Source organism: Methylocaldum sp. (genome assembly GCF_035627495.1).
Taxonomy (GTDB): domain Bacteria; phylum Pseudomonadota; class Gammaproteobacteria; order Methylococcales; family Methylococcaceae; genus Methylocaldum.
Genome location: NZ_DASPLO010000183.1, coordinates 1 through 57,671 on the forward strand (window position 1 = coordinate 1; position 57,671 = coordinate 57,671).

Annotated in this window: 41 protein-coding genes and 1 tRNA gene (1 of these 42 running past the window's edge); 26 read left to right on the forward strand and 16 right to left on the reverse strand. The window is 55.7% G+C overall.

The window, feature by feature from the left end; translation table 11 throughout:
* Window positions 1-270 precede the first annotated feature (270 nt).
* The 7 genes from VEB01_RS16815 to VEB01_RS16845 all read left to right on the forward strand — a co-directional run bounded on the left by VEB01_RS16815 (window position 271) and on the right by VEB01_RS16845 (window position 9,150).
* Window positions 271-594, forward strand: coding sequence for a hypothetical protein (locus VEB01_RS16815; RefSeq protein WP_324877432.1), 324 nt, complete (start codon window positions 271-273; stop codon window positions 592-594).
* Between the two features lie 239 nt (window positions 595-833).
* Entirely contained in the window at window positions 834-1,766 is a 933-nt protein-coding gene (locus VEB01_RS16820) for a glycosyltransferase (protein WP_324877434.1), read from the forward strand.
* A gap of 126 nt (window positions 1,767-1,892) precedes the next feature.
* Window positions 1,893-2,561 (forward strand): FkbM family methyltransferase, encoded by a 669-nt coding sequence (locus tag VEB01_RS16825; RefSeq protein WP_324877436.1) that lies wholly within the window; start codon window positions 1,893-1,895, stop codon window positions 2,559-2,561.
* Window positions 2,562-2,832: 271 nt separating this feature from the next.
* Window positions 2,833-3,717, forward strand: coding sequence for a DUF6492 family protein (locus VEB01_RS16830; protein WP_324877437.1), 885 nt, complete (start codon window positions 2,833-2,835; stop codon window positions 3,715-3,717).
* A 60-nt stretch (window positions 3,718-3,777) separates the two neighbouring features.
* Complete coding sequence (locus VEB01_RS16835) at window positions 3,778-4,803, forward strand: glycosyltransferase family 2 protein (protein WP_324877439.1); 1,026 nt, start codon at window positions 3,778-3,780, stop codon at window positions 4,801-4,803.
* 182 nt (window positions 4,804-4,985) lie between these two features.
* Window positions 4,986-5,915 (forward strand): glycosyltransferase, encoded by a 930-nt coding sequence (locus VEB01_RS16840; protein ID WP_324877441.1) that lies wholly within the window; start codon window positions 4,986-4,988, stop codon window positions 5,913-5,915.
* Complete coding sequence (locus VEB01_RS16845) at window positions 5,908-9,150, forward strand: sulfatase-like hydrolase/transferase (RefSeq protein WP_324877442.1); 3,243 nt, start codon at window positions 5,908-5,910, stop codon at window positions 9,148-9,150. Before VEB01_RS16840 ends, VEB01_RS16845 begins: the two co-directional genes overlap by 8 nt.
* A 156-nt stretch (window positions 9,151-9,306) precedes the next feature.
* Here VEB01_RS16845 and VEB01_RS16850 read toward each other — a convergent pair whose 3' ends face one another.
* Genes VEB01_RS16850 through VEB01_RS16860 form a run of 3 tightly spaced genes read right to left on the reverse strand, consistent with a single transcriptional unit; the run spans window position 9,307 to window position 12,367 of the window.
* Window positions 9,307-10,236 (reverse strand): glycosyltransferase family 2 protein, encoded by a 930-nt coding sequence (locus tag VEB01_RS16850; RefSeq protein ID WP_324877444.1) that lies wholly within the window; start codon window positions 10,234-10,236, stop codon window positions 9,307-9,309.
* The gene (locus VEB01_RS16855; RefSeq protein WP_324877446.1) at window positions 10,233-11,441 is read right to left on the reverse strand and encodes a hypothetical protein; all 1,209 of its coding nucleotides are present in this window, start codon (window positions 11,439-11,441) and stop codon (window positions 10,233-10,235) included. Before VEB01_RS16855 ends, VEB01_RS16850 begins: the two co-directional genes overlap by 4 nt.
* Window positions 11,438-12,367 (reverse strand): sulfotransferase family protein, encoded by a 930-nt coding sequence (locus VEB01_RS16860; protein WP_324877448.1) that lies wholly within the window; start codon window positions 12,365-12,367, stop codon window positions 11,438-11,440. Before VEB01_RS16860 ends, VEB01_RS16855 begins: the two co-directional genes overlap by 4 nt.
* A 169-nt stretch (window positions 12,368-12,536) precedes the next feature.
* Here VEB01_RS16860 and VEB01_RS16865 point away from each other — a divergent pair, with 169 nt between their 5' ends.
* The 4 genes from VEB01_RS16865 to VEB01_RS16880 all read left to right on the forward strand — a co-directional run bounded on the left by VEB01_RS16865 (window position 12,537) and on the right by VEB01_RS16880 (window position 19,972).
* On the forward strand, window positions 12,537-14,372 hold the full coding sequence (locus VEB01_RS16865; protein ID WP_324877450.1) for an asparagine synthetase B family protein: 1,836 nt from the start codon (window positions 12,537-12,539) through the stop codon (window positions 14,370-14,372).
* A gap of 373 nt (window positions 14,373-14,745) precedes the next feature.
* A complete protein-coding gene (locus VEB01_RS16870; RefSeq protein WP_324877452.1) occupies window positions 14,746-16,857 on the forward strand; it encodes an EAL domain-containing response regulator in 2,112 nt (703 codons plus the stop codon).
* A gap of 72 nt (window positions 16,858-16,929) precedes the next feature.
* Window positions 16,930-17,109, forward strand: coding sequence for a hypothetical protein (locus tag VEB01_RS16875; protein WP_324877455.1), 180 nt, complete (start codon window positions 16,930-16,932; stop codon window positions 17,107-17,109).
* 193 nt (window positions 17,110-17,302) lie between these two features.
* The gene (locus tag VEB01_RS16880) at window positions 17,303-19,972 is read left to right on the forward strand and encodes a UPF0182 family protein (protein ID WP_324877457.1); all 2,670 of its coding nucleotides are present in this window, start codon (window positions 17,303-17,305) and stop codon (window positions 19,970-19,972) included.
* Between the two features lie 124 nt (window positions 19,973-20,096).
* On the opposite strand, the gene VEB01_RS16885 is transcribed toward VEB01_RS16880, so the two are convergent.
* A complete protein-coding gene (locus tag VEB01_RS16885; protein WP_324877459.1) occupies window positions 20,097-20,960 on the reverse strand; it encodes a hypothetical protein in 864 nt (287 codons plus the stop codon).
* A 197-nt stretch (window positions 20,961-21,157) separates the two neighbouring features.
* On the opposite strand from VEB01_RS16885, the gene thiO reads away from it, so the two are divergent.
* Window positions 21,158-22,252 (forward strand): glycine oxidase ThiO, encoded by a 1,095-nt coding sequence (gene thiO / locus VEB01_RS16890; protein WP_324877461.1) that lies wholly within the window; start codon window positions 21,158-21,160, stop codon window positions 22,250-22,252.
* A gap of 45 nt (window positions 22,253-22,297) precedes the next feature.
* Window positions 22,298-22,373, forward strand: a tRNA-Thr gene (locus VEB01_RS16895).
* Here VEB01_RS16895 and VEB01_RS23170 read toward each other — a convergent pair.
* Together VEB01_RS23170 and VEB01_RS16900 are read right to left on the reverse strand one after the other, a co-directional pair.
* Window positions 22,352-22,618, reverse strand: coding sequence for an HU family DNA-binding protein (locus VEB01_RS23170; RefSeq protein ID WP_414675504.1), 267 nt, complete (start codon window positions 22,616-22,618; stop codon window positions 22,352-22,354). The two genes, VEB01_RS16895 and VEB01_RS23170, sit on opposite strands and share 22 nt — an antisense overlap.
* Window positions 22,619-24,238, reverse strand: a complete 1,620-nt coding sequence (locus VEB01_RS16900; RefSeq protein WP_324877463.1) for an ABC-F family ATPase — start codon at window positions 24,236-24,238, stop codon at window positions 22,619-22,621.
* Window positions 24,239-24,599: 361 nt separating this feature from the next.
* Here VEB01_RS16900 and VEB01_RS16905 point away from each other — a divergent pair, with 361 nt between their 5' ends.
* The 3 genes from VEB01_RS16905 (at window position 24,600) to VEB01_RS16915 (ending at window position 26,773) form a co-directional block, all read left to right on the forward strand.
* Window positions 24,600-24,983: a VOC family protein gene (locus VEB01_RS16905; RefSeq protein ID WP_324877465.1), complete on the forward strand. Its 384-nt coding sequence runs from the start codon at window positions 24,600-24,602 to the stop codon at window positions 24,981-24,983.
* 69 nt (window positions 24,984-25,052) lie between these two features.
* Window positions 25,053-25,436, forward strand: a complete 384-nt coding sequence (locus tag VEB01_RS16910; protein ID WP_324877466.1) for a DUF427 domain-containing protein — start codon at window positions 25,053-25,055, stop codon at window positions 25,434-25,436.
* A gap of 326 nt (window positions 25,437-25,762) precedes the next feature.
* Window positions 25,763-26,773, forward strand: a complete 1,011-nt coding sequence (locus tag VEB01_RS16915; protein WP_324877468.1) for a hydrolase — start codon at window positions 25,763-25,765, stop codon at window positions 26,771-26,773.
* Between the two features lie 50 nt (window positions 26,774-26,823).
* On the opposite strand, the gene VEB01_RS16920 is transcribed toward VEB01_RS16915, so the two are convergent.
* On the reverse strand, window positions 26,824-27,729 hold the full coding sequence (locus VEB01_RS16920) for an NAD(P)-dependent oxidoreductase (protein WP_324877469.1): 906 nt from the start codon (window positions 27,727-27,729) through the stop codon (window positions 26,824-26,826).
* A gap of 698 nt (window positions 27,730-28,427) precedes the next feature.
* On the opposite strand from VEB01_RS16920, the gene VEB01_RS16925 reads away from it, so the two are divergent.
* The 7 genes from VEB01_RS16925 to VEB01_RS16955 all read left to right on the forward strand — a co-directional run bounded on the left by VEB01_RS16925 (window position 28,428) and on the right by VEB01_RS16955 (window position 40,443).
* Window positions 28,428-29,996 carry a class I SAM-dependent DNA methyltransferase gene (locus tag VEB01_RS16925; RefSeq protein ID WP_324877471.1) on the forward strand — a complete coding sequence of 523 codons (1,569 nt, stop codon included), beginning with the start codon at window positions 28,428-28,430 and terminating at the stop codon, window positions 29,994-29,996.
* The gene (locus VEB01_RS16930; RefSeq protein ID WP_324877472.1) at window positions 29,986-31,323 is read left to right on the forward strand and encodes a restriction endonuclease subunit S; all 1,338 of its coding nucleotides are present in this window, start codon (window positions 29,986-29,988) and stop codon (window positions 31,321-31,323) included. Before VEB01_RS16925 ends, VEB01_RS16930 begins: the two co-directional genes overlap by 11 nt.
* Window positions 31,323-32,477 carry an abortive infection family protein gene (locus tag VEB01_RS16935; RefSeq protein WP_324877474.1) on the forward strand — a complete coding sequence of 385 codons (1,155 nt, stop codon included), beginning with the start codon at window positions 31,323-31,325 and terminating at the stop codon, window positions 32,475-32,477. The genes VEB01_RS16930 and VEB01_RS16935 overlap by 1 nt, the downstream gene beginning before the upstream one ends.
* Window positions 32,478-32,725: 248 nt before the next feature.
* Window positions 32,726-33,232, forward strand: coding sequence for a hypothetical protein (locus VEB01_RS16940; protein WP_324877476.1), 507 nt, complete (start codon window positions 32,726-32,728; stop codon window positions 33,230-33,232).
* 136 nt (window positions 33,233-33,368) lie between these two features.
* The gene (locus VEB01_RS16945) at window positions 33,369-36,497 is read left to right on the forward strand and encodes a type I restriction endonuclease subunit R (RefSeq protein ID WP_324877477.1); all 3,129 of its coding nucleotides are present in this window, start codon (window positions 33,369-33,371) and stop codon (window positions 36,495-36,497) included.
* A 93-nt stretch (window positions 36,498-36,590) separates the two neighbouring features.
* Window positions 36,591-37,166, forward strand: a complete 576-nt coding sequence (locus VEB01_RS16950; RefSeq protein WP_324877479.1) for a GrpB family protein — start codon at window positions 36,591-36,593, stop codon at window positions 37,164-37,166.
* A 952-nt stretch (window positions 37,167-38,118) separates the two neighbouring features.
* Window positions 38,119-40,443 (forward strand): dynamin family protein, encoded by a 2,325-nt coding sequence (locus VEB01_RS16955; RefSeq protein WP_324877481.1) that lies wholly within the window; start codon window positions 38,119-38,121, stop codon window positions 40,441-40,443.
* A gap of 91 nt (window positions 40,444-40,534) precedes the next feature.
* Here VEB01_RS16955 and VEB01_RS16960 read toward each other — a convergent pair whose 3' ends face one another.
* From VEB01_RS16960 to tkt, 4 genes are all read right to left on the reverse strand, one after another.
* Complete coding sequence (locus tag VEB01_RS16960; RefSeq protein WP_324877483.1) at window positions 40,535-41,413, reverse strand: phosphoribulokinase; 879 nt, start codon at window positions 41,411-41,413, stop codon at window positions 40,535-40,537.
* 10 nt (window positions 41,414-41,423) lie between these two features.
* Window positions 41,424-42,245, reverse strand: a complete 822-nt coding sequence (locus VEB01_RS16965) for an HAD family hydrolase (protein ID WP_324877484.1) — start codon at window positions 42,243-42,245, stop codon at window positions 41,424-41,426.
* Window positions 42,246-42,248: 3 nt separating this feature from the next.
* Window positions 42,249-43,313 (reverse strand): class II fructose-bisphosphate aldolase, encoded by a 1,065-nt coding sequence (fba, locus tag VEB01_RS16970; protein WP_324877487.1) that lies wholly within the window; start codon window positions 43,311-43,313, stop codon window positions 42,249-42,251.
* A gap of 185 nt (window positions 43,314-43,498) precedes the next feature.
* On the reverse strand, window positions 43,499-45,511 hold the full coding sequence (gene tkt, locus VEB01_RS16975) for a transketolase (protein WP_324877489.1): 2,013 nt from the start codon (window positions 45,509-45,511) through the stop codon (window positions 43,499-43,501).
* 696 nt (window positions 45,512-46,207) lie between these two features.
* On the opposite strand from tkt, the gene VEB01_RS16980 reads away from it, so the two are divergent.
* Together VEB01_RS16980 and VEB01_RS16985 are read left to right on the forward strand one after the other, a co-directional pair.
* Window positions 46,208-47,194, forward strand: coding sequence for a transaldolase (locus VEB01_RS16980; RefSeq protein WP_324877491.1), 987 nt, complete (start codon window positions 46,208-46,210; stop codon window positions 47,192-47,194).
* 832 nt (window positions 47,195-48,026) lie between these two features.
* Window positions 48,027-48,401, forward strand: coding sequence for a hypothetical protein (locus VEB01_RS16985; protein WP_324877493.1), 375 nt, complete (start codon window positions 48,027-48,029; stop codon window positions 48,399-48,401).
* A 289-nt stretch (window positions 48,402-48,690) separates the two neighbouring features.
* On the opposite strand, the gene VEB01_RS16990 is transcribed toward VEB01_RS16985, so the two are convergent.
* A complete protein-coding gene (locus tag VEB01_RS16990; RefSeq protein WP_324877494.1) occupies window positions 48,691-51,873 on the reverse strand; it encodes a cation-transporting P-type ATPase in 3,183 nt (1,060 codons plus the stop codon).
* A gap of 207 nt (window positions 51,874-52,080) precedes the next feature.
* Here VEB01_RS16990 and VEB01_RS16995 point away from each other — a divergent pair, with 207 nt between their 5' ends.
* Complete coding sequence (locus VEB01_RS16995) at window positions 52,081-52,842, forward strand: HAD family hydrolase (protein WP_324877496.1); 762 nt, start codon at window positions 52,081-52,083, stop codon at window positions 52,840-52,842.
* A 55-nt stretch (window positions 52,843-52,897) separates the two neighbouring features.
* On the opposite strand, the gene VEB01_RS17000 is transcribed toward VEB01_RS16995, so the two are convergent.
* From VEB01_RS17000 to VEB01_RS17015, 4 genes are all read right to left on the reverse strand, one after another.
* Window positions 52,898-53,749 carry a universal stress protein gene (locus tag VEB01_RS17000; protein WP_324877497.1) on the reverse strand — a complete coding sequence of 284 codons (852 nt, stop codon included), beginning with the start codon at window positions 53,747-53,749 and terminating at the stop codon, window positions 52,898-52,900.
* Window positions 53,746-56,118 (reverse strand): glycoside hydrolase family 65 protein, encoded by a 2,373-nt coding sequence (locus tag VEB01_RS17005; protein WP_324877498.1) that lies wholly within the window; start codon window positions 56,116-56,118, stop codon window positions 53,746-53,748. The genes VEB01_RS17000 and VEB01_RS17005 overlap by 4 nt, the downstream gene beginning before the upstream one ends.
* Before the next feature lie 329 nt (window positions 56,119-56,447).
* Window positions 56,448-56,801 (reverse strand): BON domain-containing protein, encoded by a 354-nt coding sequence (locus VEB01_RS17010; protein WP_324877500.1) that lies wholly within the window; start codon window positions 56,799-56,801, stop codon window positions 56,448-56,450.
* 199 nt (window positions 56,802-57,000) lie between these two features.
* Window positions 57,001-57,671, reverse strand: part of the annotated coding region (locus VEB01_RS17015; RefSeq protein WP_324877502.1) for a SulP family inorganic anion transporter (this coding region is incomplete at its 5' end). The annotated region continues 221 nt past the right edge of the window; 671 of its 892 annotated nt are in view.

Below are 57,671 nucleotides of genomic sequence, written 5' to 3' on the forward strand. Positions count from 1 at the left end.
CCTCCAGTTGTTCGCGTTCAGCGGGTGTGATGACCAGTTCGGCTTTCGGGCGGCCGTTTTTCATTGGGTATCTCCTCAAATCTAAAGACACCCAGAAATTAAGCAAGATTTATGCTACGTATTAATGGGACAGGACGCTAGACGATTATGACGTCTGAATCAGGATGGTGAAAGGAAAGCCAAATGGCGGAGCAATGAGGCGCTAACGGAGGCCCGGAAAACGGGGGTGCAAATACCCGCTGAGGGTTAGCTATTGCGGCGATTTTGGAGGTGCGCCCGAACCCGGTGCGCCGCTGGGAGAGTCGGGAGCGGGACGACGGCGACACGGCACTCGCCGTGCAAAAATGCGAGCGCCATAAGGGGAAACAGCAGCGCCTCGATGCCGGCACCGATGCCCGGTTTGCGCAGCAACGCCTGTCGATGAGCCGCGCGCGTCCAGATGGAAAGGGCGGAAATTCGCAGGGCGACGAGACCGGGATTGAACGGGATGGTCGAACGAGGCTACGCCCCACCGGTCGATTGCCCGTGGTGCTAAAGCCGACAGAGAAGCTCCGGTTGAACCTCATCTCTAAATCGGACGTCGTGCCTTTTTGAGGCCTCAACTCCCCCAAATACCCGCGAAGATGAGTGTTGGGGCGGAATACAGACTGGTATTGCCCTGGATGGGCGGATTCGCCGAGGACATTGAGTTGAATGTCCGCTCTGTCACCGAGTTACTGCCAGGGTTTCATAACAAACGGAGGGTTCTCGATGTGCTCAGAAGAGCGTTCAGCAAATGGCTGGGATGTTGATCTTAGCATTTTCGAAGTACTGCTAATTGATCGGGGAACTGCATGAATGGCAAACATCTCGTGTCTATTATCATCCCAGTTTACAATGCGGTCACGTATGTCCGTGAAACTATAGAAAGCGCCTTATCTCAGACATACTCACCCTGTGAAATCATAGTTGTCAATGATGGATCAACGGATGGCAGCCTTGACATACTTAACAAGTACAGTGAGAGAATAACAATAATCTCACAACTTAATAAGGGTGTTTCGGGTGCAAGGAATCGTGGTGTTAGGGAAAGCCGTGGTAAATATATCGCATTTCTTGATTCGGATGATATCTGGGATAAAAACAAGATTGAACGACAAGTCAATATACTGGAATCCCACCCAGATTGTTTTATGACATATTGCGATCATCGTATCATAGATGCCGTTGGTAACATTACCGGCATGAGCGGAGCAACTCAGTTTTTCAGAGCATCAGGTCAAGTTCTAAAAGCCATGCTGCAGGGTTCATTTATCATAAGCCCAACAGTTACCTTAGTCCGGCGTTCTGCATTTGAAAAAGCCGGTGGATTTGATGAAACACTTCATAAAAGTGAAGATTATGATTTGTGGCTTCGTCTGGCACTGTTTGGCCCAATTCTATATCAGCTTGAAACACTCGCCAGTTACCGCAGGCACGATAAAAATACATATACTGGACCAAATCTAGAAAGTTCCATAGCCAGAATGAATGCGATAAAAAAAATTGCATTATCACCCACTTGCGAAGTAACGGAATACCGAGCTGCTTGCGCCGATGCCTTATTGAAGGCCATGCTAAATGTTGCATGGCACTACAGGATTAATCGCCAGCAAATTAAGGCCTTTATCACTCATTTACAAATTATTAAATTGTGGCCATTGAACATAAGGCACTATTTGAATGCAATGAAGTCACTCGTACCCAAGACTGCAGTGAATGACGCTCCGTACACCAATAGATTATGAGCAATTGCAGATGCGAATAAGTTTCTGTTTTCATATTCACACACGACACTTATGCCAAATTATTTAAACAATCTTGTCATTAGCACGGCCAAGTTGCTCGGATATTCAATAATCCCAAACTGGCGCATGCCAGCTTATGCACTCTCAACCCACCTGCGCACTTTGTTTGATAAGTACAAAATCGACACCGTGCTCGATGTTGGTGCCAACGCTGGACAATACAGGGACTTGTTACGGCATGAAGTTGGTTTCAACGGCCAAATCATCTCATTTGAACCGATCGCGGATTTGGCTGCTCTACTGAGGAGTCGTTCAGAGAACGACCCAAGCTGGCACATTAACGCATACGCCCTCGGCAGTGAAAACACTACAAAAAATATTAACATCATGGCAGACAGTAAATTCAGTTCGTTCCTTGAACCGGACAACAAGCTCACACCTAAATACCGTTCTAAAAATATTGTCAGTCGTCAAATGTCGGTTAATATACATCGGCTTGACGACATATTTTCAAACCTTCGTGAAGCATATTCTATTCGAAATGCTTACCTCAAATTGGACACTCAGGGATACGATTTGGAAGTGCTCAAAGGCGGCCGTAACACACTGCGTGAAATCATTGCTGTACAAAGCGAAATCTCCTTTCGTCCCGTTTACGAAGGCATGCCAGATTTTCTCACATCCTTTTCCGAATTTGGTCAGAATGGCTTTAGTGTTTCCGGAATATTTCCGGTAGGCTTGGATTCATCGCTCAAGCTTATCGAGGCCGACTGCGTCATGGTGAAATGTTGTTAATAGCATTTACCCAATAAGGGGCACCTCGCCCTTCGTCTGGTAAAAAGCAGCCAGAATATCTGTGCGTGATAGTTTTTCCCCGAAGCGCCTTGCCCCAGATGGAGCGAAGTCATCGAAAGAGCCAGGTACAAGTCCGAAAGATTAAAGACGGCAAACTCTTCCACAGTCTTGATGAGTCGCTTGATAAACATATTCTCCAAACTGTGATAACAATGCATATTACAATTGAGCATGACTTAGCCGAATTATCTTCCGTTTGTAACTAAAATTAATGCAAGCAAGCTTTTTCACACCTTCATATATCGGCGATCTTGATCGTGCCGTATGGATGCGCAGAAGTATAAGGAAGTATTTCAAGAGTAATTGTCAGCATATTATTGCAGTACCTAAGGAACATATGCCCGAGTTTCGCTCGGCACTAAAAGACGACAAGGATGTTGAAATCGTCAGCCAGCAGGATGTCGTTTCCGAATTATTTTATCCGGATTTTCTTTATAAATTGATCGGCAAGATCGCCAAGCATCAGCTTTGGCGGTTTGAGAAGCATGCCGGCCGTCCGGGTTGGATTATCCAACAGATCGTCAAACTTGCTTGCAATCACTGGGTCGATGAAGGGGCAGTCGTGTTTATCGACTCCGATTTGATTTTCATCAGGCCGTTTGACTTAATGGATCTTGGACTGACGGATACCACCAGGACTCTAGTAAGAATCACCCCAAAAGATGAAAGCAGCAAACATCGAAGTCACGTGGATCAGTCACGCAGAATCTTGTCGCTACCACCGGGCTCGTCCGAACACCACTATATGGCTTACCCGACTATCTGGTATGTCGATTGGCTAAAAGAGTTGCATAATTATATCCAAAATACCGCTAATTCAGACTGGCAAAAAGCTATGTACACAGCCAAGCATATTTCAGAATACACCATCTATGGGGTATTCGTGGAAGAAGTGCTTAAACCTGCCAACCTCTCTATACGGGCAAGGCCATTCAATATCATCGCGTGGGACTTAGCTTCTTTCGAAAGCACGAAAACCAGAATGCTAAATGCAGAGGATTCCGAGGACGACAGGATCAGCTTGGTGATTCAATCAAACCTCAAGATTCCAACCTCGGCATACGAAGATTTGCTCCGTCACATTATTTGCCAGTAGCATCATGAAATACCCGACGGAATCTTCTATTAATCCGATTTCGGCAGGAATTCATTCTGTATGAGCCTGATTTCTGCAATCGTTACAACCCAGAATAGGCCCGCGCTGTTGGATGAGGCTCTCCTGAGCCTTATAAATCAGTCGCTGCCGCCTTCGGAAATCATTGTTGTTGATGATGGCTCGCATCCACGAGTCAACGCTGAAACATTAACGTCTAAATTCGGCAACACCGTCCGGGTGGTGCGTAATGAGGAAGCACGAGGTTTGGCCTTCTCCAGAAATCGGGGAGTCGAAGCGGCGACGAGCGAATTCATAGTGCATCTGGATGATGACGATTTGTTATCGCCACAGGCGATTGATCATGCCTGCGCCCTGCTATCCAGCGACCCAGAACTCGATCTGGTGTTCCTTGGCGCACAAGGATTCGGCGCTCGTTCCGAACATTTCAACAGAGTTCAGCCGGAGGCTGTTGCGCGTGTCATTACTTCCGGGATGGGCCGCGAAGACCCTCAGGATATCGTTTCATTCGACAAGTGGCTTATTGTCGCCCTGCTCCTAACCGTTCCGATTGCCTTTCAACGTGTCGTGTTAAGGCGCGAGACTTGGTCACAAATCAGCGCCCTGCGCTGGCGTGCTTATCAAATTGAACCTGATGTTCCAGACGATGAAGCCGCCAAACTTCGCATAATAGGTCCGCTTAGAGATTCGGAATGGGCCATCTATGCCGCGGCGATATGCGGTAAGACGGCTTTAATCAATCGTCCGCTTTATTTACAGCGCTGCGAGGGTCAGGGTTATTCGTCGCAACCCGCCAATATCGAGCAACACATGCTGCAGGGATTGGCCATCAAAAATCAGCTGTTTCGCGCATCTCTATCGCTGCCCGAGTTTGGCAAATGGAAGAAACAAATACGCGATAGTATCGCGTCCGCCTATTTCGATACCGCCTACTATTACTTTCGCCATGGCAAGCGAGGAACCTCATTACGCTATCTTCGACAAGCCCTTTTTATAAGTCAAAAGCCTGCTTATATTCGATTTGCGTTTCGAATGTGGCTTCCCAGAAGACGAGCTCACATTGAGTAATGGCTATTACGCCTTTATATGGGTTTAGGGGATATTTATGCGACGATGTCGGGCGTCTACGCTTGAGTATAAAAACAGGCTTTTCAGCATTGCCGCCCTCTTTGACATACTCATATCGTATTATTGAATACCCGGTTTGCGTTCTTATATTCGGCACCAATTATCTAAATTGATATATTCACATGGACGCCAGCATCATCGTTTGCACTTACAACCGCGCAGAATCCCTCCGGGATACCCTGACAGCTCTCATGCAACTGAATACCAGGCCTGAGTTGAGCTGGGAGGTTATCATCGTAGACAACAATTCCAAGGATCACACGAGGCGTGTGGTAGAGGAATTCCATCAGGCATGGCCGAAGCTGCGCTATGAATTCGAACTTCAGCAAGGGTTATCGCACGCGCGCAACCGCGGCATTGCCGCTGCGAATGGCGAGGTGCTGCTCTTTACCGACGATGATGTGCTGCCCGAATCCGATTGGCTGGAAACCACGCTTGCCGGGTTGGAAAAGTATCAAGCGGATGCCTGTGGTGGCTATATTGCCCCGATTTGGGAGATCCCTCCTCCCTATTGGCTGACCGAACGTTTTTACGGCTTTCTCGCCGTGCGCACCGATCGCACCGACGACTATCCCATTGAAACCCCGTCTCAGGCGCCTTTTGGCGCCAACATGGCGTTTCGCCGTCAAATATTCGATAAAGTCGGCTACTTTGACACGAACCGCGGTCGTAGGGGCGAGGTACTCGCAAGCGGCGAGGACATCGAACTGTTCGAACGCATTCTGGCTGCGGGTTTAAAGGCGGTATTCCTCGGTCAATCCCGCGTGAGCCACAAGGTTGAAGCCTACCGCTGCACCAAGCGTTACCTGCGACGCTGGCGGTTTCAAACCAGCAGGAATCTGGCCGTCAGTAAGGGGCTGCCCGGCAGTCGCCGGATTTTCAACATACCTTTTTACCTGTTTCCTCAGTTGATGCGTGCGGCACGGGGAGTCATCACCGGTCGGTTTACCTTACCGGCCGATGAGGCCTTTTATAGGGAGATGCTTCTGTGTCATTTTCTGGGCGCCATACAAGGTCTGTACCTTAGCCGGCATGTAAGCATCCATGGCTGAAATGCGTTTTTCAATTATCGCCACGGTACGCAACGAGGCCGCATCGATTCGGGATTTCGTTGACTCGCTGCTCAACCAGAGCCGAGTGCCGGATGAAATCGTCATCGTCGATGGCGCGAGCACCGACGGCACCAGGGAAATACTCGAGGACTATGCCGCACGCGGGTGGCTGCGCGTCATTTCCCGGCCCTGTAATATCGCCGAGGGTAGAAATCTTGGGATTTCCGCCGCTACCGGCACGCATTTGGCGGTCACCGATGCCGGATGCCGGGTAGACCCTGACTGGCTAGCCAATATCGCGCAGTGTTTTGAGGCTATTCCGCGGCCGGATGTCGTTGCCGGCAATTTCCGCTTCGAAACGCATACGCCATTCGAAGAAGCCGTGGTGCTGGCCACCTTTCAACCCAATCGTGACGAGACGCTGGCGGCGCGCTACTTTCCCTCTAGTCGATCGGTCGCTTTTACCAAGGTTGCCTGGGAGAAAGCCGGAGGCTATCCCGAATGGCTTTATGCCGCGGAAGACACCTTATTCAACATAAGGATGCGGCAGCTGGGATTTCGCTTCGCATTTTGCCGCGATGCGATTGTTCGTTGGCGGCCACGGGAAAGCTGGCGTGCGTTGGCTCGGCAGCGTATCAATTTTTCGCGCGGCAATGCACGCGTTGGTATTGGAACCTCGGGATATCTCATCAACTTGCGGATACACGGAGCCATTGCCGCGCTTCTCGTGTCAGGTTTCTGGTTTTTGCCAACGATCGCTGTTGCTCTTGCCCTGTTTGGGTGGCACATACATAAACATCTTTGGCCTCAAGTTCTTAGAACCACATCTCCAGACGATTGGCGCATGCGTTTGCGTGTGCTGGCGGTCATGGAATTTGTTCGCATCGTCAACGTCCACGGGTTTTTGCGGGGGCGTTGGGATCGCATAACCGATCCCACTTATGTCGAACAGCAGATTCAATATATGGACGTCGCCTCGGTTGACGACCTCGACCTCTCCAACCCACCCGGCAGATATCGAAAAAAGCGGCTCGATCTGCCGCCCGATCGTGACTTTTTGTTCGGGGTTGCGTTGGCGATTTTCACCGTCAGCTGTGGGTTGATTGCGTGCTTTGTCAGCGGCTACTCGCATGGGCCTGAACTGCTCCCTGCTGTGGCAGTGGCGGCTGTGGGCACGGCGGCGCTATTGGCCAAGTCGCTATTGGATTTCTCGCAGACCGGGCCGCGCATTCCAGAAGAGGTCCTCACGCATTACCGGCGCTACACCCTGTTTGCACTCGCCCGCCTGTCGGGCTGGGCATTCGCCCTAATGTTGTTTACCGGGAGCGCGGGCGTGCTTCTGTATGCCATGCTCAACATCAGCTTAAGCGGCGAGTGGTCAAACGTATTTGCTGCAGTTGCTGCAACTCTTGGGATTCTGGCCGCGGTTACGCTGCAATTTATCCGCAAGCTGCGCTTCAACCCAGGGCTGCTGGTGGCGTCCATGCACTACCGTATGAGCCGTTTTTACCGCTTGTGGCGCTGGATTACGCCGGGCCGGATTTATTTTATCCAGTCAGCCGGGGGCGCTGTCGCCGCGCTGCTGCTGACAGTAGCCACATGGCAACTGGCCAAGCAGAACCAGATTATAGAAATCCTGGCATTATGGGCAGCCATGTTGTTCTATGCAGGTACGATCGCCTGGGTAGCCTGGATGCCCGAAGCACGTCCCCCGCGCAGTTCCACCGCCCGCGCCGCCGATGCCCCGCCAAATATCCTGATGATCGGTTCAGATACGCTGCGGGCCGATCGGCTGAGCGCGCTAGGCTACCATCGCGCCCTCACACCGCATATCGATCAGCTGGCTAAACAAGGGACGTTGTTTGCCAACTGCTATGTGCCCTGTGCCCGCACGGCACCCAGCCTGATTTCACTCATGACCGGCACTTGGCCGCACACTCACGGCATTCGCGATAATTTCGTCGCCGATGAGGATACCCGGCTCAAAGTCAATGCCCTCCCCAATCTGCTTAAGGCCCAAGATTATCGCACCGCCGCCATCTCTGATTGGTGTGGCGCGGACATGGGGAAATTCTCCTTCGGCTTTGATTACACTGATCTGCCGGAAGATCAGTGGAATCTTAAATACCTGATCCGGCAGGGGCCCAAGGATTTACGTCTTTTTTTATCACTGTTCACCCACAACCGGTTGGGACGATTACTGTTGCCCGAAATCTATTACCTGGGTGGCGTACCCCTCACCCAGCCGATGGGATGCCGTGCGCGCCGGCTGGTTTCGCGCCTGGCGGAAAGCGCACAACCCTTCTTCCTTAACGTGTTTTATTCCACAACGCACCCGCCGTTTGCTTCCGAATGGCCGTGGTACACGCGCTTCGCCGATCCGGCTTACTCGGGAGAGTCCAAGTTCGCCATGGCGCGGCTGACCGACCCCTTCGATATCATCCGTCGCCAGGGTGCGCCGAAAGAGGAGTTCGACCTTGATCAAATCATTGATCTGTACGACGGCTGCGTAGCCGAATTCGATGACGAAGTCGGCAAGATGCTGCGCCACGTCGATGCCTGCGGACTCGCGGGCAATACTATCGTGGTTGTCTACTCTGACCATGGGATGGAATTCTTCGAGCACGAGACTTGGGGCCAAGGCAATTCCGCAGTCGGAGATTTCAGCCCGCGAATCCCGCTGCTGGTTCATGACCCGCGCCGAATCGGTGGGGGTGTCGTGGACAGAGTCGTACGCAGCATCGACTTGGCGCCGACACTAATGCAATTGGTCGGAGTGCCGTCGCCAAGCACGATGGATGGCGTTCCGCTCGCTGACTGCCTGGATCAAACCAAGCATTGTCTAGACATTGTTGCCTTCAATGAAACCGGCATCTGGATTGCCGATATCCCCGGCCTGCCGGAACGGCATGTGCGCTACCCCGATTTGTTCGAACTGCTGGAAGTACCGAATCGGGCAACAGGTACACTAGCTATTAAGCTTCAATATCAAAACATTACGCTCATAGCTAAAGATCGTATGCTCCGCAGCGGACGCTGGAAGCTCGTTTACCAGCCGCTCACGGAGGGGTATTTACTACAACTGTTCGATCTGGAAACAGATCCGGATTGCCGGCGGAATCTCGCAGCCAACGAAACGGTAATTGCCGCGCAGCTTTGGGCTCAGCTCGAGGCATGGATGTCCCAGGACCTGGTAGGTGGCTTTTTTCGGGATAGGCGTAAATCCGTGGGTTAGTGAGTGGAGGGGCGGCGGCTGCCGGTTGGCATGCTCGATTCAGGATTTACATGGCCTTGCCGCTCAGCCTTCGGTAAACCTCGGCGGTCTATACCGGGAGCCTACCTTGGTAGGCAGGAACAAGTTCGGTGAGTACGGACAGATTGGCGCTGCGAGTCATCCGCGCACCATGGAGAGCACATTTCGCACACTCCTCAGGCCGGGACTTTCCCATATGGACGGCAACACCGCTCGCAACGCATCGCCCCGACGGCCTGCGCGCGTTAACGCGCAGCCCAGGTTGAATCGACCCTCTCGGAGCCGCGTTTGCACGCCCCGACGAATTACGTCGGGGAAAGCGCGGGCGGCATCGGCTAGAGCGGTCAGGGTGCGCACATTGTCGATCTGGGCGTGCAAGGGATCGCGCCGGGTCGCGCTAGCATCGTGGATGAGATAGGCCGCCAGTGGCGCGCACGCCACGCCCACGCGTTGGCTGACGGCGCATAGCTTGACCAGGAAAAAGACGTCCTCGCACACGCGATAGCCAGTGGGATATCCCCCTAGATTTAGAAAAGTCACGCGCGGCAACGAGAGCGTATGGGTGTCGCCAAAATGATCGGCGACAAAGGATTCGAATTCGTCGGCCATCATGACCACGGTTTCTTCGCCCGCCGCCTTGGCCAGCATGGCACGGCCGGAGTCGTGGATTTCCATGGAACCGGAGATGCGGTTGCCGTCGGGCCGGCAGTAGTCATAATCGCCGGTCAGGAAATCCAGGCCGGCGTCGCGCTCTATCCATTCGGCATGGCGTCGCAGGCGATCCGGGTAATACCAGTCATCGGCATCCAGGAATGCCAGCCAGTCGCCCGTGGCGGCCTGAGCGCCCCGGTTGCGGGCGGCGGAAACGCCGGCATTGTCTTGACGAAGATAGCGTATACGATCACCAAAAGCGGCGATCTTAGCGGCGGTAGCATCGCTGGACCCGTCGTCTACTACGATGATCTCGTGCGCGGGCCAGGTCTGGGCCAGAACCGATTCAATGGCTCGGACAATGAAGCCCTCGGCATTGTAAGCCGGAATGATGACCGAGAACGAGGGACGGTTCATGCTCGGGTGCTTGTGTTCGAAATAATCGCAACAGCCGACAGCATATAGGCTAGGCCGCTTAGGCGGGCAAGTTTCCAGAAACGGGACAGGGCTCTCAAGCGCGCGAACCAGGCGCTGTAACGGCGGGCAAAACCTTGCTCCAACCAATCGCCGCCATGGCGAAACTGCTCGGCCAACTCCGCGCAGGACGAGAAACGCAGGTCCGGGAAGCGCGCCAAAGCCTGGGTCAATAGTCTGTCGACTTCCGCGACAGCCGCATCCGCCTGTCGTCCGGTGAAATTGAATCGGTGGGTCTCCAGCAGGCACGGGCGCCCTTGGGTAAGCTTGGTCGCCAGAGCGGCAAGCGCTCGCTCCGCCCTATGTCCATAGGCGGGCTCAAAGTAAGCATCGCGCACCAGGTAAATCATGCCCCCCTCTCCCCTCTCTCCATTTCGGATCGGCATGTTAGGGCCGATGAGATCCCCGGCTTCATTACGCGCCTCGTACCGGCGCCCGGGCGTAATTACGCAATGGATGCCCGCCTCGGCCCAAGCCCGCTCCACAGTGCGATTCCAGATAAACGTGGGCGGCACGGCCACCCTGGGCGGCTCACCGAGGATGCGTACGTAAGCCTCTGCCTCCTCACTCACGGCTAAGCGAGTCGCACCTTCGGAAAGAGAAACCGAAGGCAGGCGCGAGGCATCCGTCCAGCGCGATTGCAGCGCACTGGGCAGCGATTCGGTTTCTAGACTAGCCGGCGTGGTGAGCCACGTGCACACCTCCTCATGCTCGGCGGCAGCGTGCATCAGGGCTGGCGGCCAGTAATGGGCTGCTCCATGGAGTTGCGGCGCGAAAACGTTTCGATCGCGTCCTGCAAGCATGGCTTTCAAGTGGGCTGCAAAGGGCTCTGCATCCAGCCAGAGGGCGGCATAATCACTCGCATTACATCGGCTGATAGTGATCGCATCCGGCACGGACAGTGTTACGCCTAAAGTCATGACCGCAGGATGACCGGTGCAATCGCGATGTTTGGCCAGGCACGCCGACAGACGTTCTAGAGCATCGGCATGATGCGCCGGGCCAGGCCCCCAATCGTCGCTTTCGACGATCAAAACAGGATTGCGGAGGACCGGTTCGCGCCATAAGGCGATTAACGGCCGGCGGTAGAGGATGGCTAGAAACGCGCTGCCGAGCAGCATCCAGAGCAGTAATGCCTTGACAATCAAAGCTCATATCCCATTCGCTGAGCAACGTCCGCTACGTCCGAAAGCGTGCTTTCGATGCGTTCCCGGTTTTCCTTATCCCGCCATTTCGAAGCGCGAATTTCGGAAAACGCATTGTAAGGCTTCGCCAATACCGTGGCGCAATGTCGCCGCATATGTTCATCGAACGAAAGCCCTGCTTTTGCGAATGCATCGGCGAAACCGGTCACGGGGTCGTTGAGCAATTCTTCGTAAACGATGTCAATCCATTGATCCGGAGGAATTTGCTCCTTGGCTTCAAGAATCGCTTCATTCATCGTCCGGTACTGGAAAGCGCAAACTTCTTCTAAGCTGGCATTGACATAATCACGCCAGCCTTCGGCGAGAAAAAAACACCAGCGGGTGAATCGCCCTTGCTCTATAGCGACTTCTACCGGAAGTGTATTTGACCACGTCGCGAATTCGTCGGCCCGCTTCCAACCCTCCATAAGCGAATGCAGGTTATCGCCCGGACTGCGCTTAACGTAAACGAAGACGGCATCCGGGAACAGTTGTCTCAAGTAGGGAATAGAAAGGCCGTTCTGATTGTTCTTATCGACGAAACGACGCTTCCCGGTGTGTACAAAAAAATAGCGCGCCACGAAGTCACGATCTTGAGGCGCAGCCATGCAGGGATCGATAGCATGCGTATCCCAATTTCTTTCGGAGGGCGGATGCAAAGTCGCCCAGAAATCATGGGTTTCCCGCTGAAGACTTCCTAGCTTGCGGCACTCTGAAAACGTCTTGTAAACCAGTGTCGTCCCGGCTCGACTGCATCCCACCACGAATATGGGCTTTTCCACCGACGGCTTTGCGACTTTCCAGCGTGTTCCACGCACGATGCGCGAAAAATTCGCTGCGTAATAACGTGTGGTTTTTCCGGCCTTGACCCAAAAGTTGTCGGTTTCCATTGGCCCCCAATTAATAATGCAAATTTAATATTCGCCATCGCCTGTCACGAAAATCGTCTTGGCTTGGCCCGCCCGCTTTCTCTCAGGCCGACAAAGCCTGGATTCAAAATCGAGTAACCGCTTATCCTATATACTTTGTCCCAAAATTAACAAATTCAGCGGCCGAATCATGAGTGGTATCTGTGGATGGATAAATAATCGCCTTCAGTTAGAAGCGGCGAAGCCCGTCATCTCCTTGATGGCCGATCAACTGTTACTAAACTCGTCCCAAAAGATGCAAACCGCGGTAGACACAATGTGTTTGATCGCCGCTGCGGGACTCCCGAATCAAACTAGTGTTTTTTCCACGCAACACCGAATCGCCGCCTGCCATGGCCGCCCTCGGTGGAAATTAGCCGAGCTCGCCAAGATCGCCGAAAGACGAGGGCACGCAGCGGCGCTCAGCGATGGTTATTCCGAACACGGAGCCGATATTTTCCAGTATCTCCTCGGCTCTTTCTCACTGGTAATCGCGGACACACAGCAAAGGCGCTGCCTGATAGCCATCGATCGCATGGGGATCAGCCCTTTGTATTATAGCGTTCGCAACGGACAGTTGATTTTTGGATCCGACGCGCGCTGCATTAAACAGCATCCTGATGCCGACAGGAGCATAAACAACCAAGCGATCTTCGATTATTTGTACTTTCATATGGTGCCGAGTCCGCACAGCATTTTCTCCTCACAGGAAAAGCTGCTACCCGGACAATATCTCATTTTTGACAATGAGAACATTAAAAAGGAGTTTTACTGGCAACCCAATTTTTCTGAAACGAAACATCCCCAGAATCAACTAGAAGCGCTATTGCGGGAAAAGTTGAACACAGCGGTTGGCGAGGCACTGGATGGATCGAAAACCGGTACTTTTCTAAGCGGGGGAACTGATAGTTCGACAATAGCCGGCCTTTACCGCCAAATCGCCGCGAGTCCGGTCGATACATATAGTATCGGCTTTGCTGCCGAGGGTTTTGACGAAACGGAATATGCGCGTATTGCCGCGAAGCATTTTTCGCTTACGGCTCACGAATATTATTTGAAACCGCAAGATGTCGCGGACGCCATACCGATTATCGCACGCGCTTATGATGAACCCTTTGGCAATGCCTCTGCGGTCCCGACTTATTACTGCGCGAAAGCTGCGAGGACAGACGGTTTAGATACCCTCCTGGCCGGGGACGGCGGGGATGAGCTATTCGGTGGCAATGCACGATATGCCAAACAGAAAATCTTTCATCTTTACTCCACCATTCCTGGAACTATTCGGCACTCGGTTCTAGAGCCTCTGATTTTCAATTTTCCATTGGGCTCCAAGCTTGCTCCCATTGCTAAAGCGCAAAGCTATATTAATCAAGCGAATATACCTTTGCCGGAACGAATGGAAAGCTACAATTTTTTAAACCGTTTTGCTTTGGAAAACATATTCGCTGGCGAGTTTTTATCCAAGATCAATCCAGCTCGACCTGGCATGAATCTCCAGGAAGTTTATCGCAGGGCAAACGCCAGTGACATACTAAACAGAATGTTATTCTTGGATTGGAAAATTACCTTAGCCGATAATGATTTGCGAAAAGTTAACCGCATGTGCGAATTAGCCGGCATCGACGTTCGTTATCCCATGTTAAACGATGACCTTGTCGAATTCAGCACTCACATACCACCATCATTGATGGTCAAACATTTGAAACTACGGTATTTCTTTAAGAAAGCTCTTGAAGAATTCCTGCCTAAAGAAATCTTGGAAAAAAGCAAACATGGGTTCGGTTTGCCTTTTGGCATTTGGATGAACGATTATGAGCCATTACGGGAAATTGCCAACGAAAGTTTGGCAAAATTCTCCGATCGTGGATTCGTTCAACGAACGTTTATTCGACAGCTGCTAAATGAGCATCGAAGCCATCCCTCTTACTACGGCACCATGATTTGGGTAATAGTGATGCTAGAGCAATGGCTTAGTTGCAATCAGTAATATATAAGAATCACACATAAATATAGAGACTAATCCAGGTTATATCCTATATTAAGATATATCAAGCGATGAGGAATATGGCCGGCTCAACAGGCTGGGTATTCAAAGTGAAAGGACGCGATCCATTTTAGACAAGCATATAACGCTGTCTGTTTTGTTTTTATTTGCGCAAATCCTTAAGCTAAGGATTCGAGATTAACCGTTCGATTATTGCTCCGGCAGTTAAATGAGAATCATGCCTTGAGTCGAATTCTGAGTTTTTCATTTTATATCAATGCCTTGAGGTGATGTCCATTTGGTTAAAATCACCCTTTAATTGCCGAAGCAATAAGCTCAGTTCCTGGCTCGATGCCCTGCTCAATAACAAATCATAATGGCTCACTTGCTCTACTTTGAAGACGACGCTCCTTTGGCATTCCTGATAAAAGCGCGTCTTACAAAACTCGGTCACCGCGTAGATATCGCCGCAAACGGCGAGGAAGTCCTTGAAAAGCTGGCTAAGGAACAGTACGACCTGGCAATCCTTAATCATTTGATGCCCAGGAAAGACGGCCTGGCTACTCTCCGGGAAATGCTGGCTTTGCCGTTTGCCCCTCCGGCCATTATGGTTTCGGGAGGCAATGCCCTTGACGTCGCTGTCCAAGCAATACAACTCGGCGCCGCGGATTACATCGTAAAGGATGAGCAGGGAACGTTCATCGATCTTTTACCATCGATTATTCAAAAGGTTCTCGACCGACAGCGCTTGCTTGATGCCCAGAAGGAATCGGAAAAGCGGGATCGGATTGCGGCGACCGTCTTCCATAATGCCGCCGAAGGCGTCCTGATTACCGATGCCGAAACGCGGATTATCGCGGTCAATCCCGCATTCAGCTCGATTACCGGTTATACGACCGAAGAAGTCGTAGGCAATACACCGTCGATTTTAAGCTCCGGCAAACACGATAAAGAGTTTTACCGGCGCATGTGGGAGTCCATCGATCTGACCGGTCAATGGCAGGGAGAGATCTGGAATAAACGGAAGAATAACGACATTTATCCCCAGTGGCTCACCATCAATGTCGTGCGAGACACAGAAGGCCGATTGCTGAACTACATCGCGACTGTTTCGGATATTACAGAACGCAAGCAAATCGAGGATCGGCTCCGCAATCTGGCTCATTACGATACATTGACAGGGCTTCCTAACCGGGAGTTGTTCAACACGCGACTGAACGAGGCCATCAACCGGACGAGGCACAACAATACCGACCTTGCGTTGCTGTTCATCGACCTCGACCGATTCAAGACCGTCAATGACTCGCTGGGGCATAACGCCGGCGACGAATTACTTCGGCAGGTTGCTGCCCGCTTGAAGCAATCGGTACGGGAAAGCGACGTTACGGCACGACTAGGAGGCGATGAATTCACCGTGATCCTAGAAAACATGACGGAGCCGCAAAAGGCCGAAATCGTTGCACAAAAGATTATCCATGCACTGAACAAGCCGGTTAACCTGCACGGCCATCAGATTTTCATCTCGCCGAGCATCGGAATTGCGTTTTATCCGTCCGACGCCACCGATATCGAGGAATTGGTCAAGAATGCCGACCGGGCCATGTATACGGCTAAGCGAGAGGGTCGCAACACCTTCAAATTCTATTCGCCCGGCATGAACGCCGCGGCTTTGGAGCGTCTCGCATTGGAAACGCAACTTCGGTGGGCCTTGGAGAAGAATCAGTTCGTCCTGAACTATCAACCGCAAATCGATCTTCAAACTGGCGCCGTCATCGGCGTCGAAGCCCTCATTCGCTGGGATCACCCCGACTTAGGACTGGTACCGCCGGATCAATTCATACCCTTGCTCGAGGAAACCAACCTAATCCTGCCGGTAGGCGAATGGGTTTTGCGGACGGGGTGTCGGCAACTGAGGGAATGGCACACGCTCGGGCTATATCCGTTGCGTCTGGCTGCAAATATTTCCGTACGGCAGTATCGCCTCGATCATCTTGTTCCGCTCCTGGACGCCATCATTGCAGAAACGCAAGTCGATCCAAGCTGCCTGGAACTGGAAATTACCGAAAGCATCATGATCGAAAACCTCGACGCCACGTTGCAAATCTTCGAGGCATTCCGCAAACGAGGGATCAGAATTTCGATCGACGACTTCGGCACCGGCTATTCCTCGCTAAGCTATTTGCAAAGGCTGCCGATCGACGCGCTGAAGATCGACCGCTCGTTTATCCAGAACATCCATACTTCGGCGAGCGACATGACGATTACCAAAGCCATCATCTCACTCGCACACAGCTTGGGAATCAAGGTCATTGCAGAAGGCATCGAGAATTCGCGTCACCTAGACCTTCTAAGGGAAGAACACTGCGAAGAGGGACAAGGCTACTTCATTAATCAGCCCTTGCCTGCACCCATTCTGACCAATTGGCTGCGGCATCATGTATCGTCTTGCCAAGACATCCATGATAGGGCAACCATCACAACCGAATAAGTTAACGCGGACGTTTTCACTGCACTCCCCTAGTCGCACGCTGTCCAACGTGGACTAGATGGGCGTTAGCGAATGAAAATCGGAGATACAAACGATGCAACAGAAACGGGCAACGCCGAACAATTCCTTCATGGCGTCCCCTCTCTCAAGGACGGCGGCGGCATCATCGGAGCGCAGAACCTTTTCAAGCTTTGCAAAACGATTTCGGAAACCGGGTTTTCCCGGTGTAAGACTTACTACGAAGTGAATTAAGACAGAACAAGCTCGTTAGCTCATAAGCGTCTACTTGTCTCGCTAGAGCCAAGGTATTATCTTACGGTGTGATCTGGCCGCCATTAGGCAACTCTAGCCCGGCCTCCCCCATACCGCATCCTGATACTTCGGTTGCGCCCAAACTATCCCGATCACTCCGACAGCCATAATCAGAAATACCCGAGAGGAGCCTATGCCAAATTGGAAACGACTGCTGATGTTCATCGCTGCCGCCGTGTTTGTTTTGGCTGTAGCGCTTTTGACATCCGCCATCGCTTTGACAAATTTCATAGTGGATTACTGGTGGCACGATGAACTCGGCTACGGCGGGTATTTTTGGCTCAAGATTCTGTATCGCTATATTCTGTGGGCCAGCGTTACTTTGTTCTTTTTCTTCATCTTTTTCCTGAATTTCTGGGCCGCCTCCCGTTATCTCGGTGTAGATCAGACCGCTTTCGCCAGCCTAGGCCATACCGAAGGAACCCGCTACCGGCGATTGTTGAAACTCTTCCAGACCGGCTCTTTGCGGGTTTACACGCCATTATCCTTCATCTTGGCTGTTCTCATCGCGATTCCATTCTACAAACAGTGGAATGCCGCCCTGCTGTTCTTGTTCGCGCCCAGTGCCGGAGTTTTCGATCCGGTATTCGGGAATGATGTCAGCTTTTACATGTTCTCCTATCCGATCTTTGCACTGATTCAAAAGGAATTGCTCATCGCATCGGTCATTGCGACGCTGGCTATCGCACTCCTTTATTGGCTGGAGCATCGGTTACTTCCGGGCGAAAAAAGGGAGTGGCCTATCGGCGCAAGAATTCACCTAAGCGGCCTGGTCATCATCACGTCTCTGATCGTGGCGTGGGGTTTCATTCTTGACCGCTTCGGACTGCTGTACACGGACGTCCACGAGCCCCAGTTCTTCGGTCCGGGCTTTATCGAACTCCGCTACCACTTGCCATTGATCTGGTTATCCGTTTTGACCTTGATCGGCGCGGTGATAGCCGGATTGGTCTATATCCACAGAGGCAAAGGATTAACCGCCGTAGTCGGTCTAGCAATCATTTTTGCAATCTCTTTGGGATTTCGTCAGATCGGCTTTATTCCCGCGATGATCGACCGGTTCGTGGTCAAGCCGAATCCGGTCAAAATCGAACAAGAGTTCATGCAAAACAATATCAATGCGACCCTTGCCGCCTATGATCTGAACGATATCAAGACCATCGATGTAATGCCGAGCCTTCCTGACCAAGACATTCTCGATCAAGCCTTCCGCGAACACTTGTACAACATTCCAGTCTGGGATCCCGAATACCTTGACGACGTCTATTCGCAAATGCAGGGCATTCGCCCCTACTACCGCTTTCCGGACGTGGACATTGCGCGCTATGTGATCAATGGCCGACTCGAACAGGTGAATCTATCCGCGCGCGAAGTCAACATCGCTAAGCTGCCGCCTGAGGCTCAGAATTGGGAAAACACCCATCTCCGCTACACCCATGGCTACGGTACGGTCATTACGCCAGCCGCTCAGGACGGAGAAACACCAATGAAGTGGTTTCTCCGCGACTTGACCCTGCAGTCCGGTGTCGGCTTCACCGTCGAGAAACCCGATATCTATTTCGGCGAAGAGAACTTAACCTACGCGATTGTGCCGAACCAACTCAACGTCGTAGGCATTTCCAGCTTCGACGAGGAATCCAGCTACAACTATACCGGCAGTGGCGGAGTGCCGATCTCCTCGCTCTTCCGGAGGCTGCTATTCGCAATTTATTTCCGGGACGAGAAACTGTTTTTTTCGGTCAATATACGCGGCGATAGCCGGGCACTGTTCCACCGCAATGTCGTCGATCGGATCAAGAGACTCACACCTTACTTGTCCTTGGACAACGATCCCTATGCCGTCGTCACGCCGAAGCGTATTTACTGGATCGTGGACGCGTATACGACTTCCGGCCTGTATCCGGTCTCAAAAACCTCGATCACCCGCTTCAATCGCGACGGTGAGGATAAGCAATTCAATTACATCCGCAACTCGGTCAAGATCGTCATCGATGCCTTCGACGGTAATGTCGACTACTACGTCGCGAATCCGAACGATCCCATCATCCAGGGCTACAGAAAAGCTTATCCGGGGGTCTTCAAGGATATGAGCGCCATGCTGCCGATGCTCAGAGAGCAACTTCGCTATCCTAAAGATATGTTCACGACGCAGATGAGCATCTACGCCCGGTATCATCAAACCAACCCGGCTCTGTTCTTCCAACAGGCAGAGACCTGGGATTTTGCCATGGTCAACGATACCGCCATGAAGCCCTTTTTCTTCACGACTTATCTGTTGGAGGGACTTCGTGAACCGGAAAATTTCGTCCTGATCAACCCAATGACCCCCATAGGACGGAGCAACCTCAGCGTGTTGGCTGTCGCGGGTACGCCAGCCGCCAGAGGACGCACCGATTTTTCCAAGGAGATTGTTCTCTACAGATTCAGCCGTGAGGTTCAAGTCGAAGGCCCGTCGCAAGTTAGCGCTCTGATCGACCAAGATCCGGAGATCGCGAGACAATTCGCCCTCTGGGACCAAAAGGGATCGCACGTACTGCGCGGCCGCATCATCGTCCTGCCAGTGGGCCGATCGGTCTTGTATGTGCAGCCGGTTTATATCGTCTCGACCGGCACCACGAGAATCCCTGAGCTACAACGCATCATTCTGTCGATGGGGAACGTCGTCATCATGGATGCGTCTTTGGAAAGGGGAATGGAAAGACTCCAAGAGCGGCTGAAGGAGATAGGCCCCCAAGTACCGCCTAGCCCTCCGACGGTGCCTGTGGAGCCGCCGCCGAAACTGCCGGAATTCCGGCCCATGTAAGGCGAAACGACTTTATACGTGCCGGAAGGGTTTCGAGAAGTTCACGGGGTTGAAAGGGAAGCAAGAAGAGCCGCTTCCGGGATCAACCGCCGTGACCAGTTTTGGAGAAAGAATCAATAGACGGTTATGGAGCTTTAGGCGCAAGTTCAGTTGGCAAGGATAGTTCCGGTTTTTCAGTCGCTTGCGCATCGACCGGTGCCGCAATGTCGGCGCCGGACTTGGAACGGCGTACGGGCAAGGCCGGGAGCTCGTTCTCCGTTTCTCCGGGAATAATCGGTGATGCCTCACCGTCTGCCCCAGCCGATTCCGGAGCCTCGTCCTCTTCCAAAGCTTCTAAAGTATCCAACTTGTCTTCGAAGGTGGATCCGGTATCAACTGAAATCAGGCATTTCTCCGGCAAAGCCAATTTGTGTCCAGCCTCGGAAAACACGATTTTTAAAGCCCCCTTCAAGGAGCGTGACCCGGCGATTAAGTATTGTTCCTTGACCGAATAATCCAATAACGCCGAATCCACTTGATCGCCTACCTTAAATTTCAATGGCGTTGCTATGGCATCGTCCAAACCGCCTTGCGAGAAAAAGGCTTCGAGCTTCAATGTATCTCCAGTCGGGACACCAACGCCGCTGCCCGTAGCGAAAAAACCTTGCAATTTGGCGCGCGCCATGACCTTTCCATTGATACCAGGAGGAAACTCATGCTCGAATTTGATTGTGACCTCCTGTTTGATCGGTGACTTGGCAATGAAGGTTGCATTCGCGATGCTGACCGAATTCTGTCGCGAGCCGTTGTAGCAAATCCTGGGGGTTTGACCGGGTTTATCAGCCTCGATTCGTATACCCCGATAATCACCGGCTATATCGACACAGCTTTCGCCCGGCCGTTGAGGCTCGAGCCGGGTGCCCTGAATATCAACCATCAGCCCGGAAGAAACACCGGGCAAGAAAGACAGTAAAATAAACGAGGCGGATAAACGTTTTTTCCAAGGCATTGATGTTCCTCTAGTCGTTTTCATATCCCACAACAATACCGGACACTGCGGGCATCATGGCGTGGGGATGTCGGTCACTCGAAATATAGCCAAGCTTCGCGTGAATGTCTCCAGTGAATCACATCCAGAAGAGCTCGACTACATCCCGATAAGCGAAGGATTCTAAGAATGGCCCTCTATCAATTCGGTAATCTGACATGACGGATATCATCATCATCGGCGGCGGTGTCATCGGACTCATGACCGCACGCGAACTCATGCAATCGGGCGCTCGTGTCCTTATCCTTGAAAGGCAGGCTATCGGTCGGGAATCCTCGTGGGCAGGCGGCGGGATACTCAGTCCGCTCTATCCCTGGCGAACCGTAGAACCGATCATTCAACTATGGCTTCGGAGCCACGCCGAATATCCGAAGCTAGCCGAAATCCTACAATACCGCACCGGAATCGATCCGGAATGGCTGAAGAGCGGGTTATTGATTGCCGACTGCGAGAACGAGCATCTTGCCGAAACTTGGTGCGAAAGCCACGGAATGGCATACGACCGGCCCGATCTCGCACACTTCCGTGCACTGGAGCCTGCCGTGCGATTTACCCCGAGTTCCCCCGTCTTCCTGCCCGAAATCGCTCAAATCAGAAATCCCAGACTACTCCGCGCGTTGTGCTCAGAGGTGCTTGCAGACGGTGCACGGATTTCCGAACACCAGACGGTCACCGAAGTGGCCACGAGCGGCACCAGCATAACGCACGTTAGTACCGGAGATAAAACCTACTCCGCCGACCACTACGTCATTACCGCGGGAGCTTGGTCGGGTATGATCAGCGATCGATTTTTTGCCTCGCCGCGCCTGAAAGTAGAACCGGTGAAGGGACAGATGATTGTCTTCTCGGCCGAACCAGGCTTGCTTAGGCATATCATTCTAAATCAAGGGCGCTACTTGATTCCCCGAAAAGACGGAAGGATTTTAGCGGGCAGTACGTTGGAATACGCGAACTTCGACAAGAGCACTACGGAATCCGCACGCAGTGAGCTTGCGGAATTCGCCTACACCGTGCTTCCGGCACTTCGCTCCTGCGCCATCGAAAAACACTGGGCAGGGCTACGCCCCGGCTCACCTACCGGTATTCCCTATATAGGCCAACATCCCGAGATTCAAAATTTATATTTTAATTGCGGCCACTTCCGCAATGGATTCGCGATGGCTCCCGCGTCAGCCCGTCTCTTGGCCGACCTTCTCCTTGCCCGCTCGCCTGTTGTGCCTCCGGCGCCCTATTCTCTCGTCGCCGAGCATTGATACCTTGTGTGAGCAGCCCAAATCTTTTTATAATGCTTTTTTAACGCCGGTGTAGCTCAGTCGGTAGAGCAGCACATTCGTAATGTGCGGGTCGTAGGTTCAAATCCTATCACCGGCTCCAATAAGACAAGCCCTTAAGCGAAAGCTCAAGGGCTTTTTATTTTCTATGGGCACTCGGACGTTCGCCGCCATCTGAGCGGTCTCGCCGGTCTGACGCTTTCGACCGGCCCTAGCGGGTCGGTCCTTCACCGTAAACTTGCCCACACCTGGCAATGGGACCTCGCCTCCCCGGACCGGGGTTTCACGCATGGCCTGGCCCAAAGCCTCGATGACTGCTTCGAGCGCACGCCTAGGTTGGTCGACCATCTATGCTTGGCGGCGGAGTGCGCTCCCCAATTCCACGTCCTGAGCCTCGAGATACTGCTCGTAAGCACCGCTGAAGTTGACCACGCCCTCTGGCGTCAGCTCGATGATGCGGGTCGCCAGGGAAGAGACGAACTCCCGGTCGTGGCTCACGAAAACAAGAGTGCCGGGATAGTTTTCCAGGGCGGTATTCAGGGATTCAATGGATTCCATGTCGAGGTGGTTGGTGGGCTCGTCGAGGACCATGACATTGGGCTGTTGCAGCATCAACTTGCCGAACAGCATGCGCCCCTGCTCGCCGCCGGACAGAACCTTGACCGATTTTCCGATCTCGTCCTGGGAGAACAGCAGCCGCCCCAGAACGGCCCTGACCGCTTGCTCGTCATCGCTTTCCCGCTTCCACTGAGCCATCCAGTCGAACAGGCTCAGGTCCTCGGCGAAATCGGCGGCATGGTCTTGGGCGAAATAACCCAGACGGACGTTCTCGGACCACTTCACTTCGCCCCGGTCGGGGGTCAGTTCACCCACCAGGGTACGCAAGAGGGTGCTTTTGCCGATGCCGTTGGGGCCGATCACCGCAACCCGCTCGCCCACTTCGATCAGGAGATCCAACCCCTGGAACAAGGGCGCCTCCCCGTAGCCTTTGCCAAGGTCCTTCACCTCCAGAGCCAGACGGTAAAGCTTCTTTTCCTGGTTGAAGCGGATGAACGGATTGACCCGGCTGGACGGCTTGATGTCTTCCAGCTTGATCTTCTCGATCTGCCGGGCGCGGGAGGTGGCCTGCTTGGCCTTGGAGGCATTGGCGGAAAAGCGGCTGACGAAGGTCTGCAATTCCGCAATCTGGGCCTTCTTCTTGGCGTTGTCCGCCTGCTGGCGCTCCCGCATCTGGGTGGAGGCGATCATGTAATCATCGTAATTGCCCGGATAGACACGCACTTCACCGTAGTCCATGTCGGCCATGTGGGTGCAGACGCTGTTGAGGAAGTGGCGGTCATGGGAAATGATGACCATGGTGCTGCCACGCTCGTTCAGCAGGTTTTCCAACCAGCGGATCGTGTTGATGTCCAGGTTGTTGGTGGGTTCGTCCAGCAGCAGGATATCCGGATCGGCGAATAGGGCCTGGGCCAGCAGCACCCGTAGCTTCCAGCCTGGCGCCACGGCACTCATGGGACCGCCATGCTGTTCCAGGGGAATGCCGACGCCCAATAGCAATTCGCCCGCCCTGGACTCGGCGGTGTAGCCGTCCAGTTCGGCAAAACGGACTTCCAGGTCCGCCACTTTCATGCCGTCGTCCTCGCTCATGTTCGGCAGGGCATAGATGCGGTCGCGTTCCGCCTTGATCTGCCAGAGCTCGGCGTGCCCCATGAGCACGGTGTCCAGCACGGTGTGGTTCTCGAACCCGAACTGGTCCTGGCGCAGCTTGCCGAGGCGCTCGTTGGCGTCCATGGATACGTTCCCCGCGCTGGGCTCGAGGTCTCCGCCGAGGATCTTCATGAACGTGGACTTGCCGCAGCCGTTGGCGCCGATCAATCCGTAGCGATTGCCGTCGCCGAATTTGACCGAGACGTTTTCGAACAGGGGCTTGGCCCCGAACTGCATGGTGATGTTGGCTGTAGATAACAATGCTTTTCCAAAAAGTTGATGGTGTGATGAATCCCGCATTACCGAAGCAGCAGAAATCGGGCGGTAACGACAGTACAGCGAGCCAGTGGCGGAACAGTTGACGCGGGCGATGCGGAATCAGCCGGCCGGGAAAGACCTGAAATATCGAAGCTCTCATCGAAACGGGGCAGAGATTAACGTATTGATCCCATAAGGGCCAGGTGTTTCAAACTAATTTTTCTTAAGGATCCCGTACGGGCGCTTTTCCGCGCAATGAAATCGACGTAAACGGTTGATTTAGGTGGCTATTAGACCAGTTTGAACTGTTTGATGTCTGCCGCGGTCACAAATTTGACAGACCCGCTGTCAGGGAGCATCACACATGAGCGTACAGCTCAATCACACTATTATTTCGTGCCGCGACGAGCAGAGATCGGCAACGTTCCTAACCGAAGTTCTTGGCTTGCCAGCACCCAAACCCTTCGGACCGTTCCTTGTCGTCGAGCTCAGCAACGGGGTTTCACTCGACTTCTACGAGACCGACGGCGAGATCGCATCGCAGCACTACGCCTTTCTGATCGGCGAGGACGAGTTCGACCAGATTTTCGGCCGCATCCGCCAGCGAGGGCTCGAACACTGGGCCGACCCCGGCCAGCACCGGCCGGGCGAGATCAACCGCCATGATGGCGGCCGCGGAGTGTATTTCGAAGACCCCGATGGCCATCTCCTCGAAATCATCACCCGTCCTTACGGCAGCGGCGGATAGGTATACGAGCCGTTACAGCTCTCCTTTGAATATCGCCGATCACTAACGCTATCAACCCAGGAGGTCAGTATGAGCAAATCGCCCGGACACCGAAAATGGCCTGACCATAAAGTCCAAGAAAAGCATATGGGTCAAAGCGTGCAGGTTAAGATCCATGGCGACGTCGTCGCCGCTTCGAACGACGTGATCCAAGTCGACGAAGACCAACACCCTGCTCGTTATTACTTTCCCCGTTCCGACGTCAAGATGGACAAACTTGAGCGATCGGATACCACGACAGAGTGCCCGTTCAAAGGAACCGCTCATTACTTCAATCTAAATCTTGGCGATAAGATATTCGAGGATGCGGTTTGGACGTATGAGGATCCCTATGAAGAGCACCGTGCACTGAAGGACCGGTTAGCCTTTTACGACAACAAATTCAAGGACATTCAGATCGAGCTTAGGGCTTAAAGCGTAACGGCTCGCCTGACATCGCCGCCGGCTCACGTTAGATGCAAACAGCCAGCCGGCGGCACAAGCATCCGACGCATCCAGCTTTATTGGACGCCGGCTGTGCGTAAGGCGGGCCGCACGAGCGCAGGCTGGCGACGGACCAAAACCGGTCAATTACGGTTATTCAACGGATAGCGTATTACCGCCACGATTGACAGACGCACCGGGTTTGTCGCTTAGTCAAAGGACTTCGGTACTAAGCGCTCACGACCCGGCGTAGCGGAAAAAAGCTCTCAACCCTGGGGGCGAGGTCAAGAATGCCGATGCCAATCCTGTAAACCCACATGCCTATTTGTGATCGCAGCAGTTTTAAACCCGCCTGGTGGTTGCCGGGACCGCATCTACAGACGCTCTGGCAGCCCTTGACGAGGCGTTTCCCCCAACTTCGAACCTTACGTGAGCGCCTGGCCACAGCGGATGGCGATTTTCTCGATCTGGACTGGTTCGGAACGCCGGCGCAGCCCATTGTAATTCTCCTCCACGGCTTGACCGGTTCCTCGCGCTCCGCCTATATCCAAGGTATGCAGAGCGCGCTGGCCAGGCACGGGTTTCGGAGTGTCGCCGTGAATTTTCGTGGCTGTAGCGGCCAGCCAAACCAGACCGCCCGTGGCTATCACTCCGGTGAAACCGGGGATCTGAATTATGTCTATCACATCTTGAGCCGGCGTTATCCGGAAACCCCCTTGGCGGCCGTGGGGTACTCGCTGGGCGGAAACATGTTGCTGAAATGGCTCGGGGAGCAGGGCAACGCCGTCCGCCTTTTCGCGGCGGCGGCCGTTTCGGTGCCCTTGCTGCTCGATCGGTGCGCCGACCGTATGGACTGCGGCTTTTCCAGGGTTTACCGCAATCATCTGGTAGGCGAATTAAAGGATTACATCCGATGCAAGCAGAACCATTTGCAGGCGATCGGGAATGATCTCGAAGCCGAGAGACTCCGGAGCCTCGGCGACCTTTCCCGCGTTCGCTCGTTTTGGGAGTACGACGATCGCGTAGTCGCCCGGCTTTATGACTTCTGGGACGTCCACGACTATTACGAGAAATCCAGTTCGCGCCAGTATCTCAAGCGGATTCATCTTCCCACCCTCGTCATTCAGGCGCGGGATGATCCTTTCATGACCGCGTCGGTCCTGCCCGAAGACCACGAGTTATCGTCTTTCGTCCACCTGGAAATCACCACGCAAGGCGGGCATGTAGGTTTTATCTCCGGCCGTCATCCGGGCAGGCCACAGTACTGGCTTGAGCATCGCATTCCCGCCTTCTTGCGGACGGAGTTGGACCGTGTCCAGAAGTTGTAGCCTCCAGTCGTTTCAGGAACGCTTGCGGGTGGGATCGACGTGGCCGCTCGCTACGGCTTTTCACCAGCTCTCAGCCGGTCCGCTTGGCCCGCGTCCATCGAGGCGAGCTCCGCGATCGCCGACCAGTCCAGCGCCTCGCCGCCATGGGCCAGCAGCGTCAGGAACCGATCGCGCAACAAGCTCGCCATCGGCAGGGGCACGCGGAGGCTTTCCGCCGCGTTAAGAGTCAGCCGGATATCCTTGAAGCCCAATGCCGCGGCGAACCCCGCGGGCTCGAACTTTTGCTCGGCGATCAAGGCGCCATAGGTCCGGTAAACCGGAGCGCCGAAAAGCGTCGAGGTCAGGACATCGAGATACTGATGTCGATCGACACCGCCCTTGCCGACCAGCGCCATGGCCTCGCCCAGCGCCTCGATGACGGAGGCGATCAGGAAATTGCCGCTGAGCTTGACGAGATTTGCCGCTTCCGGCTTGTCGCCGACGCGAAAGGTCTGCTGCCCCAGCGCTTCGAACAGCGGCAAGGCGGCATCGACCGCGTCCGGCGCGCCGGCGGCAACGATGTACAGCTTGGCCGCGGCCGCGGCTTCCGGCCGTCCAAAGACGGGGGCGGCGATGAACCGCTGGCCGGCGTTCGCGTGTGCCGCAGCCAGTCTTTCCGAGAGCCCGACACTGATCGTGCTCATGGAAATGTGGAGAGCGCCCTTGCCCAAGCTGCCGATGATGCCTTTCGCTCCGAACGCGATGGATCCTACGGCAGCGTCGTCCGCCAGCATCGTAATGACGGCATCGCCCCGACAGGCGTCCGCCACTTCCGACGCGGCCCGAGCGCCCTGCTCGACCAGCGCCTGCATTTTGCCGGGCGTGCGATTGTAAACGGTCACCTGATGGCCGGCCCGCACCAGATTCGCCGCCATGCCGGAGCCCATATGCCCCAGTCCTATAAATCCCACTTTCATAACACCACCTCTTTGTGCCGGGGCTTGCCGATTCAGGCCAGTTCGTCCAAATGGTAAGGTGTCGCTCCGCACCCACACCAAGTTCGACTTGATCTCCGCGGAAAAATCCCCAGCGCCACTGCGCATCACAGCCCCCAAACGACTCCCTTCCGTTATTCCACCGCCATCTGAGGCGGATGGCTCCGGCTAATTCGAGAGCCAGGACGATGGTGCGAAAAAGGGGATTTGTTTCCCCTGGTTACAGGCTAAAATGGCTAAAGCCCATATCAAGACGAAAGCCGTTTCATAGTGACTCGGGCGAATGATACCTACAGAAAAAAATTCAATATTGGGGGAAATGAGTGGCTTACTGTCGCCGCTATCGCCGCAAGCACTCCATGGTCCGAGGAATGCCGACTGACACCGCCCATGTTGCTAACCGGTTAGTTTGCAAACGCGCGGCGAGTTTCGGCGTAACCCTCTTCGTCGTGTTCTCCGGAGTTGATTAACCACCCTTTGACACGCTCCGGAGCGATCGATTTCGTCCTTTGTTCGTGCCGCCGTATCCACTCGATCTAATGGCGCGTTATCGCTCTCGGCCCGAGCGGTGCCTTTTGGCGGTATGAGACTACCGCGCCGCTCGAAAGCCAACGCGTACTGAAGAAAGACAAATCAGCTTGCCCGGTCTCCTGCCGGGCTGATTTTTTTAAACTGACACCATGGCAAACCCAAAACAGCAAGAACCCACCGCCAAACTCGGCTTCGAACAAACCCTCTGGGCCGCCGCCGACAAGCTGCGCGGCCATATGGACGCCGCGGAATACAAGCACGTCGTCCTCGGCCTGATCTTCCTCAAGTACATCTCCGACGCCTTCGAGGAAAAGCACGCGGCGTTGCAGGCCGAAGCCGACCAGGGCGCTGATCCGGAAGACCGAGACGAATACCTCGCCGACAACATCTTTTGGGTGCCGAAGGAAGCCCGCTGGTCCTTCATCCAGGCCAACGCGGTACAGATCACCATCGGCAAGCTGATCGACGACGCCATGACCGCCATCGAGCGCGACAACCCGCGCTTAAAGGGTGTGCTGCCCAAGGACTACGCCCGGCCGCAACTCGACAAGACCCGCCTCGGCGAACTCATCAACCTGATCGGCACCCTAGGCCTCGGCGATAAAGCCAGCCGCTCCAAGGATATCCTCGGCCGGGTGTATGAATACTTCCTCGCCCAGTTCGCCAGCGCCGAAGGCAAGAAAGGCGGGCAGTTCTACACCCCGCAATGCGTGGTTAAGGTGCTGGCGGAAATGCTGGCGCCGTACAAAGGCCGGGTGTACGACCCCTGCTGTGGCTCGGGCGGGATGTTCGTGCAGTCGGAAAAATTCGTCGAGGCCCACGGCGGGCGGATCGGCGACGTGTCGATCTTCGGGCAGGAATCGAACCCGACCACCTGGCGCCTGGCGATGATGAACCTCGCCATCCGGGGCATCGAGGCCAATCTCGGCGGCGAGAACGCCGACAGCTTTCACCGCGACCTGCACCCGGACCTCAAGGCCGATTACATCCTCGCCAATCCGCCCTTCAACATGAGCGACTGGGGCGGCGAGCGGCTGCGCGAGGACAAGCGCTGGGTTTACGGCGTACCGCCGGCCGGCAACGCCAACTATGCCTGGATTCAGCACTTCGTCCACCATCTGGCGCCGAACGGCATCGCCGGCTTCGTGCTGGCGAACGGCTCCATGTCGTCCAATCAATCCGGCGAAGGCGAGATTCGCAAGGCCCTCATCGAGGCTGATCTCGTGGACTGCATGGCGGCCCTGCCCGGCCAGTTGTTCTACTCGACGCAGATTCCGGTGTGCCTCTGGTTCCTGGCCCGGAACAAGGCAAACGGCCGCGGCATGGATGGCCGGCCGCTCCGCAACCGCTCCGGCCAGGTGCTGTTCATCGATGCCCGCAAGCTCGGCTACCTGGAAGACCGCGTACACCGGAACCTCAGCGACGAGGACATCACCCGGATCGCCGACACCTACCACGCCTGGCGCGGCGATTGCGACGGGGATTACCTCGACGTGCCCGGCTTCTGCAAGAGCGCGACGCTGGACGCGATCCGGGGGCACGGCTACGTGCTGACGCCCGGCCGCTACGTGGGCGCGGCGAAAGCGGAGGACGACGGCGAGCCGTTCGCGGAGAAGATGGCGCGGTTGACGGCGGAACTGGAAGGGCAGTTTGCGGAGAGTGCGCGGTTGGAGGGGGCGATTCGGAAGAGTTTGGGGGGGTTGGGTTATGGCGGGTGAATGGGCAACATCAGTGTTCGTTGATGCGCCAATACAAATCATTGATGGGGATAGAGGTGCAAATTACCCAAAACAAAGTGAGTTCCTCTCAAACGGACATTGTCTTTTCTTGAATGCCGGAAATGTCACGACTACGGGATTCGATTTTTCGGACTGCGCCTTTATCAGCGAGGAAAAAGATACCGATCTTCGTAAGGGAAAACTTCAACGGCAAGACGTTGTTCTGACGACAAGAGGTACTGTAGGAAATGCTGCATACTTCGATGAGGCTGTGCTCTTTGAAAATATTCGCATCAATTCTGGCATGGTGATATTTCGCCCTGATCCATCAGCATTATTGCCACGCTTTCTTTATCTCTTCGTTCGTTCGGCCGCCTTTCTCGATCAAGTTGCCCGACTGCGCACTGGGAGCGCGCAGCCGCAACTCCCGATCAGAGACATCAATCGAATTAAAATTCCGATTCCGCCACTCCCAGAACAACGCGCCATTGCTCACATCCTCGGCACCCTCGACGACAAAATCGAACTCAACCGCCGCATGAACGCCACGCTGGAAGCCATGGCGCGGGCGATCTTCAAATCCTGGTTCGTCGATTTCGACCCGGTACGCGCCAAAACTGAAGGCCGCGCGCCGGAGGGGCTGAACCCGGCCATTGCCGCGTTGTTTCCGGATGGGTTCGAGGATTCGGAGTTGGGCGAGATTCCGGCGGGGTGGCGGGTACAAACGCTTGGCGAAGTGACGCAGTATTTGAGTCGCGGGATATCGCCTGCCTACGTGGAGCACGGCGGTGTACTTGTCTTAAACCAGAAGTGCATTCGTGATGGAAGCGTTGATTCGACCAAGGGGCGCCGGCACGACTCCACTAAGAAATCGATCAACGGGCGTGGCCTAATAGAAGGCGATGTGCTCGTTAATTCCACAGGTGTGGGTACGCTTGGCCGAGTGGCCCAGATACTGGCGGTTGAGGAAGAAACGATTGTCGATTCCCATGTGACCGTGGTTAGAGCGGATGGTATCAATCTGTCATGGAACTATCTTGGAATTGACCTATCCCGACGCCAAGACGAAATTGAGGCGCTGGGAGAAGGAAGCACAGGACAAACCGAACTTGCGCGGGCACGTTTGGCCGGCTTGCCTGTTCTGATACCCGAACAATCGGTAATCGCCGCATTTGACAAAATCGCCTTGCCTTTCCGGTATCGACGATTAAAAAACGAATGTGAATCCCGCACCCTCGCCGCCCTCCGCGACACCCTCCTCCCCAAGCTCCTATCCGGCGAACTGCGCGTGAAGAACGCTGAACGCTTTATCGAAGTTGGTACCTGATGACCAATTTGGACGCTCTAGCCCCAAACTATCGACGCGCTCTGGAACGCTGGACAGATGCGCCAACGCTCTCTGCGAGCTATGCGGCATTGAACGCTTGTTTTGAAGGTAATGCCCACGGATTGATCGAGCACATCAAATCATTCATCGAGAGTGTGTGCGTGACAATTCTGTGCGAATTTGGGAAGTCTCTGCCGTCATCTTCACCGTCAACGACGGATCTCCTCGTTGCTTCGCTTCAGCCTTTGGGCCTATACAACACCAAAGGCGCGAGCAAGCTAGGCAAAGTGCTGTCCGGCTTTAATAGGTTAGCGGATGCTCTTACTGAAATGCGCAATGATCATGGAGCAGTTGCTCACGGCAAAGACGCCTTCATCGATGCCGTGGCTGAAGATCATGCTCGGGCGTTCCTGCATACGGGTGATGCGATCTTAAGTGTCATTCTAAATGCACTCGAAGGTAAAGAACCCGACCTTAGCGTTACCCGTGAGCCGTATGAACGATTTATTCATCATCATGAGCGCATCGACCGAGCCGTTGGTGTCGAGGCTCGAATCGACGAAGACAATGATGGCCGGTCAATCATTGTAGTTGTGATCAGAATAGGCCCGAAGGAACAAACGATAGAAGTGCGCACTGAACCAAGCCGTTTGCTTTTCGGCATCGATCGTGACACCTACATTGATATCTTAAAAACTGTTGTCGAGGTGGTTCCCACACTGGCGGAGGGAAAGATGGAGGAGCCGAGTGCTGGCGAAAAACCGCCAGAGCTTAGTGCGGCACACGCTGGCCCGCCGGTAATAGAAGTGGTTCCGAGCTACAACGGTCGATTTGAGATTTTCCGAGCGGATTTAGAGAGATTCTTAAGCACAGAAGGTTGGTCACCTACGGAGCCTCGATTGGCAGAAGCAAACCTAACTGATTCGTTGCTGGCGACTATGGATCAAAACGTGGGCGTAGATTGGAAGCAGCGGGGAATGCTTCAAGCCCGCTTAAAGGTGGCCTGTAAGCGTGTGCTGGTGCAATTCGGCTTTGATGTTGAGAAAGTAGAGGAGATCGCCGAGCGATTGATAACGTGGATGCGTGTACAAATACCTGATTCCGATGAATTTCAAGCCATGGTAACCGCACCAAGTCCATCGGCATTTAATTAGTAAATCCGATACAACATAACTTCTAATCGGCTTATTAATATATGGCTATTTCAACGTGGGACTTATTGAAGTCTCTCGGGTTTGTCGAGGATCAGACTGTAATTTCCGAGTCGCCCGGAGGGCTCAGTTTTGATTTTAAGAGCTTCAAGTTATCCGCAAGTTTCTTGACTAATCGTTGGTTACAACCTTGCGTTATATTGGGCGGGATCATATCGACTCCCCGAATAATTGCCTCAATCGAGTGCGAGATGCCCAGCGAGGTTGAATCGTTGGAACAAGGCGTAGCATGGGTCACTTGGTGCCTGGACGACCATTCGCCGAAAGGCATGTTTGAGCCCGCTTCGCCGATACCCTGGCTCGCCGTTGGTCGCCAGAATCGCCACCTCCTGCCCTGGGAAAAGGAGCGAGCCGCGTATGCCGCTCGGCCGCATTGCACCGTCGAGCGGGCTTGGGCTCGGCTTGCTCTGAATACCCTGGCTGAGAAATTAAACTTGGTCGGCGAGAAGACAATGGCCATCTTCGACTTTGATGGCTCCGTACTTCGGATAAGTTGCGGGGAAACGGTCATTGCCATGCCGGCTGATGGCCTCCCTTGGACACAGCCGTTTTCAATTGCAGCAGGGTTGCTCCGCAATCTCCCGAAGCGGTTAATGACTTCGGCTGTAGAATTCTCGATTTGGGACTCGGCACTCCAAATCGGGAATCGGCGCTACCGTGGGGTTATCGCTGGTGAGTGCGAGATGAGTGAAACCTAGTAATTACCAAGCAATAAAAAGGCGGTGCCCGCATCTTACCAACGAAGCTTTCGAGAGTAATTGTCAAAAACAAGCGATAAAAAAATCAAGTTAAAAATAATCCCATTTTTCACCGCCAAGAATAACACCAACAAAAATGTGCACTGGCGCCCTCACCGAATCCGTCGTCGAAGAAGCCGCCCTCACTTGGTTCGAGAGCTTGGGCTATACGATCCTTCACGGCCCCGATATCGCCCCCGGCGAACCCGCCGCCGAACGCGACAGCTACGCCCAAGTCCTGCTCGAAGGCCGGTTACGGGAAGCCCTGGCCCGGCTCAATCCACAGCTTCCCGCCTCGGCGCGGGATGAAGCCCTGCGTAAGCTCAAGCACCTGGAAGCACCCGGCCTCCTCGCCAATAACCGCGCCCTGCACCGCTACCTGATCGAAGGCGTGCCGGTCGAATACCCCGCCGAAGGCCGCATCGTCGGCGATCATGCGCGGCTGTTCGACTTCGACGCCCCGGAGCGCAACGACTGGCTGGCGGTGAACCAGTTCACCGTGGTGGAAGGCCAGCACAACCGCCGCCCGGATCTGGTGGTCTTCGTCAACGGCTTGCCGCTGGCGGTGATCGAACTCAAGAACGCGGCGGACGAGAACGCCTCCCTCTGGGCCGCCTTCAACCAGTTGCAGACCTACAAGGCGCAAATTCCCGCCCTGTTCGTCTACAACGCCGCGCTCATGATTTCCGATGGGCTCCAGGCCCGCCTGGGCTCGCTCACCGCCGACCGGGAACGTTTCGGCCCGTGGCGAACCATCGAGGGCGAGGCCCCGGCGCCGGCCAAACTCACCGAACTGGAAGTCCTTGTGCGTGGCGTGTTCGAGCCCCGGCGGTTCCTGGACCTGATCCGCTATTTCATCGTGTTCGAGGACGACGGCGCCGGCAATCCGGTGAAGAAGATCGCCGGCTACCATCAATTCCACGCGGTCAACCTGGCGGTGGAAGAAACCGTTCGAGCGTCCGCGCCGGCCATGGCGGCGGAATCGACGGGCCGTTACGAAAGCCGCCGGATGCCGGGCGGCGCGCCCGCCGACCGGCGCGCCGGCGTGGTCTGGCACACCCAGGGCTCGGGCAAAAGCCTCACCATGGCATTCTATGCCGGCAAGCTGATTCGGCACCCCGCGATGGCCAACCCCACCTTGGTGGTGCTCACCGACCGCAATGATCTGGACGACCAGCTTTTCGGCACTTTCGCTCGCTGCGCGGCCCTGCTCCGGCAAGCCCCGGTCCAGGCGGAAAGCCGCGCCGACCTGCGGGGTAAACTTCAAGTGGCATCCGGCGGCGTGGTCTTCACCACGGTGCAGAAGTTCTTTCCCGAGGTTCGGGGCGACAGCTACCCGCTGCTGTCCGATCGCCGCAATATCGTCGTCATCGCCGACGAAGCCCATCGCAGCCAATACGACTTCATCGACGGTTACGCCCGGCACCTGCGCGACGCCCTGCCCAACGCTACTTTCATTGGATTTACCGGAACCCCGGTCGAACTCACCGACAAGAACACCCGGGCGGTGTTCGGCGACTACATCAGCGTCTACGACATCCAGCGAGCCGTGCAGGATGGCGCCACGGTACCGATCTACTACGAATCGCGGCTCGCCAAGCTGGCGCTGTCGGAGACGGAACGGCCCACGCTCGACGACGAATTCGAGGAAGCCACCGAAGGCGAAGAAACCGAACGCAAGGAAAAGCTCAAGTCCAGGTGGGCGCAGATCGAAGCCTTGGTCGGCACCGAAAAGCGCGTCGCCCTGATCGCACAAGATCTGGTGAACCACTTCGAGCAGCGCCTGGCAACGATGGACGGCAAAGCCATGGTGGTGTGCATGTCGCGCCGGATCGCCGTAGATTTGTACGACGCCATTGTCAAGCTGCGCCCCGACTGGCATAGCCCAGACGATGAACAAGGCGCCATCAAGATCGTGATGACCGGCTCCGCCGCCGATCCGGCCGAGTGGCAAACCCATATCCGCAACAAGCCGCGCCGAGAAGCTCTCGCCAAGCGCTTCAAAGACCCCAAGGACCCGCTGAAACTCGTCATCGTCCGAGATATGTGGCTCACCGGCTTCGACGTGCCCTGCCTACATACGATGTATATCGATAAACCCATGCGCGGCCACGGACTGATGCAGGCCATCGCCCGAGTCAACCGGGTGTTTAAGGACAAGCCCGGCGGGCTGGTGGTCGATTACCTCGGCCTCGCCGACCAGTTGAAACGCGCTCTGGCCGACTACACCGACAGCGGCGGCACCGGCAAGACCGCCATCGACCAGACCGAAGCCGTCGCCGTTATGCTGGAGAAGTACGAGATTTGCCGGGGCCTATTCCATGGCTTCGACCATTCCCTTTGGACGTCCGGGAGCCCCGCGGAAAAACTTTCTCTGCTGCCGCCCGCCCAAGAACACATTCTTGCCCAGGATGACGGTAAGAGCCGCCTGAACCAGGCCGTCACCGAGCTTTCCAAAGCCTTCGCGCTGGCCGTACCCCACGAGGACGCCCTAGCAATCCGGGATGACGTGGCGTTTTTCCAGGCGGTACGCGCCGCCCTGAGCAAAGGCGGGAGCGGCGGCAAGACCGATTACGAACTCGATCACGCCATCCGCCAAATCGTTGCCAATGCCGTGGCGCCGGAAGGCGTCATCGACCTGTTCGCCGCGGCCGGGCTCAAGAAGCCGGATATCTCCATCCTCTCGGATGAATTCCTCGCCGAGGTCCGCGGCTTGCCTCACAAGAACCTGGCGGTCGAAATGCTCCGGAAGCTACTGACCGATGAGATCAAGCTGCGCTCCAAGAAGAACCTGGTGCAATCCCGCTCCTTTGGCGAAATGCTGGAACGGGCGATCCGCGCCTACCAAAATCGTGCCATCGAAACCGCTCAAGTCATTGAAGAGCTTATTCAACTCGCCAGGGACATGAAAGCCGCGCAGGCACGGGGCGAGAATCTGGGGCTGAATGATGATGAAGTCGCCTTCTACGATGCTCTGGAAGCCAACGACAGTGCCGTGCAGGTGCTCGGCGACGAGACCTTGAAAACCATCGCCCGCGAGCTGGTCGAGACGGTTAAGCGCAATGTCACCATCGACTGGACCGTGAAAGAAGGCGTCCGAGCCAAGCTGCGGGTAATCGTGAAGCGGATACTGCGGAAGTATGGTTATCCGCCGGACAAGCAGGAACGGGCCACGCAAACGGTGTTGCAGCAGGCGGAATTATTGGGGGTAGAGTGGGCAGCCTGATCACAGACGCCTCAGGCTCCGCTCGCGGTCTCGGGGTTACCTCGTGCGTGTTATACGGCAGCCTCAGTCTTTAGACATTCAGGCATCGAACCTATGGAAACTCTCGAAGAGCGAATCCGGCGCGTTACACAAGAAGAAATTGGGATGGCCCCTTACGACCCCGCCTGGCCGCTCCTGTTTGAGGAGGAGAAGAAACATCTTCTTAGGATCGTACCTCAAGAACTCATTGGCCGTATCGAGCACTTCGGGAGCACGGCCGTCCCATACTTGGCCGCCAAGTCAATCGTGGATATGTTGGTTGAAGTCACATCTCTAGGCAAAGCGAAATCGGTTATCGCCCCTGTATTGGAGGCCAAAGGCTATGACTACTTTTGGCGCCCGACGCGGGGGGATGACGGTAGCCCATTCTATGCCTGGTTTATCAAGCGCGATTCCGCCGGAAAACGGACTCACCATATTCACATGGTTGAAAAAGAGTTCGAGCATTGGGATCGCTTGCTGTTTCGAGACTATTTGATTAAACACCCGCCCGTTGCCAAAGAGTATGAAGAATTAAAGTATCGTCTGGCCGCAATGCACCCGAATGATCGGGTCGCTTATACCAATGCGAAGACTGATTTCATCGTGCGAGTTACCGAGGCCGCGAAGAAACACTACAAGCCTGTCTAACATCTCCGTCTTGGGTGCCGGTCTCCCCACTGGATCGCTGTCTATCCGGATAAGCGCGGAGATGTACGTACGAACTCTCGCTTATTTTTCCGAACGAGATTCGGTGTTTAAATGGACCCCACTCGGAGGGACAGTAAGGAAGCTGCCTTCGGGCAAGGATGATGGAATGTTGCACGGCCCCCCAGGACGGAAAGCCATATGCCAAACATCCAAATAGTCTAAGGAGTAGATACTGTAACTGGACCGACCATTGAGCACGGATGGTCAGATTCGCTAGGAAGCGAAGCGGGAGGACAGGGATGTCCGGGTCTAGCCGCTTTCTCATCTCTACACTCTCCTCCCCCTCCCAGCACACCTATCGCGATCTTTGCGGCTCTGCATGTATAGAGCGGTTTCTACACCTAACCGAACGCTCCACCAATACCTGAGCGCCGAGCCGTAAAGGAGCGAAGAACTTCCTCTTGCCGGTTGTCCACAGTTCTTGTGGGAAACTGTGTAATCAGGAACAGCCCCCCATTTCCGCACTCTGCCGCCCCTTGTAAAGAAAATGACCAATCCGTTACACCCGTCCTCTCCAGACGCCAACGGGGTTTGCCAACTACCTTCCGGAAAGCGGTAGATGGGTTATCCGTGCGGGCGGAGTTTTTAGCGCTTAACGATCGTTTCCCGGCCGGAAACAGCCGGATTTTCCCAAGAGTTCTCTCATAGCCTAAGCTTATCGTGATCGGATGCCATGACAAGATGGCCCTACCTCTCGACATTGCGGGATAATTAGGAATTCGTGAAAAGACGTTATAGCGGGAGTCTAGTGGGCTATAGCCACTAAGGTCTGCGTAACATAAATGGTAATATATCCTTTGCTTGACCATGGTCGTATGGCTCGGCCCGCGCCACTGCTGGCAGCTTGAACTTGAAATGCCGCCGGCCCATAAAAAATTCAGGAAACCTACGGATGAAAGAGTCGGATTACAGCAATTACGTCAAAGCATTCACGCGCCTGTTCGAAGCCTACGACGCCTCCGCGCCTTATTTAGGTGTGACCGACGATTTCAAATACTTTGTCAACCGCAAGCGCACATGGTTGGAACGGCTCAAATCGCCGGAGTTTCCGGTGGCTTTCTTGGGCGCATTCTCCGCCGGCAAGAGCACCATCATCAATGCGGTGCTGGGCGACGACATTCTGCCCCAGGCCACCAAGTCTTTCACCGCCATCCCCACCCTAATCCGCAAAGGGCGCGCCAATCGGGCAGTCATCCACTACCTCAACGAAAGCGAACGGGACGAGCTGAAAAACCTGTATACGGAGGAACTGTCCAAGGAATTGCGCAAGAGCAGCGACGCTTACCGTAAGCTTGGCAAAGGTGAATTGCTGAGTACGCTGGCAAAGGACATCGAACAGCATAAAAACCAGTTCGGCTCTTTCAACAAACAAAAATTTTTCGATGAGCTGAAAATCCTGATCGAAGGTTGGAACAAACTCAGCGGCGCGGTAAAAGAAATCGCTCTGGCGGAGTTGCCGAGCTACGTCACCGAAGATTACGAAGACGTGCTATTCGTAGACCAGGCGGAAATATTTCTCACCGACGTCAATATCCCGGAAAACGTAGTGCTGGTCGACTTGCCGGGACTGGGCGTAGTTAATCCGCGCCACCGCAAGGTGACCAAATCCTACGTGGAAAACGACGCCAAGGCCTTCGTCATCGCCATGAAGGTGTTCCACCTGCTGGAAGGAGAGGAAATCGAGTTATTGGCCGAAATCCACAGCCAACGCAAGCGAGTGCTGCAGCGGGCCTTTTGGACCATCAACCAGTGGGACGTGCTGAGCAGTCAGCAGAAAAAAGAAGAACTGGCGAATTTTGGACAAAAGATTGACCACTACGGTTTTCATATCGCCAAAGACCGGGTATTTCGGGTATCGGCGCTTAATTACTTGCTGTTGAAACTGATCCAGGAGGGCCGTCTGGAAAAGAGCGGCAGTATCCGCGAGCATGTGGACGCGCTCCAAAAAGCCATCGGTAAAATACCCGAACGGAACGAGGCGGAAGGTTTTATCAAATCACTGGAGGAAGCCAAGAGCTTCGCCGGATTCCGCGCCAACCTGTTCGAATACCTGGCTCATACCGCCAAAGCCGAATTTCTCGACGAAGCGCGCAGCGAATACATGGATTTGGCCAAACGGCTGAGAGAGCGGTTGGAACCCCTCTACCAGAACTACAAAAACAAGAACGACGACAGTATGAAAAGCACCTTCATCGCGGGCGAATTGTCGCGCCGCCAGGACGAGGTATTGCGGCGTCTTCGTACCACGGTGGAAGAGCACATTAAAGTGCTGCGTACCGAGGTATTGCCGGAGTTTGTATTCTGGCGCGACGAAGACCGGGAGCAACTGGGCGAGCAAATTGCCAATGCCATCGACACCTTGGATCGCAAAGCGCTTAAAAACGAGTTGCTGAAAGGCTTGGACCTGCATAGCGTGATCAGCCGGCTGCCGCACAAAATCGAAGAAAACCTTCACATCCAGCATACCTTCCGCACCCAGCTGCAGCACCTGTTGGATGAGCAAATCGTACGGCGCCATCTCTTCCGTCTGCTAGACAGCATTTCCTCCAACGATGCTCTGCCGGAGGACGTACTGGCGGTGCTGAGCGACCGCTTGAGCGGCCGCGACATGGTTAACCGGCTGAAAGGCATGTGCGACGTGTTCCTGTTCGAGTACGGCGGCGTCATCGACGAACTGGGCCGCGCCATCATGGCCAAGGAGGCCGACGAGTCCGTCCAGAGCAAAGAAGACATCATCGAACTGGTGCAGAAAAACGCCGACCGCGCCCTTGAAATCGCGAAGAGCACGCGCCTGCTGGGGCCCGACGCCGGTGTGAAACAAATGCTGGCCTTGGGATTGGACAAACTGAGCAGCATTTACGGTGTCCTGACGGAGGTGCGCCAAGTACCGGCCGTGCCCACCGGCAAAACCGACGAAATCGACCGAGCCCTGGAGTGCTATAAGATCGGCTTGCTGGATTACACCCGCAAGCAGCAGCGTCAAATCAACAAATTTGCCCGTCGCGGCATCAAAAACTATTTCGAGGAATTGGAAGAGAATTTACTGGCCTATTTCGAATCCATTAAGGACGAGATAGCCAAAATGATCATGAAACAACTCACTAGCGATATTGACGCGGAGTTGAATTCCGAACTGCAAAAGCAGAAAGTGATCAAGGACGCTTACCAGGTGGTTACCAGTGCTGTCGGCCAAGGAAGGAGAAACGCCGACAATTAAACTTTTGGGAACTCAGGTAGAAGTCACCATAGGTATTGATCCACCCTGCCCTACGCCACGCGCCTGGATTGTCCTGAGTTAGCAGGCTCGGTCAAGCATTATCGCGCTCGTCCATCAGATGCTCAATGATCGGCCTGAATATGATTTCCATGGCCAGACCCATTTTGCCTCCGGGAATGACGATCGAGTTGTGTCGGGACATGAACGAGTTATGAATCATCGACAGCAGGTACTGGAAGTCGACATTGAACTTGCTCGGATCCTTGAAACGAATAATCACGAAGCTTTCATCCGGTGTCGGAATATCGCGTGCAATGCACGGGTTCGAAGTATCGACCAAAGGAACTCGTTGAAAGTTGATATCCGTCTGTGAAAATTGCGGAGTGATCACTTTCACGTAATCTGCCATGCGCCGGAGGATGGTATCGGTGACGTCTTCCGGCTTGTAACCGTGCAAGGCAGTATCCCGATGAATTTTTTGAATCCATTCCAGGTTAACGATGGGAACGACACCGACGAGCAGATCGGTATATTTGGCGACATTAATAGTCTCCGTCTTAACACCGCCGTGCAGTCCCTCGTAAAACATGAGATCGGTGCCTTCAGGTATTTTCTCCCATGGTGTGAAGGTCCCGACTTGGTAGCCGCCAAGACTTTTTCCGTCTTCTTCGCTATGAATGTAGTAGCGACGCTTGCCCGAGCCGGTTTCCCCATACTCCTTAAAGGTTCTTTCCAGCTCGTCCAGGATATTGGCTTCAATCGAGAAATGACTGAAGGTTCGACCTTCTTGTTGTGCTTGGGCGATCCTCGTATTCATTTCTACCCGGTCATAGCGATGAAAGCTATCACCATCAATCATGAGAGGTTTTAACCCCAGCCGAAAAAAAATGTGCTCGAAGGACCTTTTTACAGTCGTGGTGCCTGCACCGGACGAGCCGGTGATGGCGATAACGGGATGTTTTTGGGACATGGGGGACTCCTCAAAGAATTGCGAAATCCGTTTCCGGGTTTATTGTTGTTTTATTCTTTTGGCGAGTCCAACGCTCATGCAATTGCTTGAGAACGTCAATATCGACCAGACTGAACGCTTTTTTCCAGGGGGCTTCGCTCAAACAGATCAAAGGCTGTTCCGGTTCTCCTAGGTGGTCTGTTACAAGCAATGCTCCGGTGAAATCCTGATCAGAGGTGTAGTCGTTGACGGTAACCAGCGTCGGAATACCCGCCCCCAGGGACGATCGCAAGCCATTTTCCGAATCCTCGAACGCCAGGCAATCCTTAGCCTCCAGACCCAATTCGGCCAGTACGTATTCATAAATATCAGGCGCTGGCTTCTTGTTCGGAACGATCTCCCCCGCACCGATTACTTCGAACCAAGTCGCCGCATCCGAGCCGAAAGACGCCGATAGCAAGGCCTGAACATTCTCCAATGTGGTCGTGGTGGCGATGGCTAGCCGCAATCCTGCCGCCATGCCCTCCTTCATCAAACGAATGATGCCCGGTCGGACCGGAATCCCATCGCTTTCCACCAGAGCGGTGTAATGGCGGGTTTTCGTAGCCTGTAGATTTTCGATGAAATCGCTTAGCTTGGATTCTTGGACGGGAACCTTCGGCCGATAGGTGTTGATGAAGTGGCGCAAGCGTTCCTTGCCGCCCGTAACGGCAAGGAGATCGCCATACAGGGATTCATCCCAAACCCAGTCGAGGCCCGCTTCCGCGAAGGCTTGATTAAAAGCAACGCGATGGCCCAGGCGTTCGGTATCCGCCAGGGTGCCATCCACGTCGAAAACGAGCGCCTTGAGCACGGTCTAAGTGACGACCGGATCCAATTCACCTTTGCTGTATCGCTTGTTCATCTCTTCCAGGCCGATGACCTTGATCTTCGAAGCTTGGCCGGCGGCGCCGAACGCCTCATAACGGGCCTTGCAAATCCCGGTCATGGCTTTTTGCGCTTCTTTGTAGACCTTGCGCGGATCGAAGTTCTTTTTGTCTTCGACCATGTACTTCCGCATAGCGCCATAGGAGGCGATGCGCAAATCGGTGTCGATATTGACCTTCCGTACACCGTGACGAATACCTTCCACGATTTCCTCGACCGGGACCCCGTAGGTCTGGCCTATATCGCCGCCGTAGTTGTTGATCATTGCCGCCCAGTCTTCGGGTACCGAAGACGAGCCGTGCATGACCAGATGAACGTTGGGGATGCGGGCGTGGATCTCCTTGACGCGGTCGATGCGGAGCACCTTGCCGGTTGGTTTCTGGGTGAACTTGTAGGCGCCGTGGCTGGTGCCAATCGCGATAGCCAAGGCGTCGACCTTGGTTTTTTTAACGAAATCGGCGGCCTCGTCCGGGTCGGTCAGCAATTGGGAGTGATCCAGTTCACCTACCGCACCGTGACCGTCTTCCTCGCCGGCTTTGCCGGTCTCCAATGAGCCCAGGCAACCCAGTTCACCTTCAACCGAAACACCGCACGCATGGGCTAGATCGACCACCTTGCGGGTCGTCTCGACGTTGTACTCATAGCTGGACGGCGTTTTCATGTCCTCCAAGAGGGAGCCGTCCATCATGACCGAGCTGAAACCGGACTGGATGGCACGAACGCAGACCGCCGGAGAAGCACCGTGATCCTGGTGCATGCAGATCGGAATATGCGGGTACATTTCCACTGCCGCGAGGATGAGATGGCGCAGGAACGGCTCGCCCGCGTAGCTGCGCGCGCCGGCGGAACCTTGCAGGATCACCGGAGCGTCAACCGCGGAAGCGGCTTCCATGATGGCCTTAACCTGCTCCATGTTGTTCACGTTGAACGCCGGTAAGCCGTAGTTGTGCTCAGCGGCGTGGTCCAGCAATTGCCTTAAGGAAATAATAGCCATCGATATGCTCCTCTCGCCTGCTTAGCGACGAAGTTCAGCCATGCGCCGACAACCCCATTCAGACCCTTTCCGGTTTGAAACGGGCATCGCCTGGCGGCATAAGACACCTCTTTCGGTGGGTTTTAAGCCCAAGGAGGCGTCCCAGCCGAAATTCATCGCCAATCAGGTCCTTTCGTGTACTTGAACTAGAGAATCGACTCCACTTGTTTGACGACATTGTCGACGGTGAAACCGAACTCCTTGAAGAGCTGGCCGGCCGGCGCGGATTCGCCGAAGCGGTCCAGACCTACCACCTTGCCGCTGAGTCCCACGTACTTGAACCAGCCATCACTCACGCCGGCTTCAACGACCACGCGCTTGGCAACGGCGGACGGCAGCACCGACTCACGATAAGCGGCATCCTGAGCGTCGAACACGTTGGTCGAAGCCATGGATACAACACGGATGTTCCTGCCCTTGCCGGCCAGTTCTTCCGCCGCCTTGAGCGCCAGCTCGACTTCCGAACCCGTGGCGATGATGATCGCCTCCGGCGTCCCGTCAGAGTCGCGAACGACGTAACCGCCGCGCTGGATGGCTCCGATCTGCGCCGGCGTGCGAGACACGTGGGGCAGATTCTGGCGCGAGAAAATCAGGACGGAAGGTCCATCCTTGCGCTCGATTGCGGCCTTCCAGGCGACAGCCGACTCTACCGCATCGCAGGGACGCCAGACCTGCATGTTGGGAATCATGCGAAGAGTAGCGGTCTGCTCGATCGGCTGATGGGTCGGACCGTCTTCGCCGAGACCAATAGAGTCATGGGTATAAACGTAGATCACCGGCGCTTTCATAAGTGCCGACATGCGCAGCGCGTTGCGGGCATATTCCGAGAACATCAGGAAGGTCGCGCCATAGGGCTTTAATCCCCCGTGCACCGCGACGCCATTCATGATGGCCGACATGCCGAATTCGCGCACGCCGTAATAAACGTAGTTGCCATCATGGCCTTCCGCGTTCACGTTCTTGCAACCGGACCAGATGGTCAGGTTGGAGCCGGCCAGGTCGGCGGAGCCGCCCAGAATCTCTGGCAGCAGCGGGCCGAAGCCGTTCAGGGTGTTCTGGGATGCCTTGCGGCTGGCGATGGTTTCGGCTTTTTCATCGACCTTGGCGATGAAGCTCTTGGACTTCTCGGCCCAATCGCGCGGCAGTTCGCCGGCCATGCGACGCTCGAATTCCGCGGCGAGTTCCGGGAATTCGGCACGATAGTTCTCGAAGCGGTCGTTCCAGTCGGCTTCGCTCTTCGCACCGATTTCGCGCGCGCTCCAGCCTTCGTAGATGTCTTCCGGAACCACGAACGCCGGATGCGACCAACCGATGGTCTCGCGGACCAGGGCGACCTCGTCGGCGCCCAAGGCGGCGCCATGGCATTCTTCCTTACCCTGCTTGTTGGGCGAGCCCCAACCGATGATAGTTTGGCAGCAGATCAAGGATGGCTTGTCGGTGACGGAGCGCGCTTCCTCGATGGCTTTCTTCACGGCTTCCGCGTCATGGCCGTCAACTTTCGGAATGACATGCCAGCCATAGGCTTCGAAACGTTTGGGGGTGTCGTCCATGAACCAGCCCGGGGTATTGCCGTGGCCGCGTACCTCGCCGTCGATGGAGATGTTGTTGTCATCATAGAAGGCAATCAGCTTGCCGAGCTTCATGGAGCCGGCCAGCGAGCACGCTTCGTGCGAAATGCCCTCCATCAAGCAACCGTCGCCCAGGAACACATAGGTGTAATGGTCGACGATTTTGTGGCCGGAGCGATTGAACTGGCCTGCCAGCGTACGCTCGGCCAAGGCCATGCCCACAGCGTTGGTGATGCCCTGCCCCAGCGGGCCGGTGGTCGTTTCAACGCCCGGCGCATAACCGTATTCGGGATGGCCGGGGGTTTTGGAATGAAGCTGCCGGAAGTTTTTCAGCTCTTCGATCGGGAGGTCGTAACCGGTCAGATGCAGCAACGAATACAACAGCATCGAGCCGTGCCCGTTGGAAAGAACGAAACGGTCGCGATCCGGCCACTTCGGATTCGAAGGGTTGTGGCGCATGTAATCGTTCCACAGCACCTCGGCAATATCCGCCATTCCCATAGGCGCTCCCGGATGCCCGGAATTTGCTTTTTGTACGGCATCCATGCTCAAAGCGCGTATGGCATTTGCTAGTTCTCGACGCGAAGGCATGTTTTTCTCCTTAATACTTTTTATGGTTACTTCACTAAAGGAAGGAGGGAATTTTATCAGCCTGATCGACTTTGTCACGAGATTCGCATGGCCGTTCCGAAAATGGATCTCCGTCACGCGCCTACTCCATCCATGGGTCCCTAAGCAAGTAAACGTTGAAATTTAAAAGAGTTTAGGAACTATCAGGTGATTCCAAGCCCGGAGAAACCGGTCGGGCTTCGGGTTGACGTTTCTGAATTCGTCATCGCTTACGCTGCCCCTCAGGGGGCAACCACGGAATGAAGTTCCGCTCGCAACTTCATGCCACTAGCGATTTTCCACCGGCGGTCTCGGCCACGAAACCCTTTTCCGATTAACACCACAACGACGGATACGCCCCCGCCTTTCGACTACATCCTTCATTCTTGCATGGGCCGTCCGCTGCAGCCACAAAAGTCCCAGCCGCTCAGCCAGAAACCCTCACAACCTTTCCAATGGATTCGGCTGCGCCATATGTCCCGAAGCCTGCCGTTCTTGTTAAAAATGCTTGGTTCCATGTATTCTTACCCGCCCGGTTATTGCCGTGGCAAGCCTTGAAGTACCCTGATTGGGCGGTTCCGTCAGAATTGCCGACCAGAGTCTGATGCAATAGTAATCGGAGCCCGGATGTTCCCGGCGCTCACCAGACACACTCACTTTGAAATGTAGGATTCAATCATGCCAAAGAATTTACTCGAACAACTTCGGGAAGTAACGGTGGTTGTGGCCGATACCGGAGATATCCAGGCCATTGAAACCTTCAAACCCCAAGATGCGACGACCAATCCATCGCTGATTACCGCCGCTGCCCAAATGCCGCAGTATCAGGGCATCGTCGATGACACGCTGAAAGGTGCCAGAGCGACTCTGGGCAAGGACGCGCCGGCATCGCAGGTGGTTTCCCTCGCGTTCGATCGCCTGGCCGTTTCCTTTGGGCTCAAAATTCTCCAGATCATTCCCGGGCGCGTTTCAACCGAGGTAGATGCCCGACTTTCCTACGATACCGAATCGACCATCACCAAGGGCCGTGATCTGATCGCGCAGTACGAAGCACAAGGCGTTTCCCGTGAGCGCGTGCTCATCAAGATCGCCGCGACTTGGGAAGGTATCCAAGCGGCAGCGGTTCTGGAAAAAGAGGGGATTCACTGCAACCTGACTTTGTTGTTCGGCCTGCATCAGGCAATCGCCTGCGCCGAGAACGGCATCACTCTGATTTCCCCCTTTGTCGGCCGAATCCTCGATTGGTACAAGAAGGACACCGGGCGCGATTCTTATCCGCCCGCCGAAGATCCTGGCGTTCTCTCGGTAACCCAGGTCTACAACTACTACAAGAAATTCGGTTACAAAACCGAGGTCATGGGCGCCAGCTTCCGCAACATCGGGGAGATCACGGAATTGGCCGGCTGCGATCTGCTGACCATCGCACCGTCTCTGTTGGGCGAACTGCAATCAACCGAGGGCGACCTGCCGCGCAAGCTGGACCCAAACAAGGCGGCCAATGCCTCCATTGAGAAAATCACCATGGACAAGGCAACTTTCGACCGCATGCACACCGAGAATCGCATGGCTTCCGACAAACTGTCGGAGGGCATTGATGGCTTCACCAAGGCCCTGGAGTCCTTGGAAGGCATTCTCGCGACCCGGCTATCCTATCTCGAAGGGTAGGAAACTCTACTACGCGGCGAAGAATATTTCCGGATCTGAGACCGGATAGCGACGACTTCAACACCGGCAAGGAATGTGTCGGCACATTACCCTGGTAGAAATAGTCGCCATATTCGACGCCGCGCATTTTCACGCGGAATATTCGTTCCTTGCCGCCTGTGCGAGGAACGACCTTGAAAAATCGGGTATTTCAGCGCAGTCGCGCTGACCAACCAACCGATCACTTTTCCATTTGATGGCATCTACCGCCATTGCTGGCAAAGTCGGCTCCCGCAAAGATTTTCAACCCAATCATCTGCTTGATCCCCTTTATCTTCTTTGGTTTTCTTATCGATAGCGATGTGTCGCCCGCTTGCGCCTATCACTCCGGAAACCATATAAATTGCTGATGTTTGGGTTGGCTGCCGCCGTCACGCTCAAACAACACCGCGATGACATGCACGATTGCCATCCGCCCTGCGAAACATCGATAGGGACATTTCGTTATACTTCAGAGCACTGCGCTTAATAGCATTTTCATATCTGACGTATGGAATTGCGCTAACGCCGGAGTACGTTGGCGGTCTTTCAAAGGGGGAAACGTATGAGCAAAGCGTATTCGATGTCCCCATGGGCATACCGTGCGTGATGTCTGACGCCGGTGGCGTGGTACAAGTGACTTTATTACCCTACCCCTTTTAGCCGTTTTGGGTGTGGCTGGACCAGGCAGAATCAAGTCAACTATGAGAAGGCGCTCAAGAAGGGTTGTTTAGATGTCAATACCTTCCGGTGCGAAAAAACTGGCCAACTAAACGGACAGAGATTTATATTAACTAATTTGGAGAAATAAAATATGGCACCTTCGTTTATTGATGTCCCTAAGAAGCTATCAAGCACGATGGGAGTTACTCTAATCATTGCATCCAGCTTATTTTCAACCGGCGCTTTGGCTCATGTCATTAGCGAAGAGGACCATCACGCCTTTGAGCATAAATATGCCGATATGTGTGTTAAAAAAGAAAAGGCAAATCCAAATAGAGTCATCACAAGCGATGATTCTCCGATCGTAAATCTCTGTGAATGCATTGCACTGGAAGAATCAAAGCGCCTTACGATCGACGAAGTCAAAAAATTCCTTCGTGAAAACAAGTACCCTATGTCTCTTCTGATAAAAGCCGGTCAAGCTGAGAATATATGCTCTCAAAAGATGCAGCAAACTAAGCGATAAACTAACAACGGTTGTACCCGACCACCTTCCCTATTCCGATCTCTCGATGGTCGACCGGCTTGTTGCGACGAGAGATTATCCCAGGCGATAACGTTGCCGGAGCTTAAGGTCGGACCGGGAAATTCCCTCGCATATCCCAGAAAGAGGTCGCCGCAACGGTGGTAGTTTTCCAATGCCTTTGTGGTAACGTTCCGACCACTCGCTCGCCTCGGAGCCGCTGACCCTAGAGTCGAGGGATTGTTATGGTGGCATCGGCGGCTTCCGGGATCCGTTTCGAACTCAGCAACAATCAGAAGGTGTTGGGTGGACTGGTTCGGTGGACTATCAACAGAAGAACCAGATACACAATTCCCAAGACCAACAGAGTCGTACTCGCGGCGAGCAACCAAGGCAGGTGCCACGGTTCGAACGGATAACTGGGTGCGTGCCAGGCGATCGCCAAGAGTAGCGCCGGAATCAGCAACTTAAGCACCGTCCCCGATCCTCCGTTCACCTTGATGCCGAGTAGAGCCTCTATGATCAGTACCAAGGCGCATAAGACGGCGAATACCGCAAGGGCGACGCCTACAGCCGTCATCGGACCGACGTCGAGCTCGGTGCTCGCCACCAAGGTATAAAGGCGTCCCGAGACCTCCAACAGCTGCCACATTAGAATAAGTCCCAGTACGCCGGCCAGTACCGCAGCGGCCCGGTCCAAGAGGCGCGCCGGACGGATCTCCGGTGCCACCGGCCGAGTGGGCTTGCCCAATACCGGCCTGCCGAGCCGGCGAACGACTGTTTTTTCCAGTTCGACCGCCAAGAACACCAGCAAGGCCGCGCCAGCAATCCTGAGCCAAGCTTCGCCGCTCAGATCACGGGCACCAAAGGCGTTCTGCATGAACGACGCATAAGTGAAGAGCAATTGCAACCCAATCAGCACGATTATGGCAAGGACGGCGTAGCGGTTACCGAACCAGGCACGCAATGAAAGGCTCGGAGCGACGAAAAAACGGCTGTTGATTAGATAGACCAATTCGCCGGCGACCAATGCATTGACGGCCGCCGTGCGGGCCATCTCCACCGCGGCCCCTTGTCCGATCTCCCATTTGTAAAGCCCCAGGGTCGTTCCGACCAGGAGCAGCGACACGTAAGCGATCCGCCACAGCATGTAGCGGGTCACCAGGGGTTCGCGGGGTGGACGCGGCGGGCGCTGCATCAGATCCCCTTCCGGGGGTTCGAAGGCCAAGGTCAGCGCTAGAGTCACCGCCGTCACCAGATTGACCCACAGGATTTGAAGGGGCGTGATCGGAAGTTCCTGGCCCAAAAGGATCGCGGCGATGATCACCCCGCCTTCACCGCCGTTCGTGGGCATGGTGAACAGGATGGTCTTGCGCAGATTGTCGTAAACCGTGCGTCCTTCCTCCACCGCCGTGGCGATGGTCGCGAAATTATCGTCGGCCAGCACCATTTCGGCGGCTTCCTTGGCGGCCTCGGTACCGCGCTGCCCCATGGCCACGCCGATGTCGGCGGCTTTGAGCGCCGGGGCGTCGTTCACCCCGTCGCCCGTCATCGATACCACGTGACCGTCCTCACGCAAAGCTTTCACCAGGCGCAGCTTGTGTTCCGGGCTGGCTCGGGCGAACACCTCGACGTCCCGCGCCTCGCTCCGCAGCGCTCCGTCGTCCAGGTCCTCGATTTCCGCTCCGGTGAGAGCCCGTGCGCCGTCGCTGATGCCCAACTGGGTACCCACCGCGCAAGCAGTCGCGGCATGGTCGCCGGTAATCATCTTGACCCGTATGCCGGCGCTTTGACAGCGGGCGACCGCATCCACCGCTTCGGGGCGCGGCGGGTCGATCATGCCGGCCACGCCCAACAGGGTGAAACCGCCCTCGGTGTCGGCGAAAGTCAGGGCCTCTGGCGGGTCGGTCAAAGGCCTCACGGCGAGTGCCAGGAGACGCTGGCCGCGGGCGGCAATCTCTGTGATTCGTCGGTGCCAAAGCGTGGGATCGAGGGGCTCGTCCTGTCCCCCGCAACGTTGCCGATTGCAGCGTTCCAGGACGACTTCCGGCGCTCCTTTCAGATAGATCAATCCATGGCCGGAATGGTCCCGGTGCAAAGTGGCCATGAAGCGGTGCTCCGATTCGAAGGGGATGGCGTCGATACGCCGTAGCGCTTCCTGCTCGAACTCGGGCTTCAAGCCGGCTTTGAGGGCCAAGGTCACCAGCGCCCCTTCGGTGGGGTCCCCCTCCAGCCGCCACACCCCGTCTTCCTCGCGGAGGGTCGCGTCGTTGCACAGCAAGCTGGCGCGGGCCAGTTCCAGGAGGTGGGGCAGATCCGCCGCGAACGCTTCGGCGTCTCCCCGGCTGAAGCCGCCTTGCGGGCTATAGCCGGCGCCGCCGACCCGGATTTCGTCCTCGGCCGTCGCGACGGTCTGCACGGTCATCTCGTTGCGGGTCAGGGTGCCGGTCTTGTCGGAGCAGATCACGGTGACCGAGCCCAGGGTTTCCACCGCCGGCAGTTTGCGCAGGATGGCGCTGCGCTGGGCCATGCGCTGCACGCCCACCGCCAAAGTGATGGTGACGATGGCGGGTAGTCCTTCCGGGATTGCCGCGACGGCCAGACTCACCGCCGCCATGAACATCTCTTCCAGCCCCAGACGGCGGGTCAGCCAGCCGAACGCAAAAGTTGCCGCGGCGGCCGCCAAAATGATGGCTGTCAGCCAGCGGGCGAACTGCTCGATCTTCCGCAGCAGCGGCGTGGCCAGAGCACCGACTTCCGCCAGCATCGTGCTGATACGCCCGATTTCGGTGCCCGTCCCGGTGGCGGCCACCACGCCGAGGCCCTGTCCGTAAGTCACCAAAGTACCCGAGTGGGCCATGCACAGCCGATCGCCCACCGGGGCGTCGGGAGCCACCGGCGCCACGAATTTCTCCACCGGTACCGATTCGCCGGTGAGCACCGCTTCGTCGATGCGGAGACTTCGGACCTCGATCAGCCGAAGGTCCGCCGGCACCTTGTCGCCGGATTGCAGCAGCACCAGATCACCCGGCACCAACTGCTCCGCCGGAACCGTCATCCTGCGTCCACCCCGGAGCACCGCAGCGGATGGCGATAATAGATTGCGCACCGCCTCGATGGCCGCTTCGGCCTTGCCTTCCTGAATGAAGCCGATGAACGCGTTGAGCACCACGACGGCCACGATCACCGCCGTGTCCACGTAATCCTCCAACAGAAAGGTGACGGACGCCGCCGCTAGCAGGACGTAGATCAGCAGGTTGTTGAACTGCGACAGAAAGCGCAGTAAGGCGCTGCGCTTCCGGGCCGGAGGCAGACGATTCGGGCCGAAGCGGGTCAGCCGTTCACGGGCTTCGGCTTCCGGAAGCCCGTTCCGCCGGTCGGTCTCCAGCCGCTCGATCGACTGTTCCACCGGGATACAGTGCCAAGCGGTGGCTTCACTCGCCTTTTCCGGCGAGTCGCTGGTCGTATCACTCATCAGGTGCTCCTTATTGGAATTCTTGGTCCAACGGCGCCTTGGTGCTATGCGCCGTGTTCGGCGCTCGAACAGTTTGCCGTCGAAAGGAATGCGATTCAATTGTCGTGCGGCGTTTATCCAGCGCGCCGTGCATCCTCGCCAAATTTCCCATAGCCCGAGGTCCAACCGGCATACGGAAACTTTTACAAAAGACATTACGGAGGCGTTATGAGTATCCACTCATCCTCGCACGTTATCTCGCGGAGAGATTACGATGCCGTCATCTTCGACTTGGATGGAGTGATCACGCAAACGGCGACGCTCCATAAAGCAGCGTGGAAGACCTTGTTCGACGACTTTCTGGAGAGGCACGCGGCTCGCCTCGGAGGAGCGCACCGAGCTTTCGACGCCGATTCGGACTATCGGCTCTACATCGACGGCAAGGCCCGCTACGAGGGCGTAGCAAGCTTTCTCGCCTCGCGCGGCATCGCACTTCCCTACGGCGATCCCGGCGATGGACCGGACGAAGAAACCGTCTGCGGGCTCGGCAATAAAAAGAACGCGATCTACCGCGAACTCCTTGAGAAAAACGGCGTCGAGGTCTATCCCTCGACCATCGACCTGATTCATAAACTCCGGTCGAAGAAGTTCGCAACGGCCGTAGTGTCGGCAAGCCGGAACTGCGCGGAAGTCTTGGAAGCCGCGCATTTGAGCGATCTTTTCGATACCCGCGTCGACGGGATCGACCTGGAGCGTATGCACCTTCCGGGCAAACCGGCGCCCGACTCGTTTCTTGAAGCGGCCCGCCGGATCGGCGTGGAACCGACCCGCGCCGTCGTCGTGGAAGACGCCATCGCCGGAGTCGAGGCCGGCCGCAACGGCGGATTCGGCTGCGTGATCGGCGTGGACCGGACCGGGCATGCCGATGCCTTGAAAACGGCCGGCGCGAATATCGTGGTTGCGGACCTTGCCGAACTGGACGCGGGCTAGGCGTTTTCGCGTCGCTTCATGAGCGCGGGGTTGCCAAAATATGGGCAGACCGGATTCAGTCCCGGCTTTCCGGCAGAACGAGAATCGGACACGGCGCGTATTGCAGCACGTAGCGCAGGGTGAGAGCGCAGCGGGGCGCCAGGTTGCCGTGCCAGGACAGAACGATCAGATCGGCCCCGTGACTCCGGGTGAAACGCACGATCTCGGGACCGGGCTCGCCCTGGGCCATGAACATCCGGATTCCGCCCTTTACCCTCTCCCCGGACAGGCTACGCACCCGTTCCAGAAACTCCTGCCCCCAGGCGGGCCATTCATGCTGGGGCTGATCGACATATTGAGGCGCGGTCAGAGTGCCAGGCTCTCTGGGTGGCGCGGTATGCGCACCGGACACGTGCAAGACCAGCAGGCCGGCTTCGGTGCGCCCGGCAAGGGTGATCGCCGGACCCAGTGCACGAGCGGTCTCGGGCGTGCCGTCCTGGGGCAGCACCACCTGCCGGATACGCCACGGCGTCGGCTCGCGTTCCGGCGGCACCAGCACGACCGGGCAAGGCATCTCCCGGAGCACCCCTTCGGCGACGTGATCAAGTCCAGTATCGGGCATCTTCTTGCCTTCACGCATCGCCATGACGATGCACAGGCTGCGCCACTCCGAAGCCACGCGCACGATCCCTTCGGCCGGATCACCTTGTAACGGAGCGATAATGGCATGCTTGAGCAGTGTCTTCAGGCTAGGAAATTTCTCCTTTAAATCCGGAATCGAGGCCATCGGCCACTCGGTCTGCACGATACACGGCGTCGCGTCCGCGAGCCGAATGATGGTCTTCGCGATCGGTAATATCGCAGCCGACCGGGGCGTCATATCGAGCGGCAATACGACTGTGGTCTTTTCCGGGCGCTCATCGTTCATGACGAAATCTCCTTCCAGGCTCCTTTAACCTGCTCCCACCGGATACGCTGGCCGGATGCCAGACGAGCGGGCGGCGCACCGCCAATCTGAACGGCCAAAGACTTTTCCCCTTCGGCGACGATTTCGACGGCCTCGGGCCGAATTTCCACGTGCAGGCGGATTCCCCGCCAGGCTACGGTAAAGCGGAGAGCCCGCCATTCCGTCGGGCAATGGGGTGTAAAGCCCAATCCGTCCGGCAACAGGCTCAACCCGGCGAAACCGAAAATCACTGCCTGCCACAACCCGCCTAGCGCCGCAGCATGAACGCCTCCGGCCGCATTGCCCATGTTGTTCGTGAGATCGATTTCCGACGCCTGGCGGAAATAGCGCATGGCGTTTTTGACATCGCCCAACCGGGCGGCCACGGCGGCATGGATGGACGGGCTGAGGGAACTTCCGTGGGTGGTGCGTGGCTCGTAATAGCGGAAATTGGCCTTCCGCACCTCGGGCGGGAAGCGGTCCCAGAGTAGATAGATCAGCATGACGACATCTGCTTGCTTGACGACTTTGCTCAGCTGCGTCCGCTCCCGCCCAAGGAGCACGTCTATAGGCAAGGTGTGGGGAGCGTATTGGGCGAGGTCGATATCCTCCAATCCGAAGTACCCCTGGAACTGCTCGAACAGGCCGGTCCGCGAGTCGAATCCGGTATACATACGCCCGGCCAGGTCCCGCCAAGTACTAGGTTCGTCCTCCGCCACGTCATGGCGGCGCGAAAGCTCCGACCAGCGATCCGGCCATTGCTCGGCGAGCAAACGCGCCGTCTCTGCGGCACGTTCCAAGTTCCATTGCGCCATTACGTTGGTAAAGGCGTTATCGTCTACGCCCTCGTGATACTCATCCGGACCGATGACTTCGCGAATATGGTAGTGTCCGTCCGCCTCCACACGGCCGCAGCTCGCCCAAAATCGCGCGGTCTCGAACAGAATTTCCGCACCGGCTTGCAGAAGAAACGTCTCGTCCGCGGTCGCCTGCCAGTATTGCCAAACGGCATAAGCGACATCGGCGCTGATATGGTGCTCCAGCACGCCGTTCAGAATGGGCTTGATCTCGCCGTCGGGGGTTACCGCGTAGCCTGGCGTGGTCTCTTCACCGGTGTCAGCTGATTCCCAGGCGTACAGCGCGCCGCGATAGCCCAGATGGCGCGCCTTTTCCCGTGCGGCAGGCAGGGTATGGTGTCGATACATCAGAAGCGCTCGCGCTGAAGGAGGATCGGTGAAGATGTAAAAGGGCAGCATGAAGATTTCCGTGTCCCAAAAGACATGGCCTTTGTACGCTTCGCCAGTCAGAGCCCGTGCACCGATGGAAACCCGCTCGTCTTCCGGATTGGCGGCTCCGATGAGGTGATAGCATGCGAACCGCAAGGCCTTCTGTAGTGCCCCGTCGCCGTCTATTTCCACGTCGCTCTCCCGCCAGCGCTTTTCCCAAGCCCGCGCGTGAGTAGCGATCACTTCTTCGGGATCCGAATTCAACAGCCTTTGCAAATGCTCCGCGGCCATAACTCCTGGCCGATCAACGTCCCGCGAGGTGTAAATCACGACCAACCGATCGAAGCGGTAAGTTTTGCCGGCCTCGATATCCAGCTCCCACGACTCGACGTGACGATCCGGAGTCGACTCTGTCTGTGGCGCGATCACTTCGCCGCCGTCGATTCGGAGCCGGCCCGCGGCGGCGATGGCGACTTTGATTCCGGTGGTCCGCGTGCATAGTCCGAGCTGATAACCGCGGTTGGTGGCGATTTCCCGGCATCGGCAAGATTCCGCCGTCAGACGCACCCGACCGGGGCGCTCGACCACCGGTTCGGTCACGGCCCGGAGATGAATGTTGACGTAATGGTCCTCTGCGGTCAGCCTCACGCTCTGAAATAGAACATGCCGGTCGGCCAGCGAAGCGAAACGGCAAGCGCGAACCCTGATAAGACCCCCGTCCCCCGCCCGATAATGAAACTCCCGCCACAGAATACCTTGGCGCAGGTCCATCATGCGGCGGTGCCGAACATAACTGCCTTGATCGAGCCGAAACTCACGCCCGTTGACCAACAAGCTGAGCTGCATCCAATCGGGGGCCGCGGCCAACTCCGGAATCGGATCGTCATGGGCGGACGCGTTAGTGTCGAAGACCCCGGCGATGAAGGTGGCCGGATTCGATAACAAGCTGCCTTCGGCTAAAGAGGCGCGGGAGCCGACATAGCCGTTCGAAACCGCGAACAGAGACTCGATTTCGTGTTCGCGGGCGAGATTGAATCCTTCTTCTTCGATTCGCCATAACGGATCGGCCGTGGGGGCAAACCGGGAATCACCTTCGAGTGCCGTGTCAATCGGGCTGTCAATCATCGTGAGGAAAAACCGGGACGTCCAAGTGTGCGCATACGCCGACGCAGCCTAGAGGCGTTGCGGCTAATGATTTTTGTTCGTTTCAGCCTCGGCTTGGTTCACGGGGCGGCGCTCGCTCGGCGATTCCATCCAATTCCGACGAACCGGCGCGGACGGCCGCCCCATGAAGCAAAGAGCGGTCCGACTGCCACGGCGACCGGAGCTCCGAATAACGGACGGGATTGAACCGGCACGCCCCTTGGCGGCGATTCGGATTATCGGAAGTTGAAGGAACGCGATCCGATTGAGGACAACCCTCGATGCCGACAAGTCCCGTCCGGGCTGAGTTCTTAAGGCGCGACCTTACCGCCCACCCTAATGTCGTTCTTGACCTCCGTAACACCCTCAACGCCTCGGGCAATCTCCGCCGCCCGTTGCATTTCGGCCTCGCTGTTAACGAATCCGCTCAGTTGCACGACACCCTTATTGGTTTCGACTTGAATGGCGAGTCCGCTGGTGCTTCGGTCCGCCAGCAACGCCGATTTGACTTTGGCGGTGATCGCCGTGTCGCTCATGTATTCTCCAGCCGTCTCAGCCAAAATTGGCTCCAACGGGTCATCGGAGGCTGCAATGACCCAGGCGCCGGCATAGCCGACGGCGGCAACGGCCACGAGAGCCGGTAGAACAGTTTTGCGCTTGATCATGGTCTTGTGCCCTCCTTGGGAGTCCAAAAATCATCTTCCATCTCATGAAATCTGCTGAGCCGACCAGCCGGACAGGTTTCTAGCTCATCAAAAACTAGGACAGCCAATGCGCCGAAAAAATCATTAGTCAACCGCTTTTTTCAAGGCATCGGATAAACAATAGCTCGTAGCCCATCCATTTTTTTCTTGTCGGCTTCTTTTAATCGCACAATACCCCAGCAGGGACAGCGGACTTCGGCAGCATCACGCCCGAATTTCCGTTCAGATTTTTGAGCTCGACCGTGATGTTGTCATCCGGTGCCGCCGCCACAAAATCGAAAATGGTTTCGAGGATGTCCTGATCGATGAATTGCGCCCGGCTGGCATCGATAATGACATAACCGTTCTCTTCGATGCTGTCGAGGTACTTTCTCAGGAGCGCCTTGTTCAAGAAGGAGACATCCTTGTGCAGCCGCAAAAGATAGTTGTTGCCGTCCCGGGTCAGGGTGATGGCGGCCTGGAAGTTGGTCCGGATGACGTAGTACAGCCCACAGACCATGCCAATGGCGATGCCCTTGAGCAGATCGGTGAACAAGATCGCCCCGATGGTGACCACGAACGGGATGATCTGGCTGGCGCCCTTGGCGTACATCTCCTTGAACAGCTTGGGCTTGGCCAGCTTGTACCCGGTCAACAGCAGGATCGCCGCCAAACAGGCCAAAGGAATCAGGTTCAAATAGCGGGCGATGAACATCACGCTGAGGAGCAGCATGATTCCATGAATGAAGCAGGCCATCTTGGTGCGCCCGCCCGCGTTCACGTTGGCGGAGCTGCGGACGATCACCGCCGTCATGGGCAGCCCGCCAATGAGGCCGCTGATCAGGTTGCCAA

Coding starts and splice junctions, on each gene's coding strand:
- fba (WP_324877487.1), bottom strand. CDS start 43,313: ATGGCTATTATTTCCTTAAGGCAATTGCTGGACCACGCCGCTGAGCAC.
- VEB01_RS16875 (WP_324877455.1), top strand. CDS start 16,930: ATGAAAATCGGAGATACAAACGATGCAACAGAAACGGGCAACGCCGAA.
- VEB01_RS16985 (WP_324877493.1), top strand. CDS start 48,027: ATGGCACCTTCGTTTATTGATGTCCCTAAGAAGCTATCAAGCACGATG.
- VEB01_RS16870 (WP_324877452.1), top strand. CDS start 14,746: ATGGCTCACTTGCTCTACTTTGAAGACGACGCTCCTTTGGCATTCCTG.
- VEB01_RS16925 (WP_324877471.1), top strand. CDS start 28,428: ATGGCAAACCCAAAACAGCAAGAACCCACCGCCAAACTCGGCTTCGAA.
- thiO (WP_324877461.1), top strand. CDS start 21,158: ATGACGGATATCATCATCATCGGCGGCGGTGTCATCGGACTCATGACC.
- VEB01_RS16840 (WP_324877441.1), top strand. CDS start 4,986: ATGGACGCCAGCATCATCGTTTGCACTTACAACCGCGCAGAATCCCTC.
- VEB01_RS16995 (WP_324877496.1), top strand. CDS start 52,081: ATGAGTATCCACTCATCCTCGCACGTTATCTCGCGGAGAGATTACGAT.
- VEB01_RS16955 (WP_324877481.1), top strand. CDS start 38,119: ATGAAAGAGTCGGATTACAGCAATTACGTCAAAGCATTCACGCGCCTG.
- VEB01_RS16905 (WP_324877465.1), top strand. CDS start 24,600: ATGAGCGTACAGCTCAATCACACTATTATTTCGTGCCGCGACGAGCAG.
- VEB01_RS16850 (WP_324877444.1), bottom strand. CDS start 10,236: ATGAACCGTCCCTCGTTCTCGGTCATCATTCCGGCTTACAATGCCGAG.
- VEB01_RS16960 (WP_324877483.1), bottom strand. CDS start 41,413: ATGTCCCAAAAACATCCCGTTATCGCCATCACCGGCTCGTCCGGTGCA.
- VEB01_RS16935 (WP_324877474.1), top strand. CDS start 31,323: ATGACCAATTTGGACGCTCTAGCCCCAAACTATCGACGCGCTCTGGAA.
- VEB01_RS16845 (WP_324877442.1), top strand. CDS start 5,908: ATGGCTGAAATGCGTTTTTCAATTATCGCCACGGTACGCAACGAGGCC.
- VEB01_RS16915 (WP_324877468.1), top strand. CDS start 25,763: ATGCCTATTTGTGATCGCAGCAGTTTTAAACCCGCCTGGTGGTTGCCG.
- VEB01_RS16950 (WP_324877479.1), top strand. CDS start 36,591: ATGGAAACTCTCGAAGAGCGAATCCGGCGCGTTACACAAGAAGAAATT.
- VEB01_RS16820 (WP_324877434.1), top strand. CDS start 834: ATGAATGGCAAACATCTCGTGTCTATTATCATCCCAGTTTACAATGCG.
- VEB01_RS17000 (WP_324877497.1), bottom strand. CDS start 53,749: ATGAACGATGAGCGCCCGGAAAAGACCACAGTCGTATTGCCGCTCGAT.
- VEB01_RS16945 (WP_324877477.1), top strand. CDS start 33,369: ATGTGCACTGGCGCCCTCACCGAATCCGTCGTCGAAGAAGCCGCCCTC.
- VEB01_RS16980 (WP_324877491.1), top strand. CDS start 46,208: ATGCCAAAGAATTTACTCGAACAACTTCGGGAAGTAACGGTGGTTGTG.
- VEB01_RS16830 (WP_324877437.1), top strand. CDS start 2,833: ATGCAAGCAAGCTTTTTCACACCTTCATATATCGGCGATCTTGATCGT.
- VEB01_RS17005 (WP_324877498.1), bottom strand. CDS start 56,118: ATGATTGACAGCCCGATTGACACGGCACTCGAAGGTGATTCCCGGTTT.
- VEB01_RS16825 (WP_324877436.1), top strand. CDS start 1,893: ATGCCAGCTTATGCACTCTCAACCCACCTGCGCACTTTGTTTGATAAG.
- VEB01_RS16920 (WP_324877469.1), bottom strand. CDS start 27,729: ATGAAAGTGGGATTTATAGGACTGGGGCATATGGGCTCCGGCATGGCG.
- VEB01_RS16865 (WP_324877450.1), top strand. CDS start 12,537: ATGAGTGGTATCTGTGGATGGATAAATAATCGCCTTCAGTTAGAAGCG.
- VEB01_RS16910 (WP_324877466.1), top strand. CDS start 25,053: ATGAGCAAATCGCCCGGACACCGAAAATGGCCTGACCATAAAGTCCAA.
- VEB01_RS16940 (WP_324877476.1), top strand. CDS start 32,726: ATGCCCAGCGAGGTTGAATCGTTGGAACAAGGCGTAGCATGGGTCACT.
- VEB01_RS17010 (WP_324877500.1), bottom strand. CDS start 56,801: ATGATCAAGCGCAAAACTGTTCTACCGGCTCTCGTGGCCGTTGCCGCC.
- VEB01_RS16835 (WP_324877439.1), top strand. CDS start 3,778: ATGAGCCTGATTTCTGCAATCGTTACAACCCAGAATAGGCCCGCGCTG.
- VEB01_RS16885 (WP_324877459.1), bottom strand. CDS start 20,960: ATGCCTTGGAAAAAACGTTTATCCGCCTCGTTTATTTTACTGTCTTTC.
- VEB01_RS16990 (WP_324877494.1), bottom strand. CDS start 51,873: ATGAGTGATACGACCAGCGACTCGCCGGAAAAGGCGAGTGAAGCCACC.
- VEB01_RS16860 (WP_324877448.1), bottom strand. CDS start 12,367: ATGGAAACCGACAACTTTTGGGTCAAGGCCGGAAAAACCACACGTTAT.
- tkt (WP_324877489.1), bottom strand. CDS start 45,511: ATGCCTTCGCGTCGAGAACTAGCAAATGCCATACGCGCTTTGAGCATG.
- VEB01_RS23170 (WP_414675504.1), bottom strand. CDS start 22,618: ATGGTCGACCAACCTAGGCGTGCGCTCGAAGCAGTCATCGAGGCTTTG.
- VEB01_RS16880 (WP_324877457.1), top strand. CDS start 17,303: ATGCCAAATTGGAAACGACTGCTGATGTTCATCGCTGCCGCCGTGTTT.
- VEB01_RS16930 (WP_324877472.1), top strand. CDS start 29,986: ATGGCGGGTGAATGGGCAACATCAGTGTTCGTTGATGCGCCAATACAA.